General features: G+C 62.0%; 56 protein-coding genes and 4 tRNA genes (1 of these 60 running past the window's edge). 36 read left to right on the top strand and 24 right to left on the bottom strand.

What is annotated here, in order from left to right; genetic code table 11:
- From ribH to H163_RS0100290, 5 genes are all read left to right on the top strand, one after another.
- Positions 1 to 170, top strand: partial view of a 6,7-dimethyl-8-ribityllumazine synthase gene (ribH, locus tag H163_RS0100310; protein WP_019962535.1) — the 3' portion only. Its footprint begins 280 nt before the window's first position; only the last 170 of its 450 coding nucleotides appear in the window; its start codon lies off the left edge, out of view; its stop codon occupies positions 168 to 170.
- 6 nt (positions 171 to 176) lie between these two features.
- Entirely contained in the window at positions 177 to 713 is a 537-nt protein-coding gene (gene nusB / locus H163_RS0100305) for a transcription antitermination factor NusB (RefSeq protein ID WP_019962534.1), read from the top strand.
- 1 nt (position 714) lies between these two features.
- Positions 715 to 1746, top strand: coding sequence for a thiamine-phosphate kinase (gene thiL / locus H163_RS0100300; RefSeq protein WP_019962533.1), 1032 nt, complete (start codon positions 715 to 717; stop codon positions 1744 to 1746).
- 117 nt (positions 1747 to 1863) lie between these two features.
- Positions 1864 to 3102 (top strand): MFS transporter, encoded by a 1239-nt coding sequence (locus H163_RS0100295; RefSeq protein ID WP_019962532.1) that lies wholly within the window; start codon positions 1864 to 1866, stop codon positions 3100 to 3102.
- A gap of 292 nt (positions 3103 to 3394) precedes the next feature.
- Positions 3395 to 5524, top strand: a complete 2130-nt coding sequence (locus H163_RS0100290) for a sodium-translocating pyrophosphatase (RefSeq protein WP_019962531.1) — start codon at positions 3395 to 3397, stop codon at positions 5522 to 5524.
- A gap of 82 nt (positions 5525 to 5606) precedes the next feature.
- Here H163_RS0100290 and H163_RS0100285 read toward each other — a convergent pair whose 3' ends face one another.
- Complete coding sequence (locus H163_RS0100285) at positions 5607 to 6044, bottom strand: outer membrane protein assembly factor BamE (protein ID WP_019962530.1); 438 nt, start codon at positions 6042 to 6044, stop codon at positions 5607 to 5609.
- Between the two features lie 130 nt (positions 6045 to 6174).
- Between H163_RS0100285 and H163_RS0100280 the strand changes: the two genes are divergently transcribed.
- The 6 genes from H163_RS0100280 (at position 6175) to H163_RS0100255 (ending at position 10643) form a co-directional block, all read left to right on the top strand.
- The gene (locus H163_RS0100280; protein ID WP_019962529.1) at positions 6175 to 6729 is read left to right on the top strand and encodes a ubiquinol-cytochrome C chaperone family protein; all 555 of its coding nucleotides are present in this window, start codon (positions 6175 to 6177) and stop codon (positions 6727 to 6729) included.
- Positions 6722 to 7285: a YceD family protein gene (locus H163_RS0100275; protein WP_019962528.1), complete on the top strand. Its 564-nt coding sequence runs from the start codon at positions 6722 to 6724 to the stop codon at positions 7283 to 7285. The genes H163_RS0100280 and H163_RS0100275 overlap by 8 nt, the downstream gene beginning before the upstream one ends.
- 210 nt (positions 7286 to 7495) lie before the next feature.
- Entirely contained in the window at positions 7496 to 8560 is a 1065-nt protein-coding gene (plsX, locus tag H163_RS0100270; protein ID WP_026355279.1) for a phosphate acyltransferase PlsX, read from the top strand.
- Positions 8557 to 9534 carry a beta-ketoacyl-ACP synthase III gene (locus H163_RS0100265; RefSeq protein WP_019962526.1) on the top strand — a complete coding sequence of 326 codons (978 nt, stop codon included), beginning with the start codon at positions 8557 to 8559 and terminating at the stop codon, positions 9532 to 9534. Before plsX ends, H163_RS0100265 begins: the two co-directional genes overlap by 4 nt.
- A gap of 151 nt (positions 9535 to 9685) precedes the next feature.
- On the top strand, positions 9686 to 10000 hold the full coding sequence (locus H163_RS0100260; RefSeq protein ID WP_019962525.1) for an integration host factor subunit alpha: 315 nt from the start codon (positions 9686 to 9688) through the stop codon (positions 9998 to 10000).
- A gap of 22 nt (positions 10001 to 10022) precedes the next feature.
- Positions 10023 to 10643 (top strand): MerR family transcriptional regulator, encoded by a 621-nt coding sequence (locus H163_RS0100255; RefSeq protein ID WP_019962524.1) that lies wholly within the window; start codon positions 10023 to 10025, stop codon positions 10641 to 10643.
- Between the two features lie 563 nt (positions 10644 to 11206).
- Here H163_RS0100255 and H163_RS0100250 read toward each other — a convergent pair.
- The 5 genes from H163_RS0100250 to H163_RS0100230 form a co-directional block, all read right to left on the bottom strand.
- Positions 11207 to 11283, bottom strand: a tRNA-Pro gene (locus tag H163_RS0100250).
- Positions 11274 to 12581: an O-antigen ligase family protein gene (locus H163_RS23855; RefSeq protein ID WP_026355278.1), complete on the bottom strand. Its 1308-nt coding sequence runs from the start codon at positions 12579 to 12581 to the stop codon at positions 11274 to 11276. Before H163_RS23855 ends, H163_RS0100250 begins: the two co-directional genes overlap by 10 nt.
- Positions 12578 to 14191 carry an undecaprenyl-phosphate glucose phosphotransferase gene (locus H163_RS0100240; RefSeq protein ID WP_081625928.1) on the bottom strand — a complete coding sequence of 538 codons (1614 nt, stop codon included), beginning with the start codon at positions 14189 to 14191 and terminating at the stop codon, positions 12578 to 12580. Before H163_RS0100240 ends, H163_RS23855 begins: the two co-directional genes overlap by 4 nt.
- Positions 14191 to 15411 carry a glycosyltransferase family 4 protein gene (locus H163_RS21835; protein WP_019962522.1) on the bottom strand — a complete coding sequence of 407 codons (1221 nt, stop codon included), beginning with the start codon at positions 15409 to 15411 and terminating at the stop codon, positions 14191 to 14193. Before H163_RS21835 ends, H163_RS0100240 begins: the two co-directional genes overlap by 1 nt.
- Before the next feature lie 103 nt (positions 15412 to 15514).
- Positions 15515 to 16072, bottom strand: a complete 558-nt coding sequence (locus H163_RS0100230; protein WP_019962521.1) for a polysaccharide biosynthesis/export family protein — start codon at positions 16070 to 16072, stop codon at positions 15515 to 15517.
- Positions 16073 to 16265: 193 nt separating this feature from the next.
- On the opposite strand from H163_RS0100230, the gene H163_RS24555 reads away from it, so the two are divergent.
- Entirely contained in the window at positions 16266 to 18587 is a 2322-nt protein-coding gene (locus tag H163_RS24555) for a GumC family protein (protein ID WP_019962520.1), read from the top strand.
- Between the two features lie 35 nt (positions 18588 to 18622).
- On the opposite strand, the gene H163_RS0100220 is transcribed toward H163_RS24555, so the two are convergent.
- Positions 18623 to 19756: a GNAT family N-acetyltransferase gene (locus H163_RS0100220; protein WP_019962519.1), complete on the bottom strand. Its 1134-nt coding sequence runs from the start codon at positions 19754 to 19756 to the stop codon at positions 18623 to 18625.
- Between the two features lie 213 nt (positions 19757 to 19969).
- Here H163_RS0100220 and H163_RS0100215 point away from each other — a divergent pair, with 213 nt between their 5' ends.
- Positions 19970 to 21052, top strand: coding sequence for a polysaccharide deacetylase family protein (locus H163_RS0100215; protein WP_019962518.1), 1083 nt, complete (start codon positions 19970 to 19972; stop codon positions 21050 to 21052).
- Here the strand turns inward: H163_RS0100215 and H163_RS0100210 are convergent.
- Positions 21012 to 21224, bottom strand: a complete 213-nt coding sequence (locus tag H163_RS0100210; protein ID WP_026355277.1) for a DUF2842 domain-containing protein — start codon at positions 21222 to 21224, stop codon at positions 21012 to 21014. The genes H163_RS0100215 and H163_RS0100210 overlap by 41 nt on opposite strands.
- A gap of 156 nt (positions 21225 to 21380) precedes the next feature.
- Between H163_RS0100210 and H163_RS0100205 the strand changes: the two genes are divergently transcribed.
- Positions 21381 to 22463, top strand: coding sequence for a COX15/CtaA family protein (locus H163_RS0100205; protein WP_019962516.1), 1083 nt, complete (start codon positions 21381 to 21383; stop codon positions 22461 to 22463).
- Positions 22464 to 22499: 36 nt separating this feature from the next.
- Here H163_RS0100205 and H163_RS24220 read toward each other — a convergent pair whose 3' ends face one another.
- The 4 genes from H163_RS24220 to folE all read right to left on the bottom strand — a co-directional run bounded on the left by H163_RS24220 (position 22500) and on the right by folE (position 25740).
- Positions 22500 to 22745, bottom strand: coding sequence for a hypothetical protein (locus H163_RS24220; RefSeq protein WP_147290404.1), 246 nt, complete (start codon positions 22743 to 22745; stop codon positions 22500 to 22502).
- Between the two features lie 378 nt (positions 22746 to 23123).
- On the bottom strand, positions 23124 to 24413 hold the full coding sequence (locus tag H163_RS0100200; protein WP_019962515.1) for an O-acetylhomoserine aminocarboxypropyltransferase: 1290 nt from the start codon (positions 24411 to 24413) through the stop codon (positions 23124 to 23126).
- Between the two features lie 186 nt (positions 24414 to 24599).
- Positions 24600 to 25076 carry a phosphoribosyl-AMP cyclohydrolase gene (gene hisI, locus H163_RS0100195; RefSeq protein WP_019962514.1) on the bottom strand — a complete coding sequence of 159 codons (477 nt, stop codon included), beginning with the start codon at positions 25074 to 25076 and terminating at the stop codon, positions 24600 to 24602.
- Positions 25077 to 25104: 28 nt separating this feature from the next.
- Positions 25105 to 25740, bottom strand: coding sequence for a GTP cyclohydrolase I FolE (gene folE / locus H163_RS0100190; protein WP_019962513.1), 636 nt, complete (start codon positions 25738 to 25740; stop codon positions 25105 to 25107).
- Positions 25741 to 26011: 271 nt separating this feature from the next.
- Here folE and H163_RS0100185 point away from each other — a divergent pair, with 271 nt between their 5' ends.
- The 4 genes from H163_RS0100185 (at position 26012) to thrS (ending at position 30970) form a co-directional block, all read left to right on the top strand.
- The gene (locus H163_RS0100185) at positions 26012 to 26452 is read left to right on the top strand and encodes an iron-sulfur cluster assembly scaffold protein (RefSeq protein ID WP_019962512.1); all 441 of its coding nucleotides are present in this window, start codon (positions 26012 to 26014) and stop codon (positions 26450 to 26452) included.
- A 21-nt stretch (positions 26453 to 26473) separates the two neighbouring features.
- The gene (gene yidD, locus H163_RS21830) at positions 26474 to 26860 is read left to right on the top strand and encodes a membrane protein insertion efficiency factor YidD (RefSeq protein WP_081625926.1); all 387 of its coding nucleotides are present in this window, start codon (positions 26474 to 26476) and stop codon (positions 26858 to 26860) included.
- A 249-nt stretch (positions 26861 to 27109) separates the two neighbouring features.
- Positions 27110 to 28783 (top strand): methyl-accepting chemotaxis protein, encoded by a 1674-nt coding sequence (locus tag H163_RS0100175; RefSeq protein WP_019962510.1) that lies wholly within the window; start codon positions 27110 to 27112, stop codon positions 28781 to 28783.
- A 204-nt stretch (positions 28784 to 28987) separates the two neighbouring features.
- The gene (gene thrS / locus H163_RS0100170; RefSeq protein WP_019962509.1) at positions 28988 to 30970 is read left to right on the top strand and encodes a threonine--tRNA ligase; all 1983 of its coding nucleotides are present in this window, start codon (positions 28988 to 28990) and stop codon (positions 30968 to 30970) included.
- A gap of 85 nt (positions 30971 to 31055) precedes the next feature.
- Here thrS and H163_RS0100165 read toward each other — a convergent pair whose 3' ends face one another.
- Positions 31056 to 32159, bottom strand: coding sequence for a hypothetical protein (locus tag H163_RS0100165; RefSeq protein WP_019962508.1), 1104 nt, complete (start codon positions 32157 to 32159; stop codon positions 31056 to 31058).
- 297 nt (positions 32160 to 32456) lie between these two features.
- Here H163_RS0100165 and H163_RS0100160 point away from each other — a divergent pair, with 297 nt between their 5' ends.
- From H163_RS0100160 to H163_RS0100145, 4 genes are all read left to right on the top strand, one after another.
- On the top strand, positions 32457 to 33050 hold the full coding sequence (locus H163_RS0100160) for a nitroreductase family protein (RefSeq protein ID WP_019962507.1): 594 nt from the start codon (positions 32457 to 32459) through the stop codon (positions 33048 to 33050).
- Between the two features lie 4 nt (positions 33051 to 33054).
- On the top strand, positions 33055 to 33657 hold the full coding sequence (locus H163_RS0100155; RefSeq protein WP_019962506.1) for a flavin reductase family protein: 603 nt from the start codon (positions 33055 to 33057) through the stop codon (positions 33655 to 33657).
- A gap of 204 nt (positions 33658 to 33861) precedes the next feature.
- Complete coding sequence (locus tag H163_RS0100150; RefSeq protein ID WP_019962505.1) at positions 33862 to 34878, top strand: transglycosylase SLT domain-containing protein; 1017 nt, start codon at positions 33862 to 33864, stop codon at positions 34876 to 34878.
- Positions 34879 to 35005: 127 nt separating this feature from the next.
- Positions 35006 to 36157, top strand: a complete 1152-nt coding sequence (locus H163_RS0100145) for a DUF2336 domain-containing protein (RefSeq protein ID WP_019962504.1) — start codon at positions 35006 to 35008, stop codon at positions 36155 to 36157.
- 22 nt (positions 36158 to 36179) lie between these two features.
- On the opposite strand, the gene H163_RS0100140 is transcribed toward H163_RS0100145, so the two are convergent.
- The 3 genes from H163_RS0100140 to H163_RS0100130 form a co-directional block, all read right to left on the bottom strand.
- Complete coding sequence (locus tag H163_RS0100140; protein ID WP_019962503.1) at positions 36180 to 36704, bottom strand: hypothetical protein; 525 nt, start codon at positions 36702 to 36704, stop codon at positions 36180 to 36182.
- 58 nt (positions 36705 to 36762) lie between these two features.
- Entirely contained in the window at positions 36763 to 37545 is a 783-nt protein-coding gene (locus H163_RS0100135) for an NAD kinase (protein ID WP_019962502.1), read from the bottom strand.
- A 126-nt stretch (positions 37546 to 37671) separates the two neighbouring features.
- Positions 37672 to 38151: an Lrp/AsnC family transcriptional regulator gene (locus H163_RS0100130; protein ID WP_019962501.1), complete on the bottom strand. Its 480-nt coding sequence runs from the start codon at positions 38149 to 38151 to the stop codon at positions 37672 to 37674.
- 139 nt (positions 38152 to 38290) lie between these two features.
- Here H163_RS0100130 and H163_RS0100125 point away from each other — a divergent pair, with 139 nt between their 5' ends.
- Positions 38291 to 39310 (top strand): 1-aminocyclopropane-1-carboxylate deaminase, encoded by a 1020-nt coding sequence (locus tag H163_RS0100125; RefSeq protein ID WP_019962500.1) that lies wholly within the window; start codon positions 38291 to 38293, stop codon positions 39308 to 39310.
- Positions 39311 to 39854: 544 nt separating this feature from the next.
- Here H163_RS0100125 and H163_RS0100115 read toward each other — a convergent pair.
- Positions 39855 to 40196, bottom strand: coding sequence for a hypothetical protein (locus H163_RS0100115; RefSeq protein WP_115336416.1), 342 nt, complete (start codon positions 40194 to 40196; stop codon positions 39855 to 39857).
- Between the two features lie 596 nt (positions 40197 to 40792).
- Between H163_RS0100115 and H163_RS0100105 the strand changes: the two genes are divergently transcribed.
- Positions 40793 to 42109 (top strand): tyrosine-type recombinase/integrase, encoded by a 1317-nt coding sequence (locus H163_RS0100105; protein WP_019962497.1) that lies wholly within the window; start codon positions 40793 to 40795, stop codon positions 42107 to 42109.
- Positions 42110 to 42147: 38 nt separating this feature from the next.
- On the opposite strand, the gene H163_RS21825 is transcribed toward H163_RS0100105, so the two are convergent.
- Genes H163_RS21825 through H163_RS0100085 form a run of 4 tightly spaced genes read right to left on the bottom strand, consistent with a single transcriptional unit; the run spans position 42148 to position 43450 of the window.
- Positions 42148 to 42429: a type II toxin-antitoxin system HicB family antitoxin gene (locus H163_RS21825; protein ID WP_019962496.1), complete on the bottom strand. Its 282-nt coding sequence runs from the start codon at positions 42427 to 42429 to the stop codon at positions 42148 to 42150.
- Between the two features lie 50 nt (positions 42430 to 42479).
- Positions 42480 to 42641 carry a hypothetical protein gene (locus H163_RS24215; RefSeq protein ID WP_019962495.1) on the bottom strand — a complete coding sequence of 54 codons (162 nt, stop codon included), beginning with the start codon at positions 42639 to 42641 and terminating at the stop codon, positions 42480 to 42482.
- An 11-nt stretch (positions 42642 to 42652) separates the two neighbouring features.
- A complete protein-coding gene (locus H163_RS21820; RefSeq protein ID WP_019962494.1) occupies positions 42653 to 43087 on the bottom strand; it encodes a hypothetical protein in 435 nt (144 codons plus the stop codon).
- Between the two features lie 15 nt (positions 43088 to 43102).
- Positions 43103 to 43450 (bottom strand): hypothetical protein, encoded by a 348-nt coding sequence (locus tag H163_RS0100085; RefSeq protein ID WP_019962493.1) that lies wholly within the window; start codon positions 43448 to 43450, stop codon positions 43103 to 43105.
- A gap of 93 nt (positions 43451 to 43543) precedes the next feature.
- On the opposite strand from H163_RS0100085, the gene H163_RS0100080 reads away from it, so the two are divergent.
- The 7 genes from H163_RS0100080 (at position 43544) to H163_RS0100045 (ending at position 49803) form a co-directional block, all read left to right on the top strand.
- Positions 43544 to 43792, top strand: coding sequence for a helix-turn-helix domain-containing protein (locus H163_RS0100080; protein ID WP_019962492.1), 249 nt, complete (start codon positions 43544 to 43546; stop codon positions 43790 to 43792).
- A gap of 214 nt (positions 43793 to 44006) precedes the next feature.
- On the top strand, positions 44007 to 45143 hold the full coding sequence (locus H163_RS24210) for a hypothetical protein (RefSeq protein ID WP_147290405.1): 1137 nt from the start codon (positions 44007 to 44009) through the stop codon (positions 45141 to 45143).
- Between the two features lie 127 nt (positions 45144 to 45270).
- Complete coding sequence (locus H163_RS0100065; protein WP_026355274.1) at positions 45271 to 45510, top strand: helix-turn-helix transcriptional regulator; 240 nt, start codon at positions 45271 to 45273, stop codon at positions 45508 to 45510.
- Positions 45507 to 46577, top strand: coding sequence for a hypothetical protein (locus tag H163_RS0100060; RefSeq protein ID WP_019962488.1), 1071 nt, complete (start codon positions 45507 to 45509; stop codon positions 46575 to 46577). The genes H163_RS0100065 and H163_RS0100060 overlap by 4 nt, the downstream gene beginning before the upstream one ends.
- Complete coding sequence (locus H163_RS0100055) at positions 46574 to 46885, top strand: hypothetical protein (RefSeq protein WP_019962487.1); 312 nt, start codon at positions 46574 to 46576, stop codon at positions 46883 to 46885. The genes H163_RS0100060 and H163_RS0100055 overlap by 4 nt, the downstream gene beginning before the upstream one ends.
- Complete coding sequence (locus H163_RS24650) at positions 46875 to 49124, top strand: hypothetical protein (protein ID WP_019962486.1); 2250 nt, start codon at positions 46875 to 46877, stop codon at positions 49122 to 49124. The genes H163_RS0100055 and H163_RS24650 overlap by 11 nt, the downstream gene beginning before the upstream one ends.
- A 136-nt stretch (positions 49125 to 49260) precedes the next feature.
- Positions 49261 to 49803, top strand: coding sequence for a recombinase family protein (locus H163_RS0100045; RefSeq protein ID WP_019962485.1), 543 nt, complete (start codon positions 49261 to 49263; stop codon positions 49801 to 49803).
- Between the two features lie 554 nt (positions 49804 to 50357).
- On the opposite strand, the gene H163_RS0100040 is transcribed toward H163_RS0100045, so the two are convergent.
- Together H163_RS0100040 and H163_RS0100035 are read right to left on the bottom strand one after the other, a co-directional pair.
- Positions 50358 to 50433, bottom strand: a tRNA-Thr gene (locus tag H163_RS0100040).
- Positions 50434 to 50564: 131 nt separating this feature from the next.
- Positions 50565 to 51770: a GTP-binding protein gene (locus H163_RS0100035; protein WP_019962484.1), complete on the bottom strand. Its 1206-nt coding sequence runs from the start codon at positions 51768 to 51770 to the stop codon at positions 50565 to 50567.
- A 242-nt stretch (positions 51771 to 52012) separates the two neighbouring features.
- Between H163_RS0100035 and hmuQ the strand changes: the two genes are divergently transcribed.
- Positions 52013 to 52327 (top strand): heme-degrading protein HmuQ, encoded by a 315-nt coding sequence (hmuQ, locus tag H163_RS0100030; protein ID WP_019962483.1) that lies wholly within the window; start codon positions 52013 to 52015, stop codon positions 52325 to 52327.
- A gap of 71 nt (positions 52328 to 52398) precedes the next feature.
- Positions 52399 to 52893: a hypothetical protein gene (locus H163_RS24200; RefSeq protein ID WP_019962482.1), complete on the top strand. Its 495-nt coding sequence runs from the start codon at positions 52399 to 52401 to the stop codon at positions 52891 to 52893.
- Positions 52894 to 52940: 47 nt separating this feature from the next.
- Here H163_RS24200 and H163_RS0100020 read toward each other — a convergent pair whose 3' ends face one another.
- Positions 52941 to 53765 (bottom strand): TrmH family RNA methyltransferase, encoded by an 825-nt coding sequence (locus tag H163_RS0100020; protein WP_019962481.1) that lies wholly within the window; start codon positions 53763 to 53765, stop codon positions 52941 to 52943.
- Positions 53766 to 54169: 404 nt separating this feature from the next.
- Here H163_RS0100020 and H163_RS0100015 point away from each other — a divergent pair.
- The 3 genes from H163_RS0100015 to tuf form a co-directional block, all read left to right on the top strand.
- Positions 54170 to 54254 (top strand) — tRNA-Tyr (locus H163_RS0100015).
- A 22-nt stretch (positions 54255 to 54276) separates the two neighbouring features.
- Positions 54277 to 54350 (top strand) — tRNA-Gly (locus tag H163_RS0100010).
- Positions 54351 to 54522: 172 nt separating this feature from the next.
- Positions 54523 to 55370, top strand: an 848-nt coding sequence (gene tuf, locus H163_RS0100005; RefSeq protein WP_019962480.1) for an elongation factor Tu, incomplete at its 3' end; no start/stop codon positions are given.

The following is a 55370-nucleotide window of genomic DNA, read 5'->3' as shown; positions in this document are numbered from 1 at the left end:
TGATGGATCTCATCGTCGATGCCGACCTTGCCCTCGGCAACGGCATCCTGACGGTGGAAAATGATGAACAGGCCTGGGCCCGCGCCCGGGTGACCGACAAGGACAAGGGCGGTGCTGCCTCGCGCGCAGCGCTGGACATGATCCGTCTTCGGGAACGGCTTGGGGTTTGATCTGACATGACCGGCGAAGCCGATCAGAACAAGGGGCCGGAAATCCGTCCGGCCAACAAGCGTGGTGCCGCCCGTCTCGGGGCGGTGCAGGCGCTTTACCAGATGGATGTGGGCGGCTCCTCGGTGACCGATGTGGTCAACGAGTTCACCGCCTTCCGCCTTGGCAAGGAAGTCGACGGCTACCAGTACCGCGATGCGGACGAGCAGTGGTTCAAGGACATTGTGCGCGGCGTTGTGGCCGAGCAGCTGCGCCTTGACCCGTTCATCCACACCGCGCTGGTGGAAGACTGGCCGCTGAAGCGCATCGACAGCCTGCTGCGTGCCATCCTGCGTGCTGGCAGCTATGAGCTGCTGCGCCGCCGCGATGTGCCGCCGAAGGTGATCATTTCCGAATATATCGACGTGGCGAAGGCCTTCTACGCCGAGGATGAGCCGCGTCTCGTCAACGGCGTGCTGGACCGTCTGGCCCACCAGCTGCGCAGCGCCGAGCTGGAGCCTGTGGCTGAGGCCGACGAAGGTCAGGACGCGCAGGACGGCCAGTAACATGGCTGATGAGGGGGCACAGGCGGGGCTGGGCGAGTTCGATCTGATCGAGCGCTTCTTTGCCCCGCTCGCAACCACCCCCGGCAGTCTTGCGCTGACCGACGACGCCGCCGTGCTGAAGCCCTCCACCGGGCATGAGCTGGTCCTGACCAAGGACATGCTGGCGGCGGATGTCCATTTCTTTGCCAATGATCCGGCTGATCTGGTGGCGCGCAAGGCCTTGCGCGTCAACCTCTCCGACCTTGCCGCCAAGGGCGCAAGGCCTCTCGGCTATCTGCTGGGGCTTGGCCTTGGCGGGGAGATGGCCGATGGCGGGGCCGCGCAATGGCTCACCGGCTTTGCTGCCGGTCTGGCCGTCGATCAGGCGGAATTTGCATTCCCGCTGCTGGGCGGCGATACGATCCGCAGCGGCGAGCGCATGGTCCTGTCCATCACAGCGCTTGGCGAAGTGCCGGAAGGCCGCGCCGTGCGCCGTAATGGCGCGAAGGCGGGCGATCTCGTCTATGTCTCCGGCACCATTGGCGATTCCGCCCTTGGCCTTGCCCTGCGGCTTGACCCGGAGCGGGCACGCAAGCTCGGGCTGTCTGAACCTCATGCAGAGTTTCTGCTGAACCGCTATCTGCTGCCGCAGCCGCGCGTGGCGCTGGCCTCTGCCGTGCTGTCCCATGCTTCCGCCAGCCTCGATATCTCTGACGGGCTCTGCGCCGATGCGGGCCATGTGGCGCGTCATTCGGATGTGGATCTGGTCCTCGATGTGGACAGCGTGCCGCTGTCGGGTGCGGCCCGTGCCGCTCTGGCCACCGATCCGGAGCTTCTCGCCCGCGTGCTGACCGGCGGAGATGACTATGAGCTGTTTGTCTGCGTGCCGCAGGCGCAAGGCCAGACCTTTGAGGCTGATGCGGCAGCTGCCGGTGTACCGGTGGCGCGAATCGGCCGGGTGGAAGCGCCTGCCGCTGACAAGCCAGCTGTCCGTCTGACGCGCAGCGGTCTTCCTTTCACGCTTGCAGGGCAGGGCGGCTTCCGTCATTTTTGAAGCTTGTCCCGGCTTCCTGCCGGGAAGCCATACCTGATCCCCGCAGATTGCCGCGCCAGCCTGTTCTGCCCGGACCCAGCCCCAAAGCCTGCCCAAGAGCCAGTCTGGAGCCTGTCCATGTCCTCTCAGCCTTCCCTTTCGCCTGCACAGGACGCCGCTGCGGATGGTGACCGCATTGCCCGGCGCAATGCAGCGATTCTTGCCGCAGCACAGGCTCTCGGCGGGGCGACGGCCTCCATCGTCATCGCCACCGGCTCACTGACAGCGGCCTCGCTTCTGCCGGAAGCCCCAGGCCTTGCGACGCTGCCCATCTCCTGCATGATCCTTGGAACGGCCATCGGCACCCTGCCGGCCGGAGCGGTGATGAAGCGGGTGGGGCGGCGGACTGGTTTTCTCGGCGGTTCGGTGCTGGGCTTTCTCGCCTCGCTGCTGGCGGCCTGGGCCATCCTCATCGGCAGCTTCTGGCTGTTCACACTGGCCTGCGCGCTGGCGGGCACGGTGACGGCCTTCGTCCAGCAGTTCCGCTTTGCGGCCGCCGATACGGCGAGCGATGCCTTCCGCCCCAAGGCGATCTCCTGGGTGATGGCGGGCGGCGTCTTCTCCGGAATCATCGGGCCTCAGACGGTGATCTTCACCAAGGACCTCTTCGCGCCGGTGCTCTTTGCCGGAACCTATGCCGCCCTTGGCGGCCTGTTCCTGCTGATGGGCGTCATCCTCACCTTCCTCAAGGTCCCGCCCGTCAGGGAGAAGACTGTGGCGGATGCGCAGGCCCGGCCGCTGGGCGTCATCCTGCGTCAGCCGTCCTTCGTTGTCGCCGCCGTCTGCGGCATCTGCTCCTATGCGCTGATGAGCCTTGTGATGACGGCAACGCCGCTGGCCATGATCGGCTGCGGCCTCAGCGAAACCGATGCTGCGCTGGCGATCCAGTGGCATGTGCTGGCCATGTTCGGCCCCAGCTTCTTCACCGGCACGCTGATCGCCCGTTTCGGCGAGCGGACCATCGTTCTCACCGGCCTTGCGCTGCTGTGCGGCTGTTCCGTGATTGCGCTCATGGGGCTTGAAGTGGCGCATTTCTGGAGTGCGCTGATCCTCTTGGGCGTCGGCTGGAACTTCGGCTTTGTCGGCGCCACCAGCATGCTGACGCGCTGCTACCGCCCCGCCGAGCGGGCGACGGTGCAGTCCTTCAACGATTTCCTCGTCTTCGGCTTCGTGGCGCTGGCATCCTTCTCTTCCGGCGCGCTGCTGCACAGCTTCGGCTGGGCGACCGTCAATCTGCTGGTCTTCCCGCTTGTCCTCGTCTGCGTGATCCTCATGTTCGTGCTGGCAAGAGGCACACGTGAACCGGCGTTGTCTTGATTTGTTCCAAGTAAAAACAACCCTTTCGCAACCTTTTTTGCATCGCGGCATTTGCTGGATAAGTACCTGCTGCGTTGCAGTGCATGTTTTCGTGTCTCTTGCGAAAATAAACGAGGCCAAGGACTTGACCGGCCCCATGTTCACTCTGCTAACGTAACGCTGTTGCGCCTTGCTGCGGAATGAGAGTGGACTTGCCGGAGCCCTGGCGCGCGTCGCAGCCCGTTGGAAGTCAAGATAAAATGCTGTCATAGAACGATCGGATTGCCGGGCTGCCCATTCATTGGGAGGACTCATGACCGAGCTTGTCGTCGTCATTGCCTGCGGCCTTCTGGGTCTGGCTTACGGGGGCTGGGCGATCCAGTCTGTGATGGCATCCGATGCGGGCAACGCCCGGATGCAGGAGATCGCGGGGGCGATCCAGGAAGGTGCGCAGGCCTATCTGACGCGCCAGTACACAACCATCGCCATCGCCGGCGCGGTCATCTTCGTCCTTGGCGCCTGGCTGCTGGGCCTTGCCGTCGCCATCGGCTTTGCGGCTGGCGCCATTCTCTCCGGCCTTGCCGGTTTCATCGGCATGATGGTGTCGGTCCGCGCCAATGTGCGCACGGCGCAGGCCTCCAGTCAGAGCCTTGCAGCCGGGCTGGAGATTGCCTTCAAGTCCGGTGCAGTGACCGGGATGCTGGTGGCAGGCCTCGCGCTGCTGGGCGTCACGGTCTATTTCGTCATCCTCACCCGCGTTCTCGGCTATGACCCGACGAGCCGCAGCGTCATCGACGCGCTGGTGGCGCTCGGCTTTGGCGCCTCGCTTATCTCCATCTTCGCCCGTCTGGGCGGCGGCATCTTCACCAAGGGTGCGGATGTGGGCGGCGATCTTGTCGGCAAGGTGGAGGCAGGCATCCCGGAAGATGATCCCCGCAACCCGGCAACCATCGCCGATAACGTCGGTGACAATGTCGGCGACTGCGCCGGCATGGCGGCGGACCTGTTCGAGACCTATGCGGTGACGCTGGTCGCCACCATGGTTCTGGCGGCGATCCTCTTTGCCGGAACGGCGGCGACGGCTCCGGCCATGCTCTATCCGATGACGATTGGCGGGGCCTGCATCCTCACCTCGATTGCGGGCACCTTCTTCGTCAAGCTTGGAGCCAACAACTCGATCATGGGGGCGCTCTACAAGGGCTTCATCGCCACATCCGTGCTCTCGCTCATCATCCTGTTTCCGGTCACGTACCTTGTCTTCGGCGGTATGGGCGTGGTGCTGACCACCAGTGGGGGGCTCTCCTTCACGCCCATGTCGCTCTATCTGTGCGGTGCCGCCGGTCTGGCCGTCACCGGGCTGATCATCTGGGTGACGGAATATTACACAGGCACCGGCTACCGCCCGGTCCGCTCCATCGCTCAGGCATCCGTCACGGGCCATGGCACCAACGTCATCCAGGGCCTTGCCATTTCGATGGAGGCGACGGCCGTTCCCGCGCTGATCATCATCGCAGGCATCATCGTCACTCATTCACTGGCAGGCCTCTTCGGCATCGCCATTGCGGTGACCACGATGCTGGCGCTGGCCGGCATGGTCGTGGCGCTGGATGCCTTCGGCCCGGTGACGGACAATGCCGGCGGCATCGCCGAAATGGCCGATCTTCCGGCAGAAGTGCGCGTGACGACGGATGCGCTGGATGCGGTGGGCAACACCACCAAGGCCGTGACCAAGGGCTATGCCATTGGTTCGGCCGGGCTCGGCGCGCTGGTGCTCTTTGCCGCCTATACGGAGGACCTGCGCTACTTCATCTCCAACTCTGATCAGTACCCCTATTTTGCCGGGCTGACGGTGGATACGCTCGATTTCTCTCTCTCCAACCCTTACGTGGTCGTCGGCCTCTTCTTCGGCGGGATGCTGCCTTATCTTTTCGGCGGCATTGCCATGACCGCCGTGGGCCGGGCCGCCTCTGCCGTGGTGGAGGAGGTGCGCCGCCAGTTCCGCGAAAAGCCGGGCATCATGGCCGGCACCGAGCGGCCCGACTATGGCCGGGCGGTGGACATGCTCACCCGCGCTGCCATCCGCGAGATGGTCATCCCCTCGCTGCTGCCGGTGCTCTCGCCTATTGTCTGCTTTTTTGCGATCAACGCCATTGCAGGCAAGGCCAATGCCTTTGCGGCTGTCGGAGCGATGCTGCTCGGCATCATCATCACCGGGCTTTTCGTCGCCCTGTCGATGACCTCCGGCGGCGGGGCCTGGGACAATGCGAAGAAATACATCGAAGACGGCCACCACGGCGGCAAGGGCTCCGATGCCCACAAGGCCGCAGTGACCGGTGACACAGTGGGTGACCCCTACAAGGACACAGCTGGTCCGGCAATCAACCCGATGATCAAGATCGCCAACATCGTCGCCCTGCTGCTGCTGGCGGTGCTGGCGCACTAGGATCAGGGCTTCTGCCACCCAAACAAAAATCCCCCGGAATGCTCTTCCGGGGGATTTGCATTCTTGCAGCTTTCCGATCGGCTCAGAGGCCCAGCGACGGGTTGGCCGCGCCGCGCAGGATCTGCGTCAGGAAGCCGTAGTCGGAGCCGCCGGTACGGGTCTTGCGGCCGATGAAGTCGAAGACCTTGCCATCCTGCATGCCGTAGTTGGCGATGTCCTTCACAAAGCCATCCTGATCGAAATAGATGGCGACCACCCGCTGCTCGACGATCTTCGGTTTCATGAAGGCGGTCGTCTCGGCGGTCTGGGAGATGTAGTAATAGGCGAGACCTTCAATCTCGGATGTGGTGGACGGTGACCCGAGGACCAGCTCGACATTCTCCTTGCTCGACCCCACCTGTACCTGCTGAAGCATGTCGGGGGAGATGGAATGGCCGTGATTGTAGGTCTGGGTGAAACATCCGCCCACGGTCAGCCCGAGGAGAATGGGAAGCATCAGCACATGCGCCTTGGTCTTCATTCGTCGTTCCTGTCCCGTATGAACCGGCCTTGCAGTCCGGTGCGTATTTGAATTCGTTCCTTGGCAAAGCAAGTAACCTGCGTTAGGGCACAAGGCAACACCGTCCGCTCGGGATCAGTCGAGGCATTCCATGGTATTTGGCCTTTTCCGCCGCCGTACCCGGCCATCCGAATACGCTCTTTATGGCGCTATCGTGGCTCAGGCGCGTCAGCCTGCCTTCTACGCAGCACTTTCTGTGCCTGATACCGTGGATGGCCGGTTCGACATGATGATCCTGCACGCTGTTCTGCTTTTCCGCCGTCTGCAGGGGGAAGGCAAGGAGGCCGCTGCCACGTCGCAGGCGGTTTTCGACCTGTTTTTCCGCGATATGGACGCTTCCTTGCGCGAAATGGGCATCAGCGACAACCGCGTGCCGAAAAAGGTGCGCAAGATGGCAGAGGCCTTCTACGGCCGTGCCGCTGCCTATGGCGAGGCGCTGGACAGCGGCAATGCGCAGGATCTGGCGGCAGCCATCGGCCGCAACATCTTCACCGAAGCCGCCAATCCGCCGGCTTGCGACAAGCTGGCGCTTTACATGATGGATGCGGTCAAGACACTGGCGGACCTGCCGCTGGATGACATCATGACCGCCAAACTCGCCTGGCCCGACGTGCCGGCGCTTGAGGGAACCCCGAATCATGACTGATGTGCCGACACCCTTTTCGCACCGCTTTCAGGTGTCGCGTCTGGGCAACACGCCAAAGATCGTGGAACTGACGGCTGATGCGGAGGCGCTCGCCCGCATTGCGGAAGCCTATGGCCTCGACAGCCTGACCCGTTTCACCGCCACGCTGGAAGTGCGGCCGTGGAAGAAGGCCGGTGTCTTTGTGACGGGCGATCTGGAGGCCGAAGGGGCGCAGCGCTGCGTCGTCACGCTGGTGCCGCTGCCGATGAGCGTGAAGGACCATTTTGAGCGTGCCTATGAGCCGGAACTCGACCCGCGCCGCCGCAATCCGGACCTTGGCGAGGATGGCGAGATCGAAATCGATCTGGAAGCCCCGGAGCCGCCCGATGCGATCGAGGACGGAATGATCGACCTGGGCGCGCTCGTCTGCGAGCAGTTCGTCCTGGCGCTGGACCCGTTCCCGCGCGCCGCTGATGCGGAACTGGAGTTTGAGGCGCCCGCAGACATCGAGGAGGAAGAAGAAAAGCCTTCCCCCTTCAAGGTGCTGGAGCAGCTCAAGAACAAGGACAAGCCATAAGGGGGAGCGGGCGAGGGGCAAAAACGGTTGTTTCCCGCCCCAAAACCGTTATGTTCGCCGCGCTGTACCTGCAAGATGGCGGACTGACCCTTTAGCCACCCCGGCATGCTGTGGCGGATCTGCCAGCATCAGAGTGGCAGTCTCGAGATGCTTTCGCGGCCTCCGGCCCTGATGAGCGCTCCCAAGCGAATGGACGACAAGAACCTTCAGATGGCAAAACCCATTCATATTGCCCTTGATGCCATGGGCGGCGACGCCGGTGCCGAAATGGTGCTGCCGGGGGCAGAGCTTGCGCTGCTGCGCCACCCCGGCATCCGGTTTCTGATTTTCGGGCAGGAAAAGATCGTCCTGCCGCTGCTGGAAAAATATCCGCGTCTGCGCGATGCCTCCACCTTCTTCCACTGCGAAGTGGCGGTGTCCATGGACGCCAAGCCCAGCCAGGCGCTGCGCCAGGGGCGCTGGCGCTCCAGCATGTGGCGCGCCATCGAGGCGGTGAAGAACGGTGAGGCTGACGTGGCCGTGTCGGCGGGCAACACCGGCGCGCTGATGGCCATGTCCACCTTCTGCCTGCGCACCATGGCCAATATCGACCGCCCCGCCATCGCCGCCATCTGGCCGACGGCGCGTGGGGAAAGCGTGGTTCTGGATGTGGGCGCCACCATCGGCGCCGATGCGCAGCAGCTGATCGATTTCGCCATTCTGGGCGGGGCAATGGCCCGCGCCCTCTTCGGTGTTGAAAAGCCGACCGTCGGTCTGCTCAACATCGGCGTGGAAGAGGTGAAGGGCCTGGAAGAGGTCCGCACCGCCGGCCGCATCATGCGTGAAGCGCCGTTCCGCTCCTTCTCCTATGCCGGTTTCGTCGAAGGCGATGATCTGGGCAAGGGCACCGTCGATGTGGTGGTGACCGAAGGTTTCGCCGGCAACATTGCCCTGAAGACCGCAGAAGGCACCGCCAAGCAGATCGCGGGCTATCTGCGCGCTGCCATGAACCGGTCGCTGTTCTCCAAGCTCGGTTATCTGCTGGCCCGCGGCGCCTTCAACCAGCTGCGCGAGAAGCTTGACCCGCGCAAGGTGAATGGCGGCGTGTTCCTCGGCCTCAACGGCGTCGTGATCAAGAGCCATGGCGGCACCGATGCGGAGGGCTTCGCCAGCGCCATCGCGCTTGCCCATGACATGGTACGCAACGAACTTCTGCAAAAGATCTCCCAGGACCTCGTCCACTATCACCGTGGCCGTTTTTCCGTGTCCGCTGAAACTCCCGAAGGTGACGAGTGACCACCATCCGTTCGACCGTTCTCGGCTGCGGCAGCTATCTGCCCGAGAAAATCCTCACCAATGAAGACCTCGCCCGCATGGTGGACACCACCGACGAGTGGATCGTGCAGCGCACCGGCATCCGCCAGCGCCACATCGCCGCCGAGGGCGAGTTCACGTCCCATCTGGCGATCAAGGCTGCCGAGCGGGCTCTCGCCCATGCAGGCCTCACGGCGCAGGATATCGACACCATCATTCTGGCAACCGCAACGCCGGACAACACCTTCCCGTCCACGGCGGTGCAGGTGCAGGCAGCCCTCGGCATGCGCCACGGCGTGGCCTTCGATGTGCATGCGGTGTGCTCGGGCTTCGTCTTTGCCCTGACGACGGCAGATACGTTCATCCGCTGCGGCCAGGCAAAGCGCGTGCTGGTGATCGGTGCCGAGACCTTCTCCCGGATTCTGGACTGGAACGACCGCACCACATGCGTGCTCTTTGGCGATGGCGCCGGTGCGGTGGTTCTGGAAGGGCGGGAAGCCTCCGGCACCGTGGCCGATCACGGGATCTTGACCTCGCATCTGCGCTCGGACGGCCAGCACAAGTCCAAGCTCTATGTGGATGGCGGCCCCTCCACGACCCAGACGGTCGGCCACCTGCGCATGGAAGGCAAGGAAGTCTTCAAGCACGCGGTGGGCATGATCACGGACGTGATCGAGGATGCCTTCAAGGCCACGGGCCTGACCGGTGAAGATCTCACCTGGTTCATCCCGCATCAGGCCAACCGGCGGATCATCGACGCCAGTGCAAAGAAGCTTGATATTGCAGCGGAAAAGGTCGTCGTCACTGTCGATATTCACGGCAATACATCTGCGGCGTCTATTCCCCTGGCACTTGATGCTGCCGTCAAGGATGGCCGCGTGAAGTCCGGTGACCTGATCATGCTCGAAGCCATGGGCGGCGGCTTCACCTGGGGATCGGTCCTGTTGCGCTGGTAAGCAGTTTTGACGGGACTGTGTCATCACCTTGCGTGAAGCTGACAGCGTTCATATCTGCGGTTGACCCTCGTTTGCGGACGCAATACCGTACGTCCGGAAAAGAAGTTCCACTGCAAAATCAGCCGGATCACGCTCCGGGCGAGGAGGAGGCATGGGTAACAGGACCATCACGCGCGCTGACCTTTGTGAGGCCGTCTACCAGAAGGTAGGTCTGTCCCGCACGGAATCCTCCGAATTGGTGGAGCGGGTGCTTTCAGAGATTTCGGATTGCCTGGTGACGGGCGAATCCGTCAAGCTCTCCTCCTTCGGGTCATTCCTTGTGCGCTCCAAGGGCGAGCGCATCGGGCGCAATCCGAAAACCGGCGAGGAAGTGCCGATCTCGCCGCGCCGGGTGATGGTTTTCAAGCCCAGCAACATTCTCAAGCAGAAGATCAACGAGTCGCTGGCAGGCAACGGCAGCGACTGAGCTTCCGAACCGGTGACGCAGCATGAGCATGTCTGAAAAAAGCCCGGACGCTTTCCGGACCATCAGCGAAGTGGCGGAAGATCTCGATCTTCCCCAGCATGTGCTGCGCTTCTGGGAAACCCGCTTCACCCAGATCAAGCCGCTGAAGCGCGGCGGCGGACGGCGCTACTACCGACCGGATGACGTGGAGCTGCTGCGCGGCATCCGCCATCTTCTTTACGGTGAAGGCTACACGATCAAGGGCGTCCAGCGCATCCTGAAGGAGCAGGGCCCCCGTTTCGTCATGCAGATCTGGCGCGAGGACGCCATTCCGCTGGCGGCTGCTCCGCGCATGGATGACATGGACGACGAGGACGGTGCAGCCGTTCCTCCGCCGCCCCAGCGCAAGCCCCAGGTGGTGATGCAGGAGCCGGAGCCCCCGCGTGATACGGGCGGCCTGCCAAGCGAGGTTCTGCCGCGCGGGCTTCTGGCGGACAATGATCCGCGCGCCCACGCCGCACAGGGCAAAGGCTTTCGCTTCATGGAGCGTTTCCTCTCCGACCGCAATGAAGAGGCGGGCCTGTCCAAGGACGACGTGCGCCGGCTTCAGGCAACCCTGTTCGAACTGCTGGAATGCAAGCGCCTGCTGGATCAGGCGCGGTAGGGCGCCGGATTCTGCATCCACCGGGGTGCCAGCGAGTTTGCCGCAAAATCCGCCCCACACTCCGTCATGCCATGACGTGATCATGGCACCCATTCCCTTGCCTATCCGCACGGTTTTCACATCGAGTAGGGCAGCGAAACGCTTGTCCGGATCGGGATGAGAGGTCACGGCATGGATGGCATGATCAAGTCATGCCATGACGAAAATGGATGGGTTGAGGGGACAGGAGAGGGGCTGAGACGAGCGGGATGGGCACGGCGTTGATGTTGCATCCACCGGGGTGCCAGCGAGTTTGCCGCAAAATCCGCCCCACACTCCGTCCTGCCATGACTTGATCATGGCATCCATTCCCTTGCCTCTCCGCACGGCTTACGCGTCGAGTAGGGCGGCGAAACGCTTGTCCGGAGCGGGATGAGAGGTCACGGCATGGATGGCATGATCAAGTCATGCCATGACGAAAATGAGACGCCTGGCGAGTTGCAGAGCCCATCCGTCATCTCACAATGTCAGGAAAAATGTCGCCGGTGCCACTTGCCATGCTCCGTGGAGCTTTCGGCTTTAAGTGGTCGGGCAGGCCGGATTCGAACCGACGACCCCTTGACCCCCAGTCAAGTGCGCTACCAGGCTGCGCTACTGCCCGACGACAGGGCTCTCTCTATCCGCTTCCTTTGCCCGGCGCAAGACTTGCCTTGCATTCAAATCCACAGTCCGCTGTTTTTGCTCAAGCTTGTGGATGGCGATGAGGCCCCAGGCGAGGCCGAGCAGCAGGAAATAGTGGCGCCAGTGGTCGATATCGATGATCACGCTCATCAAGGCATGGCCCACGAGCACCGCAAAGACGCAGTGGGCAAAGCCTGTCCAGTGCCTGTGCTGGAAGAGCAGGGGCACGAGAGCGGCAACCGTCCAGATCACCAGCAGCGGATAGACCACGCCGCCGAGCCAGCCATAGGAGGTGAAGGCCTTCAGATAGACGTTGTGCTCGTCCTCGGGAAAATACTTGTTGAACTCCAGCGGTCCGAGACCAAAGGGGCGTTCCATCACCATCTCGAAGCCCATGCCATAGCGGGCAAAGCGGCCGAGACGGGCGCCGTCATAGTCCTGCACGAGTCTTGCCCGCTCGCTGAACATGGCGGCGACGCTGTCTATGGACAGGGCGGCAGCAAGAAGCAGCAGCACGGCGGCAAGCCCGCCCGCGCCCACCAGCACCAGCCGCAGCCGTTCCCGGGGGCGGCGCTCATGGATGAGACTGAGCAGGTAGACGATGATGCCGGACAGGGCCAGGAGGCCCCAGGCGCCGCGCGAGAAGCTGAGGAAGATGCCCAGCACCAGCACGGGCAGAATCAGCAAGGCGGCAGGGCTTGAGAACAGGCCGCGCGTCAGCAGCCGGTGAACCAGCAGCACCGCGGGCAGCACCAGGAACGGGCCGAAGACATTGGGGTCGGCAAAGGTACCCCGGGCGCGGCCGTAGAGCGTGAAGAATTCGCTGCCGGGGAACAGCCGGAAATAGGCGGCAATGCCTATGGAGGCGCAGAGCAGCGCGCTTGCAACATAGGCCCGCTCGATGAGGAACAGCCTGCCGGGGTCGGCGCTGACAACGGCTGCATAGAAGATCGCCGTTGCGGCCAGAAAGCCGGAGACGGCCATGTACATGGCTGCGGTGGGCACATCGCGGGCAAAGGGCACCGCCATGGTGCCGCCGGCCATGAAGAGGATGAGAAGCACCGTCAGCGGGCCGAACTCAGGCCGCAGGCGCAGCCCGAACAGAAGCCACAGCACCAGAAGCCCGGCCATGAACAGCTCGTAAGGCGCGGGTTCCTGGATCACAAAGCCGCCGAGGAACACTGCCACCCACAGGGCCGCCGCGCTGATGCGTGACACAGGGATCAGCAGCCTGCGGCCGCTGCCCTGTTGTCCCGCAATGGCGGCCCCGGTGCTCAATAGGCGTTCTCCGTGTTCAGCAGTCGGATAGGGGTCAGCGCGAGAATCTTGATGTCGAAGAAGATGGACCAGTTCTCGATGTAATAAAGATCGAACTCGACACGCTTCTGGATCTTCTCCGGCGTATCCACCTCACCGCGCCAGCCGTTGATCTGGGCCCAGCCGGTGACGCCCGGCTTCACCTTGTGGCGGGCGAAGTAGCCGTAGACCACCTCATCCCACGTCTGGTCATTGGTGTGGGCATTGACCGCATGCGGACGCGGGCCGACGAGGGAGAGGGTGCCTGCCAGCACGTTGAAGAGCTGCGGCAGCTCGTCGATGGACGAGCGGCGGATGAAGCGGCCCACCTTGGTGACGCGCGGGTCGCCCTTGGTCACCACCTTCTTTGCGGCGGGGTCGGCCATGTCATGGAACATCGAGCGGAATTTCAGCACGTCGATGATCTCGTTGTTGAAGCCGTAGCGCTTCTGGCGGAACAGCACCGGGCCGCGGCTGTCGAGCTTGATGGCGATGGCGGTTGCCAGCATCACCGGCGACAGGGCAATGATGGCAAGGCTTGCCACCACCACGTCGAAGACCCGCTTGGCCACCATGTCCCAGTCTGTGATGGGCTTTTCGACCACATCAACGAAAGGCACCGCCCCGATGAAGGAGGAGGCGCGGTTGCGGAAGCGCATCTTGTCCGTATGAGCGGAAAGGCGGATGTCGATGGGCAGCACCCAGAGCTTGCGCAGAAGCTCAAGGACGCGCTTTTCGGCGCGCAGCGGAATGCAGACGATCAGCATGTCGATGCGGGCGCGGCGGCCAAATTCCACCAGTGCATCGATGTTGCCCAGTTTCGGATACCCGGCCACCACTTCCGGCGAACGGTCATTGGCGCGGTCGTCAAAGATGCCGCAAATGCGGATGTCATTGCCGCTCTGGCTTTCCAGCTCATGGATAAGATCAGCGGCGGCCTGTCCGCCCCCGACGATGACCGCGCGCCGTTCAAGCCGGCCTGAGCGGATCCAGGAGCTGACCAGCCGCGACAGGATAAGGCGGCTGACAACCAGTCCAAACAGGCCCGAAGCATACCAGAGACCGGCGGCCTGCGGCGCGATGTGGCGCGGCAGGTCGGTCGTTACGAAGGTGATGGCGAACATCGCCAGGACCAGCGTCCAGCCACCGGCAATACGTCCGGTCTGGGCAAGGCCCGAGCGCAGGACGCGGACCTGATAGGCATCAAAGCCCTGAAAGAAGGCAAGGGTGAAGAAGAGCGCGGCCGCGACGGCGCCGAACGTCAGCGCGGTGAAGGGCGTGCCGGAGAAACTGAGGCTGGCAAAGCCCGTTGCAGCGACGATGATGACATCGAGCAACCGGACCGAGCCTTCGAGCACCGGCTGGGAGATGCCGTCACTGCGAAGGCCGCGGGCGATTTCTTCGGCCGCAGGCGAAAGCGCGGTGCCCGGGCCGCCGCCGGACCGGCTGCCGTCTCCGGTGGAAGTTGAACGGCGTAGCTCTTCCGAAAGCCGCTTACGCAGGCTCTCGGCGTCGTCTGTGGCTTTTGCCGGCCCTTCCAAAGGAGCCGTCAGGGCTTGGGAAATGGGGGGAGTCTTGGAATCGGTCGTCATTATGATCCCTGCTTGCTCGATCCCGCCAAAAGCGAAGCGCTTTGGGCGAGGGAGGAAGTGGCTTCCGTGCCTGTCACAGCAGGAATGCCAAGTAATTGATGATAAAAAGAAATGACAAGCTCCCCCATCCGCGCAGCGGTGAAGGTGCTCATAATGCTTTGCCGCACTTCTGCGGTCTGGGCGCGGGCCCGCTCCGGACTGGCCATGACCGCGCGCATGGCGCTGGCAAGGCGGCTGCTGCTGCCGGAATCGACGAGGCGGTCTGCATGAACGCCAAAGATCTCGGGAATGCCGCCGACCCGTGTCGCGACGATGGGCATGCCCGCGCCGATGGCCTCCAGAACCACATAGGGCATGGCCTCTGCGCGCGAGGGCACAACGACGCAGCGGCCCATGGCAAAGGCGCGGCGCGCGGGCAGGGCGCCTGTGAAGGTGATGCAATCCGCCAGGCCCAGTTGAGCGGCTCTTGCCTCAAATTCGGCTCGTTGCGGGCCTTCCCCAGCGATGACGGCGCTGATCTTGCGTCCGGTCTGCAGTGTCAGGTCGTAGATGGCATCTATGAACAGGTCCGTGCCCTTGAGCTGGCGGAGCATGCCGACATAGACAAAGTCCGCGGCATTGGCCTGCTGGGCGACCGGCTCGAAGTCTTCGCTGAGCAGGCCATTGTAGACAACCCGTGAGGGGACACGCAGGGCGCCGATCTTGCTTTCATAGGCGGCCTTTTCGTAGTCGGCGACGAACAGCAACCCATCGGTGAAGCGGTTCTGCAGGCGCTCAATGGCGTGATAGATCCGCCCTTCGCACCTGTTCGGATCGTAGTGGAGGCTGCCGCCATGCGGCGAGTAGACCCGCACGGGGCGCTGCTTGCGCCCGCGCAGCAGAGAGCCGATCAGGCGCACATAGGCTCCGCCCTTTGCGCCATGCCCATGCAGCACATCCGGTGCAAGCGCGCGCACGCTGCCATAGAGACGGGCTGCAGCAGCGATGTCCTGAATGGTGAGGTGCCGGCGCATGGCAAAACGGGTGACACCGAGCGCAAGATGCGGGCGAAGCTTGTCGAGAATGGCAAGGTCGAAGGCAGAGCCTGTGGAGGAATCGCAAACGAGCCCAACTTCGTGGCCTGCTGCGGCCTGGGCTTTGGCCAGATCGTGAATATGCCGGATCGTTCCCCCGATCGGAGACCGGAGGCAATGCACAATCCGCAGCGGCTGCGAATTCATCTGAAACTCCCTGACCTCACACGGGCTCTCTTTACGGAACTCTCGTGTGGACAGGAAGCAAACTAGATCAAAGGGATGATTTCCAGGTTAATCCGCACCCGCCTCAGAACAATCTTTCGCGGACATGGATTGTGTCGCCCGGACGTACGGGATCGGTAATGGGAACGCGGCCATTGAGGATTTCGCCATTGATCTGACGCGTCAGATCCGCGCTGGCCTGTTCTGCGCGGGCGGAGAAGCCGCCGGCGGTTGCTATGGCGTTCTGAACGGTCATTCCGGGAACATAGGCGTATTGGCCGGCAGCCTGCACTTCGCCCATGACGAAGATCGGGCGGTACTGGTCAACCTCAACCGACACATTCGGATCGCGCAGGAAGCCCTTGCGCAGCGAGGCTTCGATGGCCTTGGCAAGCTCCTGCTGTGTCTTGCCGCGTGCAGGAACGGAGCCGATCAGGGGCATGGAAATATAACCAGCCTGATCAACCACATAGGTGTTGGACAGGTCATTCTGGCCAAAGACGATGATGCGCAGGCGGTCGCTGGAGTCGAGCCGGTAGGGCTGGGTCAGGATTTCGTGAAAGGCAGACGGCGGGCGCTTGTAGCCGCTGCACCCCGCAAGGGTGAGGGCGATGGCAAAGGCTGCGAACAGGCGCGCGTACATGACTTACTCCAGGCTGACACAGAGGCACATTCGCAAAACGTGGTTAATGGCGCGTGAACGTATAGCTGGCCCGGAGTGGTATTTAACGTTCATTTATAAAGGTTAATTTCCATTTAAACTGGAAATGGGATTGCTTAATGGTTCACTTACCATGTTTTGCCATTGTCGCTCTAACAAGTGTGGAGTGAGGTGCATGGGCGGGTCGAAGGACATCTATCAGCCGCAGGATATGGCGCTGGATCTCGGCGGCCTGCTGCGTGCTATTGCCCGGTCCTTACGCTGGCTGTTGCCGCTGACGCTGATTGTGGCGGCGCTTGTCTTTGCCGGTTTGCAGTTCGTACCCGAAAAGTTCAAGGGCGAGGCGCGGGTCCTGATCGAGACGGCCGATGCCCTGTTTCCCGGCGCTGCCCGCGGGGCGGAGGACGAGCGCGCACTGCTGGACAGCCAGGGCGTCGCCAGTCAGGTACAGCTTCTGACTTCCGTCGACCTTGCCCGCCGTGTTTCGCAGCGGATGAACCTGGCAGCCGTGCCCGAGTTCAAGGCCGAAACGCAGGCCGGAACCTTGCAGCAGCTGATGATCAGCATCGGCCTGTCTCCCAGCCCGTCGCGCATTTCGGCCGAAGAGCGTCTGCTCCGCCATTTTGCCCGCAATCTTGACGTCTACCGTGTGGAAGGCTCGCGGGTGATCGCGGTCGAGTATTCCGCCAAGAGCGCGGTTCTGGCAGCTGAAATTGCCAATGCCGTGGTGGACGAGTATCTGCAGATGCAGTCCTCCGCCAAGCGGGAAAGCCGCGCCGCTGCAGCCTCCGCATTGGAGCCGCAGATCCGCCGTCTGACGCAAGAGGTGCAGACCGCACGCAAGGCCGTGGAAGACTTCCGCGCAAAGGCGGACCTCCTGACCGGCGCCGGCGACCGGACGCTCAACGAACTTCAGCTGTCCGAGATCAGCTCCCAGCAGTCTTCCGCACAGGCTGCTGAAGCCGAGGCGGCGGCCAAGGCCGCGCAGCTGCGCAGGCTGCTGGAAACCGGCGGCTCGCTGGAAGGGGCGAGCGAGGTGCTCAATTCAGGCCTGATCCAGCGTTTGCGGGAACGGCAGGTGGAAATCCAGTCGCGGGTTGCCGAACTGTCCACGACGCTTCTGCCCGGCCATCCGCAGATCCGTGCCCTGACGTCGCAGCTCGCTGACTATGACGCGCAGATCCGTTCCGAGGCGCGCAAGATCCTGACCGGACTGGAAAATGACGCGGCTGTGGCAAAGCAGCAGGCCGCAGCCCTGAAGAGCCGGGTCGAAGAGCTCAAGGCCGAAGCTGCGCGCTCAAGCGCAGATCAGGTGCGCCTGCGCGAGCTGGAGCGCGAGGCTGACGCGCGTGCGGTGCAGCTGGACGCGCTCATGGCGAGCTATCGCAACGCGGATACGGGCCGTAATGCAGAGACCTTACCGGCCGACGCCCGCGTGATTTCGCGGGCAGGGGTGCCCATCGAGCCCTATTCGCCGAAGATCGGGCTGTTCACCTTCATCTCGGCCCTCGCCACCTTCCTGCTGGGCTGCGCGATTGTCATCCTGCGTGAGTTTCTCTCCGGTGACGCGCTGAAGCCTGTCAACGAGGCCGAAGCCTACACGGCGCCCGTCATCCTGCGTGGCCCTGAAGCGGACCCGGAAGACCTTCAGGCGGAAGACCTTCGGGTGGAAGACCGGCGTCAGGGCAAGCAGCCGGAGACGGACCCTGCCGAAGAAGCTCAGGAGAGGATGACCGCAGAAGAGCAGGACGAAGACCGTTTTGCTGAAACCGGTTCAGATGAGCGGCTGTTGCGCTTTCTGCCGGATGACGAAGGCCAGGACGGTGAGGCCGAAGCGGCTGAAGCCGAGGTGTCCCGTCAGGCTGAGGTTGCTGGCAGCCTGCGTGCCGCCGCCAGTGCAGCATCCCTTGCCGCAACGCCCGTGATGGGCGGGGCAGACGCTGCCCCTGAGGATGAAGCCGGCGAAACAGCGCCGCGCCGTGTCGCCGTTGTTGCGCTGACGGATGCGGAACTGTCTCATGACTTTGCCTTCCGGCTGGTCCGGGATCTGGCGGGCCATGAAGATGAGCGCGCGCTGCTGGTCGAGGTTTTTCCCGAGAGCGAAGATCCCGGCGCAGCGCCCGGCTTTGCCGATCTGGTCTTCGGCAAGGCGTCTTTCTCGTCCGTGATTTACCGTGATGCCGGATCACGGGCGCATATCATCGAGGCGGGCCGTCCGGCCTTGAGCGATGATGTTGTCGACGAGCGTTTTCCGCTGGTGCTGGACGCCATCGACGCCACCTATGACCGGATCGTTGTTGATCTCGGCAAATTCACTGAAACGGCGGCTGCTGCCCATATGCTTGGCTTTGCCGAGGAGGTGGTGGTGACGGTCCCGGCGGACATTCAGCCGCGCATTCTGGCTGAACGGCTGGATCTGATCGCCTCGCAGACGGATGCCGACGTGCGGGTGAAGCGTATCCGCCGGCGCAAGGGGACCGGGGAAGCTGCTGCCTGATACGCCCCTCTGGGATGCAATGCGGCCGTAGGCCTTCATCCCTTCAGGCGGCGGAGCGCAGCTGCAAACCGCCGGACAGCCCGGACGCCGGCCCAAAGCGCAGGGGTTTGACGCAGCCGTCTCACCACCGTGCGCCGGATATCCAGAACCTGCCTGATCAAGCGCCCGCGCATGTCCGCCGCCAGAACAAGATCGCTGAGCGGTTCTGGCTGGGTCCAGGGGTGCTTGTAGCGCTCGTCTCCAAGCCCGAGGTCGAGTGTCCGGATGCCCGGATCCTCGCAGCACGCCGCAATGAGGCTTGAGAGAAGAACGATGCCGGGACTGAACTGGGCATGGCTGCCGGTGCCGATGCTGTTGGCATAGGCGTAGCATGTGCTTCCGGAAAGGCCTGAAAGATAGGCCGCAAGAACCTCGCCTTCTGCCTCCAGCACCTTGATCTGCAGCGCCGGGAAGGGTTTGTTCGCCCCTTCCAGCAGCAGTTTGCGCAGAAAGGCCCGCTGGCCGGGGGCGGAAAAGCCGCTCGGGATGCCGGTCTGCCGGGCGCGTTCCTGCCGCTGATTGATCAGGGTGTCGAGCCCTGCCTCGATCTCTGCGGCCGTCTCCAGCGTGCGGACGGCAAAGCCGGGAAGGGCTTCCAGCGCCTTTTGCTTGCGCGCGTCCTTCTTGCGGCTGTCCTTGGACTGCAGGCGCGTCCGCAGCATTGCGAAAGGCTCTGCCACCGCGCCACGGAAGACAGCATCCTTTGCAGGCGTACCCTGGTGGGCGAGCGGGTGCGGGCGGCCCTCCCAGGTGAGGGGAATGTTGCGCAGGTCAACCAGACTGGCACCGGCCTCCCTTGCCGCCTGCAGCAGCAAGCGGGACAGCTCAAGCGGATCAGCGGCGGCATAGACATCGGCCCGCCACAGGCCTGTATTCTGGTTGCCCTGCTGCCAGCCCATCCATTCCAGCACCGTGGCTCCGCCGCGCCTGTTGAGAGCCAGTGGAAGGATCATCGCAGGCCCTGAGGCGTCTTCGCTGATGATGATCAGGGGCCTGACGCCCAGAGCGCTGCCCACATGCACATGCCAGGCCTCAAGCCAGTCGAAACGCTGATAGTGGCTGTAGATCCCTCCCGCCTGGAGCTGCAGCCAGCGGCTGCGGGCTTCTCCGAGGCTTTCAAGATGGGTCACGGCTGGAGAACTTGCGGGCGCAAGCGATGGTGCAGCCGGAGAGGTGGGGAACTCCGTCCGGTCAATGGATCTTGCTGCTGTTCCGGCTGACCGGTGCATGCCCATCGGCCTTCTGTCTGCGTCATGTTGCCTGAGCCGTAGCATTGCACCAAAGGCTGAAAAAAGTGTACCAAGGGCCGGAAGGCCGAAGCGGCCGGGAGAACGGCAACGGGAATGAGCCAGCGGCGGCAGCTATTCGATACAGGGTTCTGGCTGCTTCGCCGCAGCAGGCTTGGCCATGTGCTTGCCCCGTTCACTCAGGGTTGTGGCCTGATCTTCACCCTTCACCGGGTGCGTCCGGCCAGTCAGGACCCGTTCCAGCCGAACCGTCATCTTGAAATCACGCCGGAATTTCTCGCTCAGGTGATCGAGCGTGTCCGCTCTCGCGGCTACAAGTTCGTTTCAATGGAAGAGGCCGTCGACCGGCTGAAGCTCTGCTTCGGGCAGGAGCGCTACGCTGTGCTGAGCTTTGACGACGGCTACCGGGACAATCTGACGGTCGCCTATCCGCTGCTCAGGCAGATGGGGGTTCCCTTCACCCTGTTCCTGACGTCGGGCTTTCTTGACCGGACCTCGGAGCTCTGGTGGATCGCGCTGGAGCGGATGATTGCCGCTCAGGACGTGCTGAATTTTGCCGCGAGAGGGGAGGCCTCGCTCATTCCCTGCGCCACGCTGGAGGAGAAGCAGGCCTGTTATGCAGCGATTGTCCAGCTTCTGACAGAAGAACTGGACGAAACCGGCCAGCGGGCCATGGTGCGCGAGCTTTGTGCGCTGAACGGCTTTGATCTCAGGGCACTGGCCGATGAGGAGATGCTGAGCTGGAACGAAGCGCGCAGTCTGGCACGTGATCCTCTGGTGAGCATCGGCGCCCATACGCATGATCACCACGCATTGGCCCGCCTGCCGGAAGCGGAGGCCGAGAGCGATATCCGCCGGGGAATCAAGCGGATCGAGGATGAACTGGGCCGCAGGCCCGCCTTCATGGCCTATCCCTATGGCGGAGCGGAGACCGCAGGCCTGCGCGAGGCGGCACTGGCCGCAGGGGCTGGCCTCAGGGCAGGGGTGACGACTGTTCCGGGCGTGCTCAAGTCCATTCACGCGCGTCAGCCCATGCTGCTGCCGCGCGTCTCGCTCAACGGGCATTTTCAGGGGCCGGAAGTGATCGACGAATATCTGACCGGCGCGCCTTTTGCCCTCTACCGGGCGTTCCGGCAGGTCAGCCGCGCTTTTTCCCGCCGCGCTCCATCCACCAGATGATCGCGCCTGCCGGAATGACCCAGACCAGACCGGCAATGACAAAATAGATCATCCGCACCGTGTTGGACGACTGCTGCAGCGTCATGTCGCCGATGACCATGGCGGTGAGCGCATAGACGACAACAAAGATCACCAGCAGCACCATGCCGATGAATTTCCGCAATGAAGGCATGAACCGGTCTCTCCTTGGCCTGCACCTGTGTGATCCTTGCAGCGATTGCGGGCAGCGTCGCAATGTCGCAATAAGGGAAACCCCGCACGCCGCAGCTTGCTCTCCTCAGGGCGGACCTATATCCCAAGCGGTCAAAGGTCAAATCCGGAAGGCGACATGTCCACCTCACAGATGGTTTCAACCCTTGCCCAGACCCCGCAGATGGCCGCGCGCCACCGCACCCAGATCCGCTTCTGGCTCTATGGCATCTGCCTTCTGATCCTCGCCATGGTCGTTGTCGGCGGCGCCACGCGGCTGACCGAGTCGGGCCTGTCGATCACCGAATGGAAGCCCATTCATGGCATGATCCCGCCGCTCAGCGAAGCGGAATGGCTGGAGGAACTCGACAAGTACCGGCAGATCCCCCAGTATCAGCTCATCAACAAGGGGATGAGCCTTGAAGAGTTCCAGTTCATCTTCTGGTGGGAATGGGCACACCGGCAGCTGGGCCGCTTCATCGGCGTGGCCTTTGCGCTGCCGCTGGTCTTCTTCTGGGCCACGGGCCGCATCGAGGGCTGGCTGAAGCCCTGGCTGGTGCTGGGGCTGGCGCTTGGCGGCCTGCAGGGCGCCGTCGGCTGGTGGATGGTGGCCTCCGGCCTCGTGGAGCGCACGGATGTCAGCCAGTACCGGCTTGCCGTCCATCTCACGCTCGCCTGCATCATCTTTGCCTATATCTTCTGGCTCGCGCGCAGGCTTGCGCCGCACACGGAAGCAACGCCTCAGGAGGGCGGCAGGCTGTCCCGCTTTGGGCGGGTGGTGCTTGGTCTGGTCCTTGTGCAGATCTTCCTTGGCGGCCTCGTTGCCGGACTGAATGCGGGCCTCACCTTCAACACCTGGCCGTTGATGGACGGGCAGATCATCCCGGCAGGGCTGCTTGCCATGGACCCGGCCTGGCGGAACGTCTTCGAGAACGTCATGACCGTGCAGTTCCAGCACCGTCTGGGCGCCTATGTGCTGGTGCTGGCCGTGGTGGCGCTTGTGGTGATGACGCTGCGCACCAATGCCCACAAGGGCCTGCGCGGCACCGCTCTCCTGCTCGGCCTTGCCGTGCTGCTGCAGGCCGCCATCGGCATCGCCACCCTGCTGCTGCATGTGAAGCTGGATGTGGCGCTGACCCATCAGGCCATGGCGGTGATCGTGCTGGGCCTTTCGGTGGAATATCTCGTCCGCCTGAAGGGCGAGGCACCGTTCCGCAGTTGAATCAGTTTGTTTGAATCAAGGTGCGAAGCAGCTGAATCAGCCCCGCACCTTTTCCGCCCAAGTGTTTCTTTTCAAAAACAAAATCCCCGCCGGAGCAAACCGGCGGGGCGTGGACAGGCCTCCTCTTTCGCGAAGAGGAAAGTGGGCAACGACACAACCGTTTTCATCATGCCATGACTTGATCATGGCATCCACCCCGTGGGGGGTCATGCATTGCAGGCCTTGAATACCGGCCATTCTCTCTCCGCTGCGCATGCCGGAAAGCTGCGGCATGGATGCCATGATCAAGTCATGGCATGACGGTGGGTGGGGAGACGTCTGTGGGGATGGATGGCTTGCGGCTGTGCTGGGTTTGGAATACGGGCCTGCTCTTTCGCATCTCCCTCCCTTTGCGAAGAGGAAAGTGGGCAACGACACAACCGTTTTCGTCATGCCATGACTTGATCATGGCATCCACCCCGTGGGGGGCATGCATTGCAGGCCTTGAATACCGGCCATTCTCTCTCCGCCGCCTGTGCCGTTAAGCTGCGGCATGGATGCCATGATCAAGTCATGGCATGACGGAGGGTGGGGAGAAGTCCGTGGCGAAAACTGTGGCTTGGTCATGAAAACCCCGCCGGAGCGATCCGGCGGGGTTTTAAATTCATGCCTTAACCAGCCTCAACCCGGCAGCTTGGCGAGGGCTTGCTCGAGGTCGGCGATGATGTCACTTGCGTCCTCGATGCCGATGGACAGGCGCACCACATCCGGGCCGGCGCCGGCGCGGGTCTTCTGCTCGTCGGAAAGCTGGCGGTGGGTGGTGGAGGCCGGGTGGATGATCAGGCTGCGGGTGTCGCCGATGTTGGCAAGGTGCGAGAACAGCTCCACACCGGACACCAGCGCAACGCCCGCGTCATAGCCGCCCTTGACACCGAAGGTGAAGACGGCGCCTGCGCCCTTCGGGCAGTATTTCTGCTGCAGCGCATGGCCCGCATCGCCCGGCAGGGCAGCATAGGACACCCAGGCCACCTTCGGATGGTTCGACAGGAATTCGGCCACCTTCAGCGCATTGTCGCAGTGGCGCTGCATGCGCAGCGGCAGGGTTTCGATGCCGGTCAGGATCATGAAGGCATTGAAGGGCGAGATGGCGGGGCCAAGGTCGCGCAGGCCAAGCACGCGGCAGGCGATGGCGAAGGCGAAGTTGCCAAAGGTCTCGTGCAGCACCATGCCCTGATATTCCGGACGCGGTGTGGACAGCAGCGGATAGCGCCCGCTGGCCGACCAGTTGAACGTGCCCGCATCCACGATGACGCCGCCCATGGAATTGCCGTGGCCGCCCATGAACTTGGTCAGCGAGTGCAGCACCACATCCGCGCCATGCTCGATCGGACGGCAGAGGTAGGGAGTTGCCAGCGTGTTGTCGACGATGAGCGGCACGCCTTTCTTCTTGGCAATGGCCGAGATGCCTGCAATGTCGGTGACGATGCCGCCCGGGTTGGCAAGGCTCTCGATGAAGATGGCCTTGGTGGTGCCGTCAACGGCGGCTTCGAAGGCGGCCAGATCAGACGGGTCGGCCCAGATGACGTTCCAGCCGAAGCTCTTGAAGGAGTGGTTGAGCTGGTTGATCGAGCCGCCATAGAGCTTGGTGGAGGCTACGATGCTGTCGCCCGGCGTCATGATCGTGTGGAAGGCGAGAAGCTGGGCCGCATGGCCGGAGGCCACGGCCAGCGCTGCGGTGCCCCCCTCAAGGGCTGCAACGCGCTCTTCCAGAACGGCGGTCGTCGGGTTGGTGATGCGGGTGTAGATGTTGCCAAAGGCCTGAAGGCCGAAGAGCGAGGCGGCATGATCCACGTCGTTGAAGACGAAAGAGGCCGTCTGATAGATCGGCGTCACGCGCGCGCCGGTGGCCGGATCGGGCTGTGCGCCCGCATGAATGGCCAGCGTCGAGAAGCCGGGTGTACCTGCAGTCATTCCATCCTCCCAGGAGTTTTTTCAGTCGGTTTGCCTCTTGCAAGGCTCGATCCGGCGCGCAGTGTGCCCGCGCCGGAGCAGAAGGTCAAAGACGTGATTTGCGGCATCAGGACATGCCGGAGAAAGGATTTGCGCAAGGACCGGAAAAGCCCCTGCGTCAGCTTCCATGCGCGCGCTTTGCGCAAGCTATCCGTGATTATGCCCGCAGCCGGAGTGGCCGTAGACATCTGCAGGATCATAGACCTTGTGGTCTTCCATCAGGCGCAGGGAGACGGAGCCATCGCCGTGGCGGGTGAGGGCGCGGTGGAAGCAGGAGCGGTAGCCGGTGTGGCAAGTGGCGCCGTTGCCTTCCACATCCACGATCAGCCAGATGGCGTCCTGATCGCAATCGGTGCGGATCTCGCGCACCTTCTGCACCTGGCCCGAGGTGCCGCCCTTCTTCCAGTACTCCTGCCGCGAGCGGCTCCAGTACCAGGCTTCGCCCGTGTCGATGGTGCGGCGCAGGCTTTCGGCATTCATGTAGCCGACCATAAGCAGATCGCCGCGCGTGGCATCGGTTACCACGGCGGCGATCAGGCCGTTTTCGTCAAATTTGGGCTGGAACGACAGACCGTTCTCGATGTCGCTTTTTGATCCGCGCGGATCAAATCCGGTCTTGCTCACGTCTACTCTCCGCCGGGGTGGGCGGAGATTAACGGTCTCCGCCGCGAATGAAGGTCATGAAGCGGGCCTGTTCGGCCGGATCGTCCTGGAAGACACCGGTGAACTGGGTTGTGATCGTGGTCACGCCCGCCTTCTGCACGCCGCGCATGGTCATGCACTGATGCTCGGCCTCGAGCATCACCGCGATGCCGCGCGGCGCCAGATGCTCGTCAATGGAGGAGACGATCTGCGAGGTCAAGTTTTCCTGCGTCTGAAGCCGGTTGGCATAGATATCGACGACACGGGCGAGCTTGGACAGGCCAACCACACCGCCGGACGGGTAATAGGCGATGTAAGCCTTGCCGATGAACGGCAGCATGTGATGCTCGCAATGGGAATGGAACGGGATGCCCCGGACCATGATCATGTCCTCGTAGCCGCCCACATCCTCAAAGGTGCGCTCCAGATGCGCCTTCGGGTCTTCGGCATAGCCGCTGTAGAGTTCGGCAAAGGACTTTACAACGCGCTTGGGCGTGTCGAGCAGGCCCTCGCGCTCCGGATCTTCGCCGATATAGGCAAGGAGGGTACGGACAGCGGCCTCGGCTTGCTCGCGGCTCGGACGCGCAATCTCGTGCGGTGCGCGGCGTGGGGCCTTTTCGTCAGCAGGCTTCAAGATGGCGTCCATTGGTTTGATCCTTGAGACAGTGGATGAACAGTCGATCTTACGTTGCCTTGACCGCTCCGGATCACGGCAGGGGAAACTTGCCGCAAACCTTTCACACCCGCTTCTGCGCTTTCAGCCCGGGGCTGAACAGAAGCAAGTCTTGCTCTATATAGGAAGAAGACCCGCGCCGCAAAGCGCCCAGTGGTCCGATTCCGTCTTTTGCAGGCACCCGGCTTCTGCCGCCAGATGCCTGCATCCAGACCCGGACTGCTGTCATGAGGATATGGCACCCATGCTTGATGACATCTATAACACGCGCATCCTTGAGCTGGCGGGGAACATTCCGCACCTTGGCCGGCTTGATGCACCCGATGCCAGCGCCAAGGCACATTCCCGGCTCTGCGGCTCGACCGTGACCATCGATCTGGTGGTGCGCGATGGCAAGGTGAGCGAGTTTGCCCATGACGTGAAGGCCTGCGCCCTCGGGCAGGCCGCGTCCTCGCTGATGGCCCGGCACATCATCGGCTGCACGCCGCAGGAGCTGCGGGAGCTGCGCCGGACCGTAACAGCCATGCTGAAGGAAAACGGCCTGCCGCCGGAAGGCAGGTTCGAGGAGTTCCGCTTTCTGGAGCCTGTGCGCGACTACAAGGCGCGCCATGCGTCCACGCTGCTGACTTTTGATGCCGTTGTGGATGCTCTCGACCAGATCGAGGCAAAGACCCCAGCTGCCTGATCGGGGGGGCGGAGTTATGTGATGTGCGGTAAATGCAGCGAGGCGGCGCAAAAGAAGGGTCATGAGACAGGAACGGGGACCGGGCTTTCATCTGCCGCAGCACCGCCCCGCCGCCTGTCTCCCGCAGCGCACGCCGCTCTTGGCCTGATCTGGGTCTACCGGCATACGCTTTCGATGTTCATGGGGCGTGGCTGCCGTTATGCGCCGACGTGCTCCGATTATACGAGCGAAGCGATCCGCCGTTTCGGCTTCTGGGGCGGCGGCTGGCTGGGCCTCTCCCGCATCCTGCGCTGCAATCCGCTGGGAGCCTCCGGCTATGATCCTGTACCGGAAGCGCTGAACCCTGCCGCCCGCTGGTATCTGCCCTGGCGCTACGGGCGCTGGTCTGGAAAAAATAGTACGTACTAGCACTTAGCTTGCGGGAAGATTCCTCAGAATATTGTTAAAAATGACATGCGCAAAGCTGGTGAGTAGTAATCTGTGGTTGATTTCGTTAATTTTACTTTATTTCGGCGTATATTCTGCGTTGCACTTTTAAGAAAATAAACCATAAGATCGCCGGTTAAGAATAGTTAATATTTCAAATGCGATGAAATTCAGTGGTCTTTAACGTTTTGACGACAGTTTACTCTAGGTTATTTTACTTGGGGTGTAAAAATGAGCTTGAAGACGCTCTTGATCTCATTCACGGCGGGACTGCTCGCAGCCGTGGCGGCTCTGGTTTGGGCTGGTTTGTCCGGGCTGGCGACGCTGAACGACAGTACCGAAGACCTGGGCCGAAACTGGCTTCCAAGTGTGGCTGTGGTCAACAGCATCAACACTGCGACGTCAGATTTCCGGATTTATCAGGCCGAGCACATCACCTCTCTCGATGAGGCCTCGATGAGGTCTGCCGAGACATCTCTTGATGGCATCAGAACCGCTATCGCAAATAGCTCCAGGGACTATGAGAAGTTGATCTCATCGCCCGAGGAGCAGAAGATTTACGATGAGTTCAAAACTGATTGGGCTTCTTATCTGAAGCGCAGTGACGATGTGATCAATCTGTCCAGGCAAAATAAAAATGAAGAGGCAGCAAATGTTCTTCGCGGTGAGATGCGCGCCTCATTCGATAAGCTGTCTGGTGATCTGATAAAGCTGATCGATATCAATCAGCGTGGATCGGCTGCTTCTGTTGCTCAGAGTGAAGAAACTTATGCCAAGTCCTTCTGGGTCTTTGCGGTAACCGCTTCCATCGCTGGTCTCATTGGCCTGTCCTACATCTATTACATTGTTGCCAATGTTACCCGCAATATCGTCGGGATATCTGGCGCCATGAGCCGGATCGCAGGCGGGGACTTTGCTGCTGCAATCCCTTGCACCGGCCGCAAGAACGAGCTTGGCGACATGGCCGGCACGCTGGAGAAATTCCGCGACAGCCTGAGGGAGAACGAGCGTCTTCGTGCGGAGCAGGTCGAGATTGAAGCTCAGAATGCTCAGCGCATCATCAACGAGCGCCGCGCGATGGCTGATCAGTTCGAGGCGACAATGGGGCAATTGGTTCAGTCTCTTGTCCGTGCTTCAGGTGAAGTTGCCGGTGCGGCTGAGGGACTGTCTGCTAATGCTGAGGAGACGTCCCGGCAGGCCCAGGCTGTCTCTGGAGCGGCGGAAGAAGCTTCGACCAATGTTCAAACTGTTGCGGCCGGTGCCGAGGAACTTTCGGCCTCCATCAACGAGATCTCCTCTCAGGTGGATAGGTCGGCGGCGATCTCCAGGGAAGCAGCCAATACGGCCGAGATGACGAGCCGCCACGTGAACTCTCTTTCCGATGCTGCGCAGAAGATTGGCGAGGTGGTCGAACTGATCACGACGATCGCAGAGCAGACCAACCTCTTGGCGCTGAATGCGACCATCGAGGCCGCGCGCGCCGGTGAGGCAGGCAAGGGCTTCGCCGTTGTGGCCGCCGAGGTCAAGGGACTGGCAAGCCAGACCGCCAAAGCAACGGAAGAGATTTCAGGCAAGATCACGGAAATTCAGGCTGCGACCCGGACGACCGTGGACTCGATTTCTCAGATCGTCAGCACCATCAGCACCATTCAAGACGCGGCACAGGCAATCTCGGCAGCTGTCGAGCAGCAAGGAGCCGCAACAGTCGAAATTGCTACGAACATCAACCGGGCAGCGTCTGGTGCCAATGAGGTGACACAGAATATCTCGGGTGTTGGCACTGCTGCTGAAATGACTGGTGCTGCGTCTACTCAGCTGATGGGCCTTTCCAGCACACTGTCTGGCCAGTCCCGCACGCTCGAGCAGGAAGTGACACAATTCTTGCGGACACTCAGAGCAGCCTGATCTGCTGCACCAATGGACGAAACCGCTGCGACGGGCTGGACCGCAAGGTCCAGCCCGTTCGTTTTTGTCCGTGTTGGACGTGAAGCCCAGGCAGTTGGCAGCACTGCAGAGGTTGTCCCTCAAGCGTAAATCCCTTATTCAGGCGCAGTCGAAAAACACAAAAGCTTACCTGCCTCGTCTGCAGGAGTGAGCAGGAGATGACTGATGATCAATCTGACTTTCCCCGACAATTCCGTGCGCTCCTATGAGGCTGGCACCACCGGTGCGGCCGTTGCCGAGGGCATTTCCAAGTCGCTGGCCAAAAAGGCCGTGGCGATGACCCTTGATGGCGAGTTGCGCGATCTTTCCGATGCCATCACCGCCGATGCACACATCGAGATCGTGACCCGCGAGGACCCGCGCGCCCTGGAGCTGATCCGCCACGATGCGGCCCATGTGATGGCCGAGGCGGTGCAGGAGATCTGGCCGGGGACGCAGGTCACCATCGGCCCGGTGATCGAGAACGGCTTCTATTACGACTTCAAGCGCGTCCATCCGGACACCCGCGAGGACTGGCCCTTCACGCCCGAAGATCTGCCGGTCATCGAGAAGAAGATGCGCGAGATCATCGCGCGCGGTGCGGCTTTCACCAAGGAAATCTGGTCCCGCGAGGAAGCCAAGCGCTATTTTGCCGCCAAGGGCGAGACCTACAAGGTCGAGCTGGTGGACGCGATTCCTGAAGGTCAGGATCTGAAGATCTACAAGCAGGGCCAGTGGCTGGACCTCTGCCGTGGCCCGCACATGGCCTCCACCCGCCAGATCGGCGATGCCTTCAAGCTGATGAAGGTGGCCGGTGCTTACTGGCGCGGTGACAGCAACAACGAGATGCTGACCCGCATCTACGCCACTGCATGGGCAAACGAGGCTGATCTGAAGGCCTATCTGCACATGCTGGAAGAGGCGGAGAAGCGTGACCACCGCAAGCTCGGCCGCGAAATGGACCTGTTCCACTTCCAGGAAGAAGGCCCGGGCGTCGTGTTCTGGCATGCCAAGGGCTGGAGCCTGTTCCAGAGCCTTGTCTCCTACATGCGCCGCCGCCTGTCCGGCGACTACGATGAGGTGAATGCGCCGCAGGTGCTCGACACCTCGCTGTGGGAAACCTCCGGTCACTGGGGCTGGTACAAGGAGAACATGTTCTCCGTGCAGTGCGCCGATCCGGAAGCCGAGGATGAGCGCATTTTCGCGCTGAAGCCGATGAACTGTCCCGGCCACGTGCAGATCTTCAAGCATGGCCTGAAGAGCTACCGCGACCTGCCGCTGCGCATGGCGGAGTTCGGCGTGGTGCACCGCTATGAGCCTTCGGGCGCCATGCACGGGCTGATGCGCGTGCGCGGCTTCACGCAGGACGATGCGCACATCTTCTGCACCGAAGAGCAGATGGCGGCCGAATGCCTCAAGATCAACGATCTGATCCTGTCGGTCTACGAGGACTTCGGCTTCAACGAGATCGTCGTCAAGCTCTCCACCCGCCCGGAAAAGCGCGTCGGTTCGGACGAGCTGTGGGATCACGCCGAAGAGGTGATGACCCGCGTTCTGAAGCAGATCGAGGAGCAGTCCGGCGGGCGCATCAAGACCGGCATCCTGCCGGGCGAGGGCGCTTTCTACGGTCCGAAGTTCGAATACACGCTGAAGGATGCCATCGGCCGTGAATGGCAGTGCGGCACCACGCAGGTGGACTTCAACCTGCCGGAACGCTTCGGCGCCTTCTACGTGGACAAGGACGGCGAGAAGAAGACGCCGGTGATGATCCACCGCGCCATTTGCGGCTCGATGGAGCGTTTCCTCGGTATCCTCATCGAGAACTTCGCCGGGCACTTCCCGCTGTGGCTTGCGCCCAAGCAGGTCGTGGTTGCCACCATCACCTCGGAAGCGGATGACTACGCCCGCGAGGTGCATGCGGCGCTGGGCAAGGCAGGCATCCGGGCCGATCTCGACCTGCGTAATGAGAAGATCAACTACAAGGTCCGCGAGCACTCGCTGGCCAAGGTTCCGGTCATCCTCGTCTGCGGCAAGCGCGAGTCGGAAGAGCGCACGGTCAACGTCCGCCGCCTCGGCTCGCAGAACCAGACGCCGATGAGCCTTGACGAGGCGATTGCCGCCTTCATCGAGGAAGCCGTGGCGCCGGACCTCAAACGCACCCGCGGCTGAATGCTGCAGCGTACGGGCTGACATGAAAAAAGACCGCCGTGGCGCAAGCTGCGGCGGTCTTTTCATATGTGTCGAAGTGCGCCTGTCAGTTCTGCGGAAGCTGGCTGACGTTGGAGGTTTCCGTGCGGGCCAGCACCTCGACTTCCTCGTTCTCACCGGAGACGACCATGAAATTGCGGCTGTAATTGACGCCATTGTTCCGGGCGACCACCTCATACTCGCCTGCCGCGAGCACGAAGGAGGGGAAGGCGCCGTTGCCTTCCACCACCGTGTCACCGCCGGGGGTGAGAATGGTCCAGGCCGTGTTGGCAATCGCCTCGCCGCCCGGATCGTTGACGAGCTTGAGCGTAACACTGGCCGCATTCTGGAAGAGCGTCGCCGACGTCAGCTTACCCGCTTCCACGGAGATATCCGCCCGCACGATGGCGTTCACATCGCCATAGCGGCTGACCACATGGTAAGTGCCCGCATTGAGGCGCACGATGGCCTCCGGCTTTACGCCGGACACGATGACTTCGCGCTCGCCGATGGCGTTGAAATTCATGCCCAGAATGTCGAACCGCAGGTCATCTGCCGGCAGTGGATCATCCGGACCAAGGGCTGCATTCAGCTTCACGCCCCCCGCATTGAGCACCACCGTCTTGGAATAGACGCCACGGCCGACGACAAGCCGGTTTGTGGAGCCTGCATATCCATAGGAGATGTGGATGAGATAGGCGCCCGGATCGAGCCGGAACTCCGCATCCCCGCCCATGGCCGTTGCCACCAGTTCCAGTTCGCCGCTGGCATTCGGGGTTTCACCATAGACCCGCCAGACCAGTCCGTCCGAAATCTGGGCTGCGCCTTCCGTCAGCCGTGCCACCAGATAGACCGCGCCTTTTTCGAGGCCGGACTGGGTGCCGTCCGTCAGCGTATTCGACGGGGCATAGGGCACGAGCGTGTCGTTGAAGCGGCTGGCGGGATCATCAGGCGAAAGAAGCGGCGCCGCTGCCGTGGCGCCCTCAACCTCGGAGGGGTCCGGCGAGCTGCCCTCGGCGGCGCCCGGAGCGTGCGGCTTGCCCAGAGGGGTGGGCGGAGAGAGCGGAGCCGAGAAAGCCGTGCCGGCATCCAGAGAGGGAGGCTGCTGGTCCGCAGGAACGGCCGTTGCCTCCTGGGCAACCGCCGCCGTCTGCATGACAAAAAGAGCCATAAGGGCTGCGGTCAGAGCGCGTCTGAAAGCACGTGTCAGTCCTGCGCTGCGGTTGTTTCCCGTCATCATTTTTCCTGCGCCGGCCTTCTGCCACTCGCCGCGGATCTGCTGTCAGACCCGGCAAAGGCCACTCAATGCTCACCGGATTCCGCCGCCATGGGCCGCCACATCCGTTTCCATAGTGTTAATGGCCCGGAAAATCGGGCGAATTCAAGTCGCATGCAAGCCTGGTTGACAAGTGAGGCCAAAAGCTTACCACTTTCGCCAGGATTTTACCCCACCGCTTCAGAGGCTCCAATGAGCGAATTTGCCAAGCCGCATCCGCATGTTACCGACTTTTTGCTGACCCGCCGGTCGCATCTGGCCATCACCCTGTCCGAGCCGGGCCCGGATGCGGAAACCTTGGAAAAGATCCTCACCATTGGTGCGCGGGTGCCGGACCACGGCAAGCTCGCACCATGGCGTTTCATCATCTACGCGGGGGAGGCACGCAGCAGAATCGGCGCGCATCTGGCCGCGCTGGCCGAAAGCCGCAACGGGCCGCTGTCCGAAGCTCAGAAAACGCAGGAGCTGAACCGCTTCATCCGCTCGGCTGTCGTGATCGGCGTGCTGAGCCGCGCTGCCGTTCATCCGAAGATCCCGGTGTGGGAGCAGGAGCTCTCGGCCGGTGCGGCCTGCATGAATATTCTGACGGCAGCCACGGCAGCCGGTTTCGGCGCGCAGTGGATCAGCGAGTGGTACAGTTTCGATGACGAGGCAGCGCGCTATCTGGGTGCTGCCGAGGGCGAGCGGTTTGCCGGCTTCATCCACATCGGCACACCCACGCAGGCGCCGTTCGAGCGTCCGCGCCCGGAGCTTGCCAGCATCGTCAGCCACTGGGCCGGGGAGTAAGCCGTTGTTCTATGACACCGTTTCCAATGCCCACGGGCTGGCCTTCAACCCCTTCAAGGCCCTTGTTGCGCCGCGGCCCATCGGCTGGATCTCGTCGCTGAGTGCAGAGGGCACGGCGAACCTTGCCCCCTACAGCTTCTTCAACGCGGTGGCTGATACACCGCCGATCGTCATGTTCTCCTCCTCCGGCTGGAAGGACAGCGTGCGCAACATCGAGGCGACGGGTGAATTCGTCTGCAATATCGTCAGCCATGATCTGCGCGATGAAATGAATGCGTCTTCTGCACCCGTTGGTCCCGATGTGTCCGAATTCGAGCTGGCGGGCCTCGAGATGGCGCCTTCCAATCTGGTCAGGGTGCCGCGCGTGAAGCGGGCCAAGGCGGCGCTTGAGTGCCGGATGCTGCAGATCCAGCAACTGAAGGACCTCGATGGCAATGCGGTCCAGAACTACATGGTTCTGGGGCAGGTGGTCGGCGTTCATATCGATGACAGCATCATTGAGAATGGCCGCGTCGTGCCCGTGCGGCTGGAGCTGCTTTCCCGCCTTGGTTACAAGGATTATGACGTTACCCGTGACGTTTTTGAGCTCACCCGCCCCAAAGGGTGAGTCGCTTTTGCCGGATCGCGGGAGCCTCAGGCTCTGCGATCCGGGTTCTTCCGGTGATTTATCGGTATATTTCTCAGGGCTCTCGCCTGCTTTCCCGTTGAAAATGGCTCTCGTTAACCGGCTTTGGGTGTGTGTTAACTTTTTGTTAACCATTTGGGCCGGATGTTAACCGTGTGGTAATCTTTACATCGGGGAGACGGGTTCATGCGTGTTGCAGACTCCACCTCGATCGCGTCGCGGATCGAGCAAGCCTTTCAGACCGCAAGCACAACGACGGGAACGTCCTTCGACTACCTGCTGAAGACGGCTGCGCGGGAATCCTCGTTCCAGCCCGCAGCGCAGTCGAAGACCTCCAGCGCGACCGGTCTGTTCCAGTTTGTCGAGCAGACCTGGCTTGAAACCGTCAAGGACAGCGGCGGCAGGCACGGCCTGCAGTCCTACGCTGACCAGATCGAAAAGACGGCCACCGGCAAGTACCGGGTCAGCGATCCCGATATGCGCCAGGAGATTCTGGATCTGCGCAAGGATCCGGAAATTTCCTCCCGCATGGCAGGCGAATTCACCCGCAAGAATGCGGAGTTTCTCTCCAATCGCCTTGGCCGGGATCCGAACCAGGGTGAGCTTTACATCGCCCATTTCCTTGGCGCGCAGGGGGCCTCGCGGCTGATCAATTCCGCGCAGGTGAGCCCGGAGAGTTCTGCCGCCCAGATGTTCCCGGCGCAGGCCAAGGCAAACCGGGCCATTTTCTATGATGGCGCCGGATCTCCCCGGACACTGGCGCAGGTGTACGACGTGCTCGTCAGCAAGCACGATGGGTCCGCCGCCGTGATGGTGGCGTCTGCCGCTGGGCAGGGGACGGATGACTTGCCGAAGAGCCGCATCCTCACCGGCTTTGCCGAAGAGGCGGGCTCGGGAGATCCGGTGGGAGCACGGGTGGACAGCGCTTTCCGGGCTGCGGAAACCAGTGCGCCCTTCGAGGCCCTGTTCCGCGATGATGCAGGCTCGCGCACGGCCACCATGTCCGGCAGCTATCTGGCGGCCTTTGCCGGGGTGAAGGACGATCACGTCTTCTCGCGCGCCGTTGGTGGCACCCGTGTGGTTGCCCAGCTTGCGGGCGGGGAAGGGGCGATTGCGCAGACGCAGGAAGGGCCTCTGGATCTCACAGGCTTCCTCAACTATGCGCCGCTTGGCGTGAAGCGCGATCTGCTGCCGCCAGCCTGACGAGGCGCAGGCGGCACAAGGCGCGGCCGGGTCCGTGCCCCATTTATGGTGAACCGAACGTTAAGCCTTTGCGTGGCACTGTGATTTGCACCTTGTTGAGGTGCATTGTGTGTTCGGGTCACGCGTCATGATCATTCGTCAGTTTCTGTCTTGGGCCGGTACGGCGGCGCCTGCTGAGCGTGCCGAGGCCACCGCTGCGCTTGCACGCGCCTTCCTGCATTCGCCGATGAGCGAGGCAGAGCGGGGCGATTGTCAGGCTGCATTGACCTATCTGCTGGATGATCCGGCACCTGAAGTCCGCTTTGCCCTTGCGGATGTGTTCGCCCGCCGGGACGATGCGCCGCGCCCGGTGGTGCTGGCTCTGGCCCGTGACACGGCGCTGGTTGCCGCCCCGATCCTCGAATTTTCGCCGCTGGTGCCCGATTGTGATCTGATCGATCTGGCCGCCGAAGGCTCTGACGCCGTGCAATGCGCCATTGCCCGGCGCCAGAACCTGTCTGCTCCTGTCGCAGCTGCGCTGGCAGAAGTGGCAGGGCCGGAGGCCTGCGCCGTGTTGCTCGACAACCCCGATGCGGTGATCGTCTCCTTCAGCCTCTCCCGCCTTGCCGAACGCTTTGCCGATGATGCTGCCGTGCGCAGCCGTCTGCTGGCCCGGCCGGGCCTGCCTCTGACCATCCGCCACACCCTGCTGACGGCCTTGACCGATGGCCTCAAGGCGCAGGCGCTGGTGCTTGCCGGCGAGGCGCTTCCCGAAAGCGCAGAGACCTATCTTGAAGAGGCCCGCGAGCGCGCAACCGTCGTGCTGGCAGCCGGTGCCACGGATGCGGAACTGGGTGGTCTCGTCGAGCATCTGCGCGCGCGCGGTCAGCTGACGGCACGGCTGATGCTGCGGGCCGCCGGCATGGGCCGGCTGCGGGTTCTGTCCGCCTGCCTTTCCGCCCTCTGCGGCCAGCCGCAGGCACGGGTGGCGGATCTGCTGGCCACCGGACGGGCCGGAGCCCTGCGTTCCCTGCTCATGGCCGCCGGTCTGCCCCAGCGCACGGTCGCGGTGTTTCAGCTGATGGTGGAGGCCTACCGGGCGGCAGACTGCAGCTTCCTGCAGGATCAGCCGCCGGCCACGACCCGCGCGGTGATGGAAGAAGTCAGCGCCGGGCTTGAGGGGATGGCTGTCAGGGGCGGGGTGGAAGATGTCTTCGCCCTGATGCGGGTGCTGGTCCTGGAAGCGGCCCGTGAGGAAGCGCGGCTGCTGGTGAACACGGAACTTCTGGCCGCCGCGTGAGGGCAGAACCTGTGGGGCAGGCTCAGTCCCTGACAGGCACCGTGCGTTCGATATAGTCCTGCGTCACTTCCTGCAGTTTATGCAGAAGCGCTGCGCCGGTCGGGTTCGCCTCGTCGCGGGCTTCTTCGGCGACGATGGCGCGGATCGCGTCCACATGCTGGCGCAGAAGTGTCAGCGGCAGGTGCTCCGGTCCGTTCACGGCCTCGATCAGATGGCAGAGGCTGGCGGCGACGGCTCCGGCCAGTGGATAGCCCAGCGTCTGCGCCTGTCCCTTCACATTGTGGGTGGTGTTGTAAAGCTGCGCGAGGGTCGTCCCGTTCAGCCCCTCTGCCTCGATGGCGCTCCAGTCGGCAAACAGCTGCTCGGTCTCCCGGTGCATCCAGCCGTCGAACTGGACGGATAGCCGTTCCAGCGCCGCTTCCGCCGCCTTGACAGGATCGAACTTGGCCGCCTCACGCTGGCTCATCACCCGCACCTTCTTGCGCAGGTCCGTTGGCGGCTTGACGAACTCCACGCCGCTGCCCTGAAGATCCTCGTCGCTGATCATGATCGGTGTCCTTGCCCTGCCGCCAATACCGGAAGATTCCGCTGATGCCCGCGTAACGTCAATAGCGGAACATTTCACTTAAGATTCGCTCGTCCCAGCCATGGCCTGCGTCGGACATGATCAGGCAGGCGGAGCTCTTGTCCTCGCGCACGCTCACCTTCGCCACATTGCGGATTTCCGTGTGATCGGCTGCAGCGCTGACCGGGCGCTTGGCGCTCTCCATCACCTCGATTTCCACCACCGCGTGATTGGGCACCAGCGCGCCGCGCCAGCGGCGGGGGCGGAAGGCGCTGATCGGCGTCAGCGCCAGCAGCGGGGCCGAGATCGGCAGGATGGGGCCATGGGCAGACAGATTGTAGGCGGTGCTGCCCGCAGGGGTTGCCACCAGGCAGCCGTCACAGATCAGTTCTTCCAGCCTTTCGCGCCCATCAACGGAAATGCGCAGCTTGGCCGCCTGATAGGTCTGGCGCAGCAGGGAGACCTCGTTGATGGCGCGGGCGCTGTACTGCACGCCGGCCTGATCGATCGCCTGCATGTAGAGCGGGTGGATCGTCGTCACATCCGCGGCCGACAACCGCTCCAGCAGGCCGTCTTCCCTGTACTCGTTCATCAGGAAGCCGACGGAACCCCGGTTCATGCCATAGATCGGAATGCCGGAATTCATGAAGCGGTGCAGCGTCTGCAGCATCAGGCCATCGCCGCCGAGAGCGACGATCACATCCGCCTCGCCCGGTGTGGCATTGCCATAAAGCGCCGTCAGCGAAACGAGGGCCTGATGGGCTTCCTCCGTGTCGCTGGCAACCAGCGCTATGCGGCCGGGGCGGATTTCTCTCTGGGTCATTGGCTCTGAAACTCGGGTGCTGCGTCTGCTGCGGCTCCGCGCCGCCCGCCATTCATCCGCCAGATTGCCCGCCGCTGCAAGGCGCGATTGCCGGAATGGGGAAGTCCCCCAGGCGTTGATGCGGGGTCAAAAATCAAGCCGGGCATTGTCGACCACTTCCTTGATGACAAAGAAGGTCCGGGTCTGCCGCACGCCGGGCAGGGCGATCAGCTGCTCCGCATGCAGGCGGTTGAAATCGGCCATGTCGCGGACGCGGATCTTCAGGAAGAAATCGAAGTCCCCCGCCACCAGGTGGCAGTCGAGCACGACAGGCAGCTTGCGGATGGCCTCCTCGAAGGCGGCAAAACTCTCCGGCGTCGAGCGGTCCAGCTCTACCCCAACCATGACCAGCGCGCCCCGGCTGACCTTCTGCGGATCGATCACCGCCCGCACGTCCCGCACATATCCCTCGTCAAACAGCCGCCGGATGCGCCGGTGGCAGGTGGCCGGACTGACATTGACCGCTGCGGCAATATCCGCGTTCGACATGCGCCCGTCCTGCTGCAGCAGATGCAGGATCTTGCGGTCGATCCGGTCGAGGGATTCAGGGGTGAAAGACTCTTTCATTGAAGAGATAAAATCCGGAATAATCGTTATCTGAAAGCTCTATATCTGCAATCAAGCGATCATTGAAGGCCAAAGATTGCAAGCACCTTTCATATCCTTCCTGCTAGCGTTCCGCCACCTTTCAAGAGTGGAGCAGGCAATGCTGAAACTGGACAAATTCGAACGTTACCCCCTGACCTTCGGCCCGACCCCGATCGAAAAGCTGGACCGCCTGTCGGCGGAGCTGGGCGGTGCCGTGGAGATCTACGCCAAGCGTGACGACTGCAACTCCGGCCTTGCCTTCGGCGGCAACAAGCTGCGCAAGCTGGAATATATCGTGCCGGACGTTCTGGCCTCGGGGGCAGATACGCTCGTGTCCATCGGCGGCGTGCAGTCGAATCACACCCGCATGGTCGCGGCAACCGCTGCCAAGCTCGGCCTCAAGTGCGTGGTGGTGCAGGAAAGCTGGGTGCCGCATGAAGATGCCGTCTATGACCGCGTCGGCAACATTCTTCTCACCCGCCTGATGGGCGCAGACAGCCGCATCGTCGATGACGGCTTCGACATCGGCATCCGCAAGAGCTGGGAAGACGCGCTGCAGTCCGTCAAGGACGCCGGCGGCAAGCCCTACGGCATTCCGGCCGGTGCCTCCGTCCACCCCTATGGCGGCCTTGGTTATGTGCGCTTTGCCGAGGAAGTGCGGGCACAGGAAGCCGAAATGGGCATCCGCTTCGACTATATCATCGTCTGCGTCGTCACCGGCTCCACCCAGGCCGGCATGATCGTCGGCTTCGCTGCCGATGGCCGCGCCGACCGGGTGATCGGCATCGATGCCTCCGGCACGCCGGAGCAGACCCGCTCCCAGGTGCGCGAGATCGTCGACCGTACCGCTGATCTGGTGGAACTGGGCCGACCGGTGCGCGAGGACGAAATCGTCATCGTTGAGGACTACGCCTATCCGGCCTATGGCGTGCCGAGCGCAGAGACCAACGAAGCCATCCGTATGGCCGCCCGCACGGAAGCGATGATCACCGACCCGGTCTATGAGGGCAAGTCCATGCAGGGCATGATCGACCTCATCCGCAAGGGCAAGATTCCCGCCGGTTCCAAGGTTCTCTACGCCCACCTTGGCGGCGCCCCGGCCATCAACGGCTACAGCTACACCTACCGCAACGGCTGAGTTCCCCATCGACCAGTCCGCGTGCGAAGCGGCAGCTCCCACTCCCCGGGAGCTGCCGTCATATTGCTGATTGCTGACAAACCTTCGGCCTCACCGTCGTCATCCTCGGCCTTGTGCCGAGGATCTATAAAAGTCAATAGTTTGTAGATGGTCGGGACAAGCCCGACCATGACGAAAGAGAAGAGGGAACCTAGTTGGGGACGTTCTTCCTGCTCCGTGCAGCGACATTGATTTCAGGCAAAAGGCTGTAGCATGGCGACCAAGATTCTGCTTTCGCTCATTCTGGTGTCACTATGGCTGAGTGGAGCCCTGTTATTTCAGTTCTTCCGGTATGATTATATAGTCTCAGGTAATTGGGGCTTATATGTTCATGACAGGTGGACAGGAAAAACAATGCATTGCCTTGTTGATGTGTGTTCGCTCATGGAAATTGAGCCAGAAAATCAGTTTCAAGATAAAAGTCTAAAATCAAAGAGGGCGCCTAACATCTTCGATCAGTTCGATGGCAGGCGAGTTGACCGTCTTGAGCCTGTCTGTTGACTGATCATAGTTTTGAAATATAGCCTGTGAACATGTCAACCTTGTAGCCTTTTTCTTTGATTATTTCTTCGATACTAAGTATTTTTTCTGCCTTCCTGTCTTCTTCTCCTTTCCATACATACCAAAAATACCCAGTAATCATGAGCACCGCCAATGCCGCGCCTTTGATGAATTCCGGATGCGTTTGATCTTTGTAGTTTGGAAAGAATAGGCTGAGCAAAAACGCAGCAGCAGCAATTATGCAGAAGGTTTTTTGCTGTTCCCACTGCTTTCTTGGTTTTGACCTTATTTCCATAAGCTGCTTTGCGTAATGAATGACGTTCCCTGGAACCTGATCATCGGCCATAGCTTCATCTTTCCGCATGAGGTGCCTCAGTGTGCACTCATGCAGGAGACTGTCAATTCTGCGTTGTTCAGAGCCAACCGCTCAGCTTTGGAAGTGACGCACTAAGCCTTCTGCATGAACGGCTCAGGAACATAAAGTCGCACGTGCGACTTTTTCTGGTCGCACAGGTCGCATATGTTCCCGCTGTGTTCTGGTCTGTTTTGGCTTAAGTGATTGAAAAATATGGTGCCGGCAACAGGGTTCGAACCCGTGACCCCCTGATTACAAATCTCATTTCTTATGTATCACTTAATGCGTTCAACTGCGACGAATTACGAAAAATCAAATAGTTAGTATGAGTGGCTTGCGATGCCGTGCGATGCAATTTGACACCATCTGCTTATATGGTGCTTATATGGCGCGGAAGCAGTGGGCGGGGTGTTCTGCCTGGCGGCATGGCTCAGCGCGACGTGCGACTTAGAGCATGTGTAGTATATGGGAAAGATCGTCATTGCCGTCATGGTCGTCATTATTGTTGTTTTACAATGGCTTAAGGTCGTCACTGTTTTTACAGGGGTTGTCATGGCCGTCATGGGGCAGGAAGGCCGGGAACTGAGATGCCGAACCTAACGAAACGTGTCGTTGATGCCGCCAAGCCTCAGGAAAAGCTTAGCTTTCTGTGGGATGACGCCCTCAAAGGCTTTGGCTTGCAGATAACCCCGGCGGGGGTGAAATCCTATGTTTTGGCCTACCGGACAGAGGCGGGACGGACGCGGCGTATGGTGATAGGCCGCCACGGTGAGCTTGCGCCCGATCAGGCGCGCAAGCTGGCGGCTGCAAAGCTGGGTGAGGTCCGGATGGGCCGTGATCCGGCGGCAGAGCGGCAGGCACTGCGGGCGGCGGAAACCGTTGCCGACTTGCTGGACAAGTACCTCGCCGAGCATGTCGAGGTGCACAACGCTGCTACCACGCTCGTTCACGCAACGCGGGTGGTCGAGAAGGTTCTGAAGCCCCGAGTCGGCAAGATCAAACTGACAAGCTTTGGCCGTGCGGATGTGGTCAAGCTGCACCGGGCCTTGGCGGACACGCCGCGACAGGCGAACCTTGCCCTCGCGATCCTGTCCAAGGCATTCAATTTGGCGGAAACTTGGGGCATCCGTCCCGAAAACTCTAACCCGACACGGCTGGTCAAGCGCTACGCTGAAACCCAACGTGAGCGTTTTCTGAACATGAATGAGCTGGCGCGGCTGGGGGCGGCGCTGGATGAGGCGGAAGCCAAGGGTTTGCCCTGGAAGGTCAAAGCCGAAGGCGCCGCGCTGAAGCATCTTGCCAAGGGCACCGACGCCCGGCGTGCCGCCGTGAGCGCTCCCGGCATCGCGGCTATCCGGTTACTCTTGCTGACGGGCGCGAGGTTGTCAGAGGTGCTTGAGCTGAAATGGAACCACGTTGACGCGGAAGCCGGGACAGTGGCTTTCCCAGCTCGCAAGGGTGGCGGGCGGCGGGCGCATCCGGTTGGCGCTGGTGCCTTGGCTGTCTTGGCCGGGCTGCCCCGGCGCGGGCAGTGGGTGCTGCCCCGTGATGCCGACCCTAAGCGCCATGTTTCGAAAGAGGTGGTCGAAAACGCGTGGCAGCGCATCCGCGCTCACGCCGGGCTTGAGGATGTGCGCCTGCATGACCTGCGGCATACGGTCGGAACTTTCGCCGGACAAGCGGGAAGCAATGCGTTCCTGATCTCCCACCTTCTGCGGCATTCCAACCTGACAATGACCAACAGATACGTAAGCCCCGATGCGGACCCTATCCGGGTTCTTTCGGATGCAGTTGGGGCGCGGATCGAGGCCGGATTGAAGGGGGAAAAAGCGCCGGCTGAGGTCATTGAACTGGCTGCCGCAAAAAGGAACCGGCGCCCAAGACGGGAGCCGGAACAGGGATAGCAGGCCTTCAGGTGGTGGGGGGGGGAGCGCTAGGCGCGTTACGCGCCCTTGTCCATGATGAGGGGCACATGGGTAAAGGTCGCGCCTTCGCGCCATTCGGCAAGGCTCTCGTCTGCCAGAATGGCGTCAAGGTCACGGGGAGCCGGAATCACTTCGCCGTATTCACGCATGACTTCGGTATGGAAGCCCAGCGCTTCGGTGCCCATTTGAATGGCCTCGTCAAGCGTATCGCCCGCGCTGATGCAGCCGGGAAAATCCGGGAATGAGATGCCGTAGCCGGGGCCCTCGTCCTGATGTAAAAAGGCGACGTAACGTATCATCTGAGTTCCCCGTTTGCCCTGGCACTACCCATGGCGTCAGCTTCGACGTTTCAGAGGTCGCAGAAGATGCCGCTGTCCTCTTCCGGCTCAACCTCAAAATCGCTGTCACCGTCGAGCCGGTCAAGCAGCGTGATGAGAATTTCAATCGTGTCTTCGATCCCCGCACGATAAACGGCGATCAGTTCTGAGAGCTGGTCTTTATGCTGTGTCATGGCGCGATCCTTTATTGCGAAGCGAGAAGCTGCCGCAGCTCGTCGGGGTTCTGTGAGTGGCGCTGGATGTGCTCTTCGTCGCGGTCGAAAAGGGCGACTTCTGGCCCGGCATGGGGCCTGAGGAAGTCGAGCAAGTGGCGGATGTTTCGCTTCAGGCGGCGGTCAAGCTCCGCCCGCTCTGGGCCGGTTCTGTCCGGCCAGTTGGTCAGGTCGTTCAGGTCCGCGACGATCAGCAGAACCTTGAAATAGGCCCCCGCGAAGCTTTGCGGGATGCGGTGAGAGGCAAGGTTTTCGATTGCGGTAATCGCGTCGAGTAGCCCGGCTGCCCCGTCGCGGGCCTCTGGCCGGGCGAGCTGTCCGGCCTCATCAAGTCTATCGTAAAGGGCGCTCAGGTTTGCTGCTTCAAGGCCAAGGGCCGTCACCGGGCAAGTGTTTAGCATCTGCATGGGGTCGATCTCCGTTCAGTTGAAGGCAGCAAGCTGGGCGTTGAGGGCAGCGCGGCGGCTGGCGATCGCTGCCATGGGCGCGTCTGAAAAAACGAGCCGGGCCAAGGCGTCCTGTGCGGCGGCGGCAAGGCGTGCCCGCTCTGCGGCTGGCAGGGCCGCAACGGCTGCCCGTGCTGCCTGCTTGGCCTTGGCCTTGGCGGCTGCGGCCTTGGCTGTCGCCCATGCCTCCCGCAGAGCCTTGCTGAAGCAGGACTGCAAGGACGGCGCAGGGCCGAAGACTCGGGCGTTACGCTTGAAATTTGCGTGAACTTCGCGGGCGTCTGCCCATGCAGCGCGGAAGAGTTCAGAGCGGTTGAAAGTCATGGCGAAAGCCTCTTGAATGTGTTATCTATTTAGTATCATTTGGCGCTTTTTGCGTCAATCTAAAAAGATCATATGATATAAAAGGGATTAAAAATGTTCAATGAAGCGCAGATGCGCGCAGCGCGGGCTTTGCTTGGTCTGTCCCAAGCCGGGCTCGCTGAGCTGACGGCCCTGTCTCTGCCGACGATCAAGCGAATGGAGAATGTTGGGCCGGGGCGGAGCACGGCTGCCAATGTCGAAGCCGTGAGGCGCGCCCTTGAAGCCGCCGGGGTCGAGTTCCTAGCAGCCGATGCAGCCGGAGGTGTTGGGGTGCGGCTGCGGCGGGATGCGGTCGAGGGGTGATGGTCTGCCCTGCCGACGCCAGCCCCCACCCCTTTCAGGGACCGTATGACCGCAAAGCCGCGCCACGGGCGGAAAGACCCCGAAAAAGGGCCAGACACCCCGCCTGAAATGTTGGGTTGACGCGGTTGACGGGGTTGACGCCACCGGTTGACGGTTGACGGGGTTGACCTGGTGCCCTGCGCCCGTTCTTCCTGATTTGTGAGAAGGTTTGATTATGGCTCAGTTGTTTGAAAGGCTTAAACGCGATTTCAGCAGTTATGCATGTGAAGAAGCGGTAAGGCGGAGGTTGGATGCGTGGAACTCTGGTAAAAAAGATGCCTATGTTTTTTGTCCAGAAACTAGAAAAACGCCTGAAGTTCAGTACTCTGAAGAGTTTAGGTCTTATCATCTATGGAAGCGTCTATATGGGAATGCCATTCCATTCAATGGATATGGTCCCGAATATAGCGCTGAGGACCAATATTATTATTTTCCAATGCCTGACGCTTGGAAGCCGTATGTAAAGCCTTGCGGCCCCGCTTCGGAAATTGGTCTTGATGATTGGTTAGAGCAACTTCTGGCAAAAGGCGGAGAAGGCTTGCGGTCGCGCCTGCTTTCCCTTGGTGTTGATTGTCCATATTGGTGGAGTAGGTGGGCGTTATTTGCGTGTGGATCTTCTGTTGATGAAATTTACAGAGATTGCAGGCGGATGGACCCAAAGATAATTTCATCTGTACTTGAAGAAATTATCAACTTAACTGAAAAAGCTTCAGATAGTTTTGAGATATTACATAATTTGTTCTTGCGTAGTGGAATTAGTGAGGTGGCTGATGATCAGAGAAGATATGGCGCAGAGGGCTCAAATAGATACATGCATGGAATTGTTGAGGGTGGAATATACGGCGCTTTTGACCTTAATAAAATAAGTAAAATAAAGGATTTTTCGGGCGTTCTTTTGCGAAGTTCTGTCGAATGGAAATCGCTTATAAATGCGAAGGGACGGCCTTCCGCCGTCAGGCGCAGGGCTTTTGCTGGCTTTGCAGGCGGTATTTATTACTTTTTGACAGGTGAGAAGCCAACCGAAACATACCATGGAGGATTTCATGATTTTTTACTTACGGCGGAGCGGGTTTTTTGGGGGGATTGGGATGTCGCTCTTGAATTTCCAGAGAGACAAAAACCGGGAACGTCAAATGGTCATTCTGACGTTAAGCATTTGATAGGGGAGGTTGCTGGTCATTTTGATGGATTTAATTATGAATTGGGCGAGAGCGAGAAAAATAATCCCGGTGATACTTCATTATCTTATGATGATCCCATATTTTATTGGATGCGCAACCTTTTAAAAGAGCAGCTGGCTCCGGTTCTTTAGTCCGGCCCGCCTTTAAAAGTGTGTGCGGCTTTCATGGACTAAAAGGGGTGCGGAATGAATGCCGTGCCCGCACCTTCATCGCGCGCCGTCGCAATTGTGCGGTTGGCCTAGATCGGGATGAAGGTCCATGGAACATGAACAACGATTTGACCCTGAAGCTCTTCTGACGGAGCGCGGGGCGGCTGACTTTCTCAAGATAAGCCATCGGGCGTTGCAGGCATGGCGGGTGCGCGGTGCTGGCCCCGCGTTCGTGAAAGTTGGCCGGCTGGTCCGATACCGCCGGGCCGATTTGCTTGATTTCTGCGCCTCGCAGACTTTTGGATCGACGTCCGCCGCCGATGCCCAGCGCACGGAGGTTCGGCCATGAGTGCTGCCGAGTTTGAAGACTTTGCCCGGTTCCTGGGCTTCTCCGGCGTTGAGCTTGAGGCCGTGAAAGTTGGCAAGGGGCTGGTGACTGCGCCTTGCCCGTGGTGCGGCAGCAGCCATCGCCACGGGGCCGGGGAGGGCTGGCGCGTGGCGGGGTGCAGCAGCGCCTACGCGATCAAAATGCGGCCCGGTCAGTACCGGCTGATGCCGCGTGAAGGCGCGGAATTTTCCTCTGTCAAGGCCGCTCAACGCAGTTTTGCGCCGCTCTCAGTGGTGAATCTTCTTGCCCGGTTGCATCCGGCGGAACGGCATTTTGCGCCTCTCATGAGGTCGCTAATTGCTGTTGCGCTGGACGTGCGGAAGTGCAGCCGCTCGCCCTGGCGCGTCCAGCTGATTGAGTTTAACTGCGATGGTTTGGGGCGCGTCGAGATTTCAGCACCCGGCAGCTGGTTTTGGATGCCAGCGGAGGAAGCGGGCGGGCGTTCTCTCCAGCATAGTGGCGGGCTGCTGGGGCTGCTCGCTTCGCTCGCTGGCAGCTCCGGCGGCCTCTATGCGGCGGAGCTGCTGGAGGCTTTTACGGGCTTCCGCGTCTCGGGCTTGAGCCGTGCGGCTTTGCGGGATTTCTTCGACCTGCACACAGGGACTCTGCTGCCTGTGGTGGCCGGTTTGCGCCCTGAGGCCCTCTGGGCTTTGTCGAAGTCGCCGCCCGGCGCGGCATTGCACCCTTTGATGCGCGAACTGCTTGAGGCGCTGTTTCCGCGTGGGGAATCTTCGGAAGGGTCATTCTTCTACAACAATGCCCGTGCGGGGGTACGGTTTTCAGTTCTGCGGGGCGGGCGTTGGGTTGGCCGGTTCGATCTCGGCGGAGCCAGGGTGCGGGCCCATGGGCGCGATGTGTTGTCGCTCCTGGGCCTTGTCTCCGGCGTGGAGGGGGGCTGGTGGGCGGAAAGAATCCTCACGACAGCTCTGGGCCTCGATCTTCCGGGCGAGGAAAGAGGACGACTTGCGCAGGGGCTCACTGAAGTTACTGCGCCTGCATTTTTCGCCAGAGAAGGCGACGAAGCATGAGGCGCCGCCGCATCAACTTCGAACGGGTGGCGAGCGCGGCGCTGGCTGCCGCGCCGGGAATTGTTAGCCGATGGCTCCCGGACGGACGGCGCGAGGGCGTCGAGTGGGTGGCCCGGAACCCAAAACGGGGCGACAAGCGGCACGGCTCGTTGAAAGTGAACCTCACGACAGGAAAGTGGGCCGACTTTGCGACAGGTGATGGCGGGCGCGATCTTGTCGCCCTCGCGGCGTTCCTCTTCGACCTGAAACAGCCGGAAGCGGCGGAAAAGGTGGCTGGTATGCTGGGGGTGAATGCCTATGACGATTGACCCCTTCGCCCCGATCTCCGGCGGCGCCAGCCCGGCCCCGGCTCCTGTGGCTCCGGCGTCGGTTCCTGCCTGGCTTCCGGTGCTGCCTGTGCCGCCCAGCGCGCCGAATCCGCCAAAGGAGCACCCCACGAAAGGCAGGCCGTCCGCCGTTTGGACGTACCGCGATTCAGCGGGCGCGGTTCTCGCCCTCGTGGCCCGGTTCGAAAAGCCGGACGGCGGAAAGGATGTCCTCCCCCTGACATGGTGCCGGAATGCATCTGGGCGCGAGGGCTGGCGTTGGGCGGCAATCCCCGAAAACCGGCCGCTATACGGCCTTGACCGGCTCGCCCAGCGCCCTGCTTCGCTCGTCATCGTGACGGAAGGTGAGAAGGCAGCAGACGCGGCAGCAGCGTTGTTGCCGGACCATGTAGCCACCACATCTAGCGGCGGCGGCAAGGCGGCAGCGAAGTCTGACTGGTCGCCCTTGGCTGGGCGGGCGGTGGTCATCTGGCCGGACGCCGACGCGCCGGGCCAAGCCTACGCCGACGAAGTGGCACGGCTCGCCCTGGCGGCGGGGGCTATCTCGGTTCGTGTGATCGTGCCGCCACAGGGCGTAACGAAGGGGTGGGACGCAGCAGACGCTAAAGAAGAAGGGTTGAACCCGGCTAAAGTTCTCGATCTCATCCGGGCCGCTAAAGAAGTAGCGCCCGCGCCATCGGGGAATGATTTTGCGCCAGTTGATGCAGCCATGCGCCCAGCGCCGGAGACGGCTCCCGAGACAGCCCCGGACAGCCTTGCCGACACTGCGAAGCAAGGGGGGCGCGGCAAGCGCCGGGAACGCAAGAACCCGCCGAAGCGGGATGCCTTCCTTGCGTCACTGGACGCAGCGGACCTGTGGCATTCGCCGGAGAAGGTCGGGTTCGCGACGGTGCCAGTGAACGGGCATTTGGAGCATTGGCGGCTCGATAGTGCCGCGTTTGCGCGCTGGGCAGCTGGTCAGTTCTACCGCGCGACCGGCAACGCGCCTGCGGGGCAGATGCTGGCCGACGCGCTGCGAGTGCTTCAGGTTCGGGCCATCGAGGACGGCCCCTGTCACAAGACGTTTTTGCGCACGGCATGGGACGGGCAAGCCTGTTGGTTGGACCTATGCGACGACGCCTGGCGGGCGGTTCGGATCACGGCGGGTGGCTGGGAAGTCGTCGCCCGTCCTGCTGTGAAATTTTTACGGGGCGAAACGATGCATGCCCTTCCGGAGCCGGAAGCCGGGCATTTGATTGAGGAACTGCGTGTTTTCATCAACGCTGATGACGGTGACTTCAGGCTAATCGTTGCCTGGCTCGTCGCGGCCCTCTGGGGGCGCGGCAGTGCGTTTCCGGTGCTTGCCCTGGGTGGTGAACAGGGTTCCGGCAAATCGACAATGGCGCGTCTGCTGCGGGGCTTAGTAGACCCTTCGGCAGTCTCCGGGCTGGCACAGCCGAAAGACGAGCGCGATCTCTTCACGATGGCGATATCGTCGCACGTTTTGTCCTTTGACAACCTCTCCAAGGTCGAGAACTGGTTTTCGGATTCCGTCTGCCGTCTGTCCACTGGCAGTGGCTTTCTGACGCGTAAGCTGCACTCCGATGCTGAACCGTTCTGGTTTGCCGGATCGCGGCCGGTACTCGTCAACGGTATACCCTCGCTTACCGGGCGGGCCGATATGGCGGACCGGTCGCTAACTGTGCGCCTTCTGAGGATTGATGAAACCGCCCGGCAGTCTGAAGATGATTTCTGGGCGGCGTGGGAGGCCGTGCGCCCTGGCATTATCGGGGCGTTGCTCGATGCGGTCGCGGCGGCTGTCCGGCGGTACGATGCAACCAAGCTGGAACGTGCGCCGCGCATGGCAGACTTCGCCCGGCTGATGGCGGCTGCGGAACCGGGCTTGGGCTGGATGGCTGGCGAGTTTATGGCCGCGTACGAAGCGAACAGGCGAGAAACGGCCGAAGCCGTTTTTGAAGGTGACCCTGTGGCCGTGGCGATTGAGCGCCTGATGCGGGAGGAACACCCGACCGGGCGTTGGGAGGGGACGGCAACGGCTTTGCTTGCTGCCCTGACGCGGCTGGGCGCGGAAGATGCCACGGGAGGAAAGTTCCTGCCGCTCAAGCCGAATACGCTGGGCGATGCCGTGGCTCGTGCCGCCCCGCTTCTGCGGGCCAAGGGCATAGCGGTTGAGAAGCGACGGGCGGCGGGAAGCCGAACGATTCTCATATCATGGCTGTAACGCCTATGTCTCAGTTGGGTATACCCCTGAGAGGCAGAACTGTGAGACGTTAGGGCTGCCTCAATAGGGTTGACTTGGAAATTATGAGACGGTATCCATCCATGGTCTAGACCCTATTGAGACAGAGGTGATCAGGATGGCCGTTTATGGATATGCCCGTGTGAGCACACAGGATCAGGACTTGACCATTCAGGTTGAGGCCCTGAGGGCGGCAGGCTGTGAGATTGTGCGGGAAGAGAAGGCGTCCGGTACTTCCCGCGAAGGGCGGCAGGAACTGGACACGTTGCTTGCCTTCCTGAGGCCGGGGGACACGCTCATGGTCACCCGTGTTGACCGCTTGGCCCGGTCCATCGCAGACCTGCAGGACATTGCCAAGCAGCTGAAGGCCCGTGGTGTTGCGCTGAAGGCAACTGAACAGCCCATCGACACCAGCACCGCAGCAGGCAAGGCCTTCTTTGACATGCTGGGTGTGTTCGCTGAGTTCGAGACAAGCCTTCGCCGGGAACGGCAGATGGAAGGCATTGCCAAGGCTAAGGCCGCAGGCGTCTACAAGGGGCGCAAGCCGTCCGTAGATGCACAAGCTGTCAAAGCACTGGCTGCTGAAGGAGTGGGCGCTACTGAGATTGCCGCCCGTCTTGGCATTGGCCGGGCCAGCGTCTACCGGGCGCTGGGCGTCTAGTCGTCGCCCCACTGCGCTGACTTCCCGTTGTTCCCGTCCCTGCCTGGGGCGGGTTTTCTTTTCTGCGTCCATCCCTTCTCCCGCGCCCCCTTCCACTCATTGCAGCACGCTGCCGCAGCTGACCGGCAGGGGGAGGAGGCTTTAGTAAGGCCCCCCGGTCTTAGGGACCGTACAAAGCCCTGAGGCTCCCACGGGCGGAAAGACCCCGAGCCGCCGCCAGCCTCACACTAAACACAAAGCCTAAACTTCTAAAGAAACCAACGGCTTATTCTGTCATCGGCGCTAAAGTTGCAACTCATGAGCGAGGCGCTGGGCTGTTTTGTGCGCGGCGCGATGACGACCGAATGACGACCGATGACAACGCCTGTCAATTACTAAGCGTTTGAAATCAAACGGAAATGACGGCCATGACGACGATGACGGCCTTTCTTTATTGAAATAGAGAAAAGAGAGAATCAGCGTGAAGGGAGAGGGAAAGGCCGCGCAGTGTTTATATATTGCTTATATTGGCTGTCGGGGTATGAGTTGGAATGGCGCTAAGTGCTTGAAAAATATGGTGCCGGCAACAGGGTTCGAACCCGTGACCCCCTGATTACAAATCAGGTGCTCTACCTGCTGAGCTATACCGGCATCTTTCGCGGCTTTTAGCATGGGTTTGGCGGATGTGCATCCGCCTTGATGCAATTTTTCCACTGATGAGGAATGGCCGGAAAGAAGAGGAATACCCGGCGGGGTGGAATGTGGCCCCGCCGGAGATGATGTCAGGCTGCCGCGCGGCCCCAGGCGGGGAAGGGGTCCTTGAGATTGCGCCAGCTGGCCGGGGCAAAGGACGATGCGGGCACGAGGCAGGCGGAGAGGTCGCGGCGCAGCGCTTCCTCATCCATCGGGTCCGTGCCGATGAACACCAGTTCCTGCCGCCGGTCGCCCCACACGGCGTCCATGTAGGGCGCCATGGCGTCGTGCCAGTCCGGATGGTCCGGCCAGTGGGTCTTGGGCACGGCGGACCACCACAGACCGCGCTTTTCGGTGCGCACCTGTGCTCCGGCCATGCTCAGTTCACCGACGAAGTCCGGCCGGGTCGCCAGCCAGAAGAAGCCCTTGGCGCGCACGACGCCGGGCCAGCTGCGGTTGATGAAGGCCTGCAGCTTTTCCGGATCAAAAGGCTGGCGGGCGCGGTAGACGAAGGAGCGGATGCCATATTCCTCCGTCTCCGGCACGTGATCGGAAAAGCCGTTCAGCTCCTTGTACCAGAGCGGGTGGGTGTGGGCGCGCTCGAAGTCGAAGCGTCCGGTGCCCAGCACATCCGAAAGCAGCACCTGGCCATGGTCCACCTCGATCACGCGCGCCTCGCTGTTGAGCGAGCGGATGATCTTGCGGGCAGCCTCCAGCGCCTCCGGTGTAGCGCTCGACACCTTGTTGAGCACGATGACATCGGCAAATTCCATCTGGTCCACCAGAAGGTCGATCAGGGTGCGGGTGTCGTCCTCGCCAAGGGACTCGCCCAGATCATCCAGCAGGCTAAGCGAGCCGAAATGGTTGAGCAGGCTCGCCGCATCCACCACCGTCACCATGGTATCGAGCCGGGCGATGTCGGACAGGCTCTCGCCGTTCTCGTCGCGGAACTCGAAGGTGGAGGCAACGGGCAGCGGCTCGGCAATGCCGGTCGATTCAATCAGGAGATAGTCGAAGCGGCCAGCCTCTGCCAGACGCCGCACTTCCACCAGCAGGTCATCGCGCAGGGTGCAGCAGATGCAGCCGTTGGTCATCTCGACGAGGGTTTCCTCGGTGCGCGACAGGTTCGCCCCGCCATCGCGCACGAGGGCGGCGTCAATGTTCACCTCACTCATATCATTGACAATGACAGCAACGCGAAGGCCTTCGCGGTTGGAGAGGATGTGGTTGAGAAGCGTGGTCTTTCCGGCGCCCAGAAAACCGGACAGCACGGTGACGGGAAGGCGTTTGGTCATGGTTCGCTCGTGTGGGTCTGGAGTGGTGCTCTTATAATGTAATAACATTACATGCGATCTAGCATGACCGGCCCGCCTTGCCAAGAGGCTGGCAGGTTCTCCACCGGCGAAACCGTCTTGCGCGGCGGCGGGCCGCAGGACCGGGGCTTGACCTGCGGCCTGCCTGTAAATATGAATTATCTACTCAGGTATTTTGTGCCGCCCGCAAAAGACTGTCCGGGCGGCTGCGCAGGGAGAGATGCATGTTTGTGGCAATGAACCGCTTCAAGGTGAAGGCTGGTCAGGAAGAGGCTTTCGAGGCCGTGTGGAAGGGCCGGGATTCGCGCCTCGACGAGATGAAGGGCTTCAGGACCTTTCATCTGCTCAAAGGGGCGGCTGATGAGGATGAGGGCATCACGCTCTATGCGTCCCACACGGTCTGGGAAAGCCGTGAGGATTTTCTGGCCTGGACCAAGTCCGAGCAGTTCCGCGAGGCGCATCGCAATGCCGGTTCCAACAAGGACCTCTACGCCGGTCCGCCGCGCTTCGAGGGCTTCGAGGCCGTGACCGGCGCCTGAGGCCGGGTCATTTCACCGGAAACAAACACCGCGTGCCGTGAAGGCTGACGCGTGACAAGGCAGAAAGCACCATGAGCACCGAGCCCCGCAAGACCGCAGACGCGCACCCGCAGGCCTCTTCCTGTCCGGGCGGGGCGGTCAGTGTGCTTTCGCCCGACGAGCAGACGGTGGTGCAGGTGCTGCGGCTGATCTGCCTGTCCTATGCCCGGCCGCAGAGTCAGGCCTGGGAGCAGGCGCTGCTGACGGCGCAGGCCGGGTTTGGCGCAAGTCTGGGCGGGGAAGTTGCGGTGGGGGTGATGCGATTGATGCGGGCCATCCGCGCCGTGCGCCAGACCACGTTCCGCTTCCGGGATCCGGGCTGCCCCTGCTGCCGCACAAGCCTGTCGGATCAGGAGGGCAGGGTGCTGGCCATGGTCCGTGCCGCGCTGGCCGACCCGGTGCATCCGGCGCTGATCGATGCGATGATCCTGTGCGAGGGCGGCCCGGCAAACCGGGTGCTGCTGGAGGCGGACCGGCTGGCCGGCCTCCTGCACAGGCGCAGCGCGGCCCATCAGCAGGCCGCATAAGATCAGCTACAGAATGTTTGCGCGGGAGAGCCTCCCGCGCAAGACGATCAAAGCCCCATCTTGCTCCGGGCCAGATAGAGTGACAGAACGGCGGCATTGGACACGTTGAGCGAGCGGATTTCGCCCGGCATATCGAGACGGGCCGTGGTGTCGCAGGCGGCGCGCACGCCGGGGCGCACGCCCTTGCCCTCAGAGCCCAGCACCAGCACGGTCTTGCTGCCGAAGGTGGTTTCTTCCAGTGTCGCCGGGCCGTCGCTGTCGAGGGCGACGCGGAAGAAGCCCTGCTCACCCATCTCTTCCAGAAATTTGGCGAGGTTCTTCACCCGCACGTGCCGGATCATGTCCAGCGCGCCGGACGCGGATTTGGCCAGCACAGAACCTTCCTCCGGCGCGTGGCGCTCGGTGGTGACAACGGCATCGGCGGCAAGCGCCACGGCAGAGCGCAGGATGGCGCCGACATTATGCGGATCGGTCACCTGATCGAGCGCCAGCACCAGTCTTGCGCCCTTTAGTTCCTTCACCCCATAGGCGGGCAGGGGATCGGCTTCCAGAATCATGCCCTGATGCACGGCATCGCGTGTGACCATGCGGTCGAGCGCGCGGGGCATCTGGATATCAACGGGCACATCAATCTTGACGCCGCGCTCCTCGAGCCGGTTCACCGCATTCTCCGTTGCATAGAGACGGATGCGGCGGCGGTCCCGGTTGCGGAAGGCGGCTTCCACGGTGTGCAGGCCGTAAAGCAGCACAGGACCCTCCGGCGGCAGGCCGGGGCGGCGCGGGGCTGGCTTGATGAAGCCCTGTCCCTTGCCGGGACGGGCCTTGCTGGTGAAGGGGCGCCCGCGCTGCGGGCCGGAAGAATGTTCGCTCATGCCGCTCTCCTACTCTCTATATGCAGGAGGGGGAAGAGGGAGGCGGCTGACACGGCCGATTGCGCTTGCAGATTCTCGGGCAGTGACAGGCTGAAGGCTTCATCCACAGGCGGCCGGGAGACAGGCGCCGCAATGCAGCAAAGACGGCGCATATCCGGCCAAGCCTGTGCAAAACTTCATGAAACCGCTGGAAGGGCAGGGAAACCCTAGTGCGGCGGGAGCTGCCCCGCAGAACCGGCGAAGCGGAAAATCGGCTGACGGCGAATTTTCTTGAAAGAAATCCAAATCGGCGTTGACAGCAGGGAACCCTATCTGCATAACACGCGCCACAGGACACCCCGGCCGGTTGGACGGGGCGGTCTGTGAAGCCATCCTGACTGCTTCGGACAGAGGCTCGACGGAATGGAGGAGTGCCCGAGTGGCTAAAGGGGACGGACTGTAAATCCGTTGGCTAAGCCTACGTTGGTTCGAATCCAACCTCCTCCACCATCGTCTCCCGAAGTCCGGGTCAGCGGGTGTAGCTCAATGGTAGAGCAGCAGCCTTCCAAGCTGATGACGAGGGTTCGATTCCCTTCACCCGCTCCATCACTGGGTGCCGATCAGATTGACCGGTGCGGGCTTCGCTCGCTCAGGGTCCTGGAAAGAACGGGAAGCAATTCGTATTGGCCGCGGCGCCTGAGATGGCTGCCGGTGCCGCCGGAAAGCGTCCCGCCTCGAACCTGACGACTAACTGCGTAACAGATAGAGAGCGACGCCGATGGCGAAGGAAAAGTTTGAGCGCACGAAGCCGCACGTGAACATTGGCACGATCGGCCACGTTGACCACGGCAAGACGACGCTGACCGCGGCGATCACGATGACGCTGGCTGAGACCGGCGGCGCGGTTGCCAAGGCCTATGACCAGATCGACGCAGCGCCGGAAGAAAAGGCGCGCGGCATCACGATCTCGACGGCACACGTTGAGTATGAGACGGCAAACCGTCACTACGCTCACGTTGACTGCCCGGGTCACGCCGACTACGTCAAGAACATGATCACCGGTGCCGCCCAGATGGACGGCGCGATCCTGGTGTGCTCGGCCGCTGACGGCCCGATGCCGCAGACCCGCGAGCACATCCTGCTCGCCCGTCAGGTCGGCGTGCCGGCTCTGGTGGTGTTCATGAACAAGGTCGACCAGGTCGACGACGAAGAGCTTCTGGATCTCGTCGAGATGGAGCTGCGCGAGCTGCTCTCCTCGTATGACTTCCCGGGCGACGACATTCCGATCGTCAAGGGCTCGGCTCTGGCAGCGGTTGAAAACCGCGATGCCAACATCGGCCGTGACGCCATCCGCGCTCTGATGGACGCCGTTGACGCGTACATCCCGACGCCGGACCGTCCGATCGACATGCCGTTCCTGATGCCGATCGAAGACGTGTTCTCGATCTCCGGCCGTGGCACAGTGGTGACCGGCCGTGTCGAGCGCGGCATCGTGAAGGTGGGTGAGGAAGTCGAGATCGTCGGCATCCGCGACACCAAGAAGACGACCGTGACCGGCGTTGAGATGTTCCGCAAGCTTCTGGACCAGGGCCAGGCAGGCGACAACATCGGCGCGCTGATCCGTGG

It is taken from the genome of Pannonibacter phragmitetus DSM 14782 (assembly GCF_000382365.1).
GTDB classification, from domain to species: Bacteria; Pseudomonadota; Alphaproteobacteria; order Rhizobiales; family Stappiaceae; genus Pannonibacter; species Pannonibacter phragmitetus.
Note: the sequence above shows the minus strand (reverse complement) of the source record. Positions and strands in the feature narration are given on the sequence as shown.

Coding starts and splice junctions, on each gene's coding strand:
- nusB (WP_019962534.1), top strand. CDS start 177: ATGACCGGCGAAGCCGATCAGAACAAGGGGCCGGAAATCCGTCCGGCC.
- thiL (WP_019962533.1), top strand. CDS start 715: ATGGCTGATGAGGGGGCACAGGCGGGGCTGGGCGAGTTCGATCTGATC.
- H163_RS0100295 (WP_019962532.1), top strand. CDS start 1,864: ATGTCCTCTCAGCCTTCCCTTTCGCCTGCACAGGACGCCGCTGCGGAT.
- H163_RS0100290 (WP_019962531.1), top strand. CDS start 3,395: ATGACCGAGCTTGTCGTCGTCATTGCCTGCGGCCTTCTGGGTCTGGCT.
- H163_RS0100285 (WP_019962530.1), bottom strand. CDS start 6,044: ATGAAGACCAAGGCGCATGTGCTGATGCTTCCCATTCTCCTCGGGCTG.
- H163_RS0100280 (WP_019962529.1), top strand. CDS start 6,175: ATGGTATTTGGCCTTTTCCGCCGCCGTACCCGGCCATCCGAATACGCT.
- H163_RS0100275 (WP_019962528.1), top strand. CDS start 6,722: ATGACTGATGTGCCGACACCCTTTTCGCACCGCTTTCAGGTGTCGCGT.
- plsX (WP_026355279.1), top strand. CDS start 7,496: ATGGCAAAACCCATTCATATTGCCCTTGATGCCATGGGCGGCGACGCC.
- H163_RS0100260 (WP_019962525.1), top strand. CDS start 9,686: ATGGGTAACAGGACCATCACGCGCGCTGACCTTTGTGAGGCCGTCTAC.
- H163_RS0100255 (WP_019962524.1), top strand. CDS start 10,023: ATGAGCATGTCTGAAAAAAGCCCGGACGCTTTCCGGACCATCAGCGAA.
- H163_RS0100240 (WP_081625928.1), bottom strand. CDS start 14,191: ATGACGACCGATTCCAAGACTCCCCCCATTTCCCAAGCCCTGACGGCT.
- H163_RS21835 (WP_019962522.1), bottom strand. CDS start 15,411: ATGAATTCGCAGCCGCTGCGGATTGTGCATTGCCTCCGGTCTCCGATC.
- H163_RS0100230 (WP_019962521.1), bottom strand. CDS start 16,072: ATGTACGCGCGCCTGTTCGCAGCCTTTGCCATCGCCCTCACCCTTGCG.
- H163_RS24555 (WP_019962520.1), top strand. CDS start 16,266: ATGGGCGGGTCGAAGGACATCTATCAGCCGCAGGATATGGCGCTGGAT.
- H163_RS0100215 (WP_019962518.1), top strand. CDS start 19,970: ATGAGCCAGCGGCGGCAGCTATTCGATACAGGGTTCTGGCTGCTTCGC.
- H163_RS0100210 (WP_026355277.1), bottom strand. CDS start 21,224: ATGCCTTCATTGCGGAAATTCATCGGCATGGTGCTGCTGGTGATCTTT.
- H163_RS0100205 (WP_019962516.1), top strand. CDS start 21,381: ATGTCCACCTCACAGATGGTTTCAACCCTTGCCCAGACCCCGCAGATG.
- H163_RS24220 (WP_147290404.1), bottom strand. CDS start 22,745: ATGGCATCCATGCCGCAGCTTTCCGGCATGCGCAGCGGAGAGAGAATG.
- H163_RS0100200 (WP_019962515.1), bottom strand. CDS start 24,413: ATGACTGCAGGTACACCCGGCTTCTCGACGCTGGCCATTCATGCGGGC.
- folE (WP_019962513.1), bottom strand. CDS start 25,740: ATGGACGCCATCTTGAAGCCTGCTGACGAAAAGGCCCCACGCCGCGCA.
- H163_RS0100185 (WP_019962512.1), top strand. CDS start 26,012: ATGCTTGATGACATCTATAACACGCGCATCCTTGAGCTGGCGGGGAAC.
- yidD (WP_081625926.1), top strand. CDS start 26,474: ATGTGCGGTAAATGCAGCGAGGCGGCGCAAAAGAAGGGTCATGAGACA.
- H163_RS0100175 (WP_019962510.1), top strand. CDS start 27,110: ATGAGCTTGAAGACGCTCTTGATCTCATTCACGGCGGGACTGCTCGCA.
- thrS (WP_019962509.1), top strand. CDS start 28,988: ATGATCAATCTGACTTTCCCCGACAATTCCGTGCGCTCCTATGAGGCT.
- H163_RS0100165 (WP_019962508.1), bottom strand. CDS start 32,159: ATGGCTCTTTTTGTCATGCAGACGGCGGCGGTTGCCCAGGAGGCAACG.
- H163_RS0100160 (WP_019962507.1), top strand. CDS start 32,457: ATGAGCGAATTTGCCAAGCCGCATCCGCATGTTACCGACTTTTTGCTG.
- H163_RS0100150 (WP_019962505.1), top strand. CDS start 33,862: ATGCGTGTTGCAGACTCCACCTCGATCGCGTCGCGGATCGAGCAAGCC.
- H163_RS0100145 (WP_019962504.1), top strand. CDS start 35,006: ATGATCATTCGTCAGTTTCTGTCTTGGGCCGGTACGGCGGCGCCTGCT.
- H163_RS0100140 (WP_019962503.1), bottom strand. CDS start 36,704: ATGATCAGCGACGAGGATCTTCAGGGCAGCGGCGTGGAGTTCGTCAAG.
- H163_RS0100135 (WP_019962502.1), bottom strand. CDS start 37,545: ATGACCCAGAGAGAAATCCGCCCCGGCCGCATAGCGCTGGTTGCCAGC.
- H163_RS0100130 (WP_019962501.1), bottom strand. CDS start 38,151: ATGAAAGAGTCTTTCACCCCTGAATCCCTCGACCGGATCGACCGCAAG.
- H163_RS0100125 (WP_019962500.1), top strand. CDS start 38,291: ATGCTGAAACTGGACAAATTCGAACGTTACCCCCTGACCTTCGGCCCG.
- H163_RS0100115 (WP_115336416.1), bottom strand. CDS start 40,196: ATGGCCGATGATCAGGTTCCAGGGAACGTCATTCATTACGCAAAGCAG.
- H163_RS0100105 (WP_019962497.1), top strand. CDS start 40,793: ATGCCGAACCTAACGAAACGTGTCGTTGATGCCGCCAAGCCTCAGGAA.
- H163_RS21825 (WP_019962496.1), bottom strand. CDS start 42,429: ATGATACGTTACGTCGCCTTTTTACATCAGGACGAGGGCCCCGGCTAC.
- H163_RS24215 (WP_019962495.1), bottom strand. CDS start 42,641: ATGACACAGCATAAAGACCAGCTCTCAGAACTGATCGCCGTTTATCGT.
- H163_RS21820 (WP_019962494.1), bottom strand. CDS start 43,087: ATGCAGATGCTAAACACTTGCCCGGTGACGGCCCTTGGCCTTGAAGCA.
- H163_RS0100085 (WP_019962493.1), bottom strand. CDS start 43,450: ATGACTTTCAACCGCTCTGAACTCTTCCGCGCTGCATGGGCAGACGCC.
- H163_RS0100080 (WP_019962492.1), top strand. CDS start 43,544: ATGTTCAATGAAGCGCAGATGCGCGCAGCGCGGGCTTTGCTTGGTCTG.
- H163_RS24210 (WP_147290405.1), top strand. CDS start 44,007: ATGGCTCAGTTGTTTGAAAGGCTTAAACGCGATTTCAGCAGTTATGCA.
- H163_RS0100065 (WP_026355274.1), top strand. CDS start 45,271: ATGGAACATGAACAACGATTTGACCCTGAAGCTCTTCTGACGGAGCGC.
- H163_RS0100060 (WP_019962488.1), top strand. CDS start 45,507: ATGAGTGCTGCCGAGTTTGAAGACTTTGCCCGGTTCCTGGGCTTCTCC.
- H163_RS0100055 (WP_019962487.1), top strand. CDS start 46,574: ATGAGGCGCCGCCGCATCAACTTCGAACGGGTGGCGAGCGCGGCGCTG.
- H163_RS24650 (WP_019962486.1), top strand. CDS start 46,875: ATGACGATTGACCCCTTCGCCCCGATCTCCGGCGGCGCCAGCCCGGCC.
- H163_RS0100045 (WP_019962485.1), top strand. CDS start 49,261: ATGGCCGTTTATGGATATGCCCGTGTGAGCACACAGGATCAGGACTTG.
- H163_RS0100035 (WP_019962484.1), bottom strand. CDS start 51,770: ATGACCAAACGCCTTCCCGTCACCGTGCTGTCCGGTTTTCTGGGCGCC.
- hmuQ (WP_019962483.1), top strand. CDS start 52,013: ATGTTTGTGGCAATGAACCGCTTCAAGGTGAAGGCTGGTCAGGAAGAG.
- H163_RS24200 (WP_019962482.1), top strand. CDS start 52,399: ATGAGCACCGAGCCCCGCAAGACCGCAGACGCGCACCCGCAGGCCTCT.
- H163_RS0100020 (WP_019962481.1), bottom strand. CDS start 53,765: ATGAGCGAACATTCTTCCGGCCCGCAGCGCGGGCGCCCCTTCACCAGC.